Raw genomic sequence first — 57,671 nt, 5'->3', positions numbered from 1 at the left:
ACTAATTTCTTTGCTCACCAGCGTTTTGCCCCAGGTCTTTCCGCCATCCGAAGTGCGATAAATAGCCTTCCCTTCTCCCGTGGCGAACAAGACACCATGATTTGTGTCAAAAAACCGGAAGGCTGAAACGTCGGATATCCCCAGCTTGTTCAGCGATTCGCTGGAAACTTCATGCCAGGTGAGCCCGCCGTCCTGGGTTTTCAATAAAACATGCTGGGGGTCTTTATCCCGGAAAGCCATCATGAAGCCTTCTTTCTCACTGACAAAGCTGATTTTCTCAAGCCGGATATAAGAATCCAGGGAAGCGATGATCTTCCAGTTCGCCCCTCCGTCGATCGTTTTCAGGACCTTACCGCTGTCCAGCTGGGTCCCGATGCCAAATCCGAGTTGACGATTGATAAAAGCCATGTCCTCTGTCGGACTGCCATACGGCTCGGATAGCGGATAAGACTCCTGCCAGCTTATTCCCCCGTCAGTCGAGTGAATGAGAAAATCGGAGCCGTTCATCCCGTCGACGGCGGCCCATATTACCTTAGCGGACACCATCTGTACCTGATTTACTGCCACCGCTTTGCTCACACTGGTAAAGCTGCGGCCGCCGTCCTTCGTCAGCCAAATGCCTCCTTCGATCGGTCCCGCGCCCGGGTGCAGCGAAATTACGCCGGATTTCCCGTCGAGCAGCTGAATACCGTTTACATAAGGACGACCCGTCCGCTGTGTGCTCATTTTAGTCCAATGCTTACCACCGTCAACAGTACGGTAGACGTCCCCGCTCAGCATCCCCTTCTCATTTGTCAGCAGCCATCCGGTATTTTCACTCGCAAACTGGATTTGAAAGGCGGACAAGGGCGAATCCTTCGCAAAGAGATCCAGCTGCTTGGACCATGTCCGCCCACCATTATTAGTCTTTACAACAGCCAGCTTGGTATCATCCTTGCCGACCGTACCGACCACATAGCCGTTGCCGGCTTTTGGAAAGCTGGTGCTGATCGGTCTGAAGTCCTGAATTCCAAACACAGCCGTTTGAAAATGATTTCCCCCATCCTGTGTGAGCAGCAGGCGCCCGTTTACAAGCATCGCGCCGCTTTCCTCATTTACGAACGACAATTTCCGCAGAACGGGATTGCCTTGGCTATGGTCCTCTTGGGATTCGGACTTCCATTTTGTCATCCAGCTGCGGCCGCCGTCTCCGGTTCTCAACAGACGGATCTGTTTGCACTGCAGCTGTCCTGCGCTGCTGGAACAGTTGTCTTCGACCAAAGCATACCCGGTTTTGGCATTGATAAAATCCAGGCTGCGTATATACTTCCCAGGCAAATTCTGTTCCTGCCACTGTGTCCCGCCGTCCTGGGTGGACAGCAGCCTTAGTTGAGCGTCAGTACGCTCTTTGACCGCAAATCCGTTTTTGGAATCGACGAAATCGATGACCGGGAGATCATACGGGATATTCCCGTTCCAAATGAGCTCCTTTCCCTGCTGCGGCTGAATAGGGATATCAGCCGAAGACAGCGCGGCCGCTGCTGGTTCCGTCCCTTTAGCACACCCCGTAAGAACGGCTGCCACAATGGACACAAGGACTGCTGCTCTGAAATGCCTGCGTCTTATTCTCATGTTTAACGCCTCCTTCATCCGCGCAAAAAACATTCTGTAAAATAAATCACCTGTGCTTTACCGTCCAAGGCTTAAGATTGTTTATGACAAGTTTTATTATAGAGTTTGCTTTAGTGCGATGGGTTAAGGATTGTTCTCGTTTTGGAGTCAAGATTTTCATATTTTCACGGTTCGATGTATTGTGAGGGGTTGTTGATCCTTTTGTGACTTTTATAGAACGCCGTTTGTGATATTCGCTTGATATGATTCTACTGCGAATAAAAAACGCATGAGCTATATTGCCTGGGCTTGGTGCGAAGAGAAAGGAAGATTCAGAAATGAGAAAGATGTTTGCATTATTTTTGTCATTGGCATTGGTACTCAGTCTGGCTGTCCCCGCCGCAAGTGCGAATGCTGCACCAGACAATCAAAACAGGAAGGATAACCTTCATGTTCAAGTCGTGCTGTTCGATGGATTCGATTTGCTCGACGCCTTGGCGCCCTATGAAGTATTTGCCGCTTCGGGTATGTATTCCGGTGACAAAGTGACGGTCGAACTGGTATCCGCAGAAGGCAAGCGTTCTGTTCCGAGCGGGCTGGGCGGACCCTCTCTGGAAGCGAAATCCAAGCTGGACCCCCATCAACCGGGAATTATTGTGGTGCCTGGTGCTGCCGGCAAGCCGGCGGGAAATACTCCTGATTCCATTCCGAACCTTCTTTGGAAGGCGAAGCAAACGTCCTTAACCAGCATGATCAAACAGGCAATGAACGATAAAGAAGTGACGGTAGCAACGGTATGCGGAGGTTCCTTATTGCTTGCGATGGATGGACTGCTGAAAGACCGGCATGCCGTGACCAATCCGATTGGCATGGCTGCGTTAGGTGCCGCGGGCGCAATCCCGGTAGAGGCCAGAGTTGTTGAGGATGGACCACGCCTGGTCAGCGGCGGAGGCGTGACTTCAGGATTGGACGTAGCTCTATATTTGGTCGAACGCGAGTTGGGGCCGCAGATCGCTAACGCTGTAGAAAACTTATTCCAGTATGAGCAGCGCGGCACGGTATGGAAAGCCGAAGGCACGGCGCCCATCGACTTTTTCAAGAATACAGCTGTAAAATAAGCGAACGCTGTTCCTTTCATAAGATCAAAGATCGTCGTTTGAGCTGAAAATGTAGTTATGAACATAATAAGACACCTCTAAAATGCCATGGCATGTAAGAGGTGTCTTTTAGTTAACGTATCAGGATCATTTCGGTCGAGATGAACTTCATCAGCAGGATAGAGGTATGTTCGCACCGATGGTCGGTAGTTTTTGTTATTGCGGTTAGTCACTGCTAAGTTAGATCTGCTTCAACTCGAGCTCGCGAGCAATTTCGGCAATAAGGCGGTCGAACCACGGCTTCCCTTGAGGAACCCATTTCCTGGCCGCTTGGGCATACCATGCGAGATGCAGGAAATGATAGATTTGCATAATGCCGATCGGGACGTAACGAACAGGATCAATACCCAGCGAATGTAATAAAGCAGCAGCATCCAGTGATACCGGCCCCCGAATCGGGCGCTGCCAGTCGAGGACCCGGTACCCGTCGTTTGTCACCAGCACATTTTCCGCTTTGAGGTCTGCATGAACATATCCTGAAGGTGAACGGAGTTCGGTAAGCAATGCCGGGGCTTGACTCCACTCGCGCAGTTTGTTGACCTTGCCGATGTCCACTTCCTTGAAGCTTCCTTCATGAATACATTCGGAAATATCATGAAGAGCACCCTCGATATATGCGGCCCATCCTTCTTCCGTACTAATGTCGAACATCATGACAGGCAAATCTCCATGGATCTGTGAGATCATGTCTATCAGATCATTGGCGATGCCGGCTGCCTCCGCATCTTTTAAAGGAACGTCCTTCAGCCGCGGTGCCTGGATTTCTTCCATGAGCATAGCCGTCATATGGCCCTTAGCTTCGATCACGCGAACCGGCACCAGGAGCGGAGATTGGGCACGAGCATAAAATTGGGCTTCCAGCGTCGGCGGGGCTTGCACTTTATAAATGTAACGGCCTCCCTGCTCCGTAACCAGGCTCTGAACACACGATAATGGCCATTCATGGATGGTGATCCGTTGTGAGACCGGGCTGCCAAGATATTCTGCCAGTTCTTCGTCGTCGTGAAGCAGCAAATTAAACGATGGATGACGATGCATGCGATTCTCCGCTCCTTTTCGAAATACTCGGCATATTGCAACCAGGTTTAAATTGGCTAAAACAATTATGAATCTTTTTTACTTCGTGATAGCGATCGGTTATCCTCCTTGATCCTTTCGACCTTTGCAACCCATGATCGCTGATGAAACGGAGCGGCAGGGTAGGACATCGCGGCAAAAAGCCGCTTATTCAGCGGCTTCAATCTTATCACAATGTACTTACCGTAATCTGGTTTATCTAGAAATACCCCTTGGGTCTCTACGGTGTTTATAACGCGTTTAACGCTTCCAGGATTGGGGTTTCACCACTAATCAAATCAAAAGCTTTACCGATCGTATGAGGATTTTCCAATGATGCCAGAATAGCCTCAGCCACATCTTCACGAGGAATTTCCCCCCGATCCAGGTCAACCGCCGCACTGACCTTCCCCGTTCCGGGTTCATTGATCAGCCCTCCTGGGCGAACAATCGTATAATCCAGGCCGCTCTGCTCGAGCCAAATATCCGCATAATGCTTTGCGGCGCTGTAGTAAGGCGCACTCTCCATCCAAAGCTCGCGGTGATGGACCCCGATCGCGCTCACCATGATGAAGCGGTGCACCCCGGCTTGTTTGGCAGCCTCCACCGATTTGATTGCACCATCCAAATCAATCATCATCGTCTTATCGGCTCCGGTATGGCCGCCCGAGCCTGCAGTAAATACGACTGCATCCGCCCCCTCGGCAGCGCGGGCAATCTCATCGATACTTCCTTCCAGGTCAGCAAGCACCGCTTGCACGCCCTGCTCTTCAAATGCCGCTTTCTGCTCGTCGCTTCGTACCATTGCGATGGCATTGTGCTTGTTGGATTCCTGCAGCTTTCTTACAAGATGCCGGCCAATCTGGCCATTGGCTCCGATAATCAGTACGTTCATAATCAATCCTTCCTTTCTTCTATACTAATTATGGATAAATAAGATTGTTTTTAACGCCTTGCTTTCCATATTTGTTATGGATCAGGGCTATCTTTTGGTATAATCATCCTGAGGTGTTTAACGATGGATGGAAAAAGATTTGTACTGATTATGGTCATTGTTTTAGTGATAATTGGCGGCTTTTTTATCGCATTTATGCAGCTTTTGAGTTCAATAGGCAAAATCTGATTGGACCTGCAGGTTCATGTGTTTGAACCCGTTCCATCATTGCGGGCTACTGTACACAAGATCGGCCAGCACTCCCTCTGCAGCTGCCGCTAAGTCCTGTCCACTTAGAAAAATTTGCAGCCCCCGTCTTCCTCCGCTAATGCTGACGACTTCCATGGAGCTCACGGATGTATTCATATACAGCGGATACTTCTTTTTCATGCCCAGTGGAGACACGCCGCCCCGGATATACCCTGTTAAGGATTGAATGTCTTTCACGGGCACCATCTCCACTTTTTTATTGCCGCTTGCAGCGGCCAGACTTTTCAGATTCAGTTCCCGGTCGCCTGGAATACAAGCTGCGATGACCCCTGTCTTATCCCCTTTTAAAATGAGCGTCTTGAACAGCTGGCCGGGCTCCAACCCTACTTTCGCGGCAACCGTTGCCGCATCCAGCTGATTTTCGTCCCATTCATATTCGTGAAGCGAATACTGGATTTGAAGCGTGTCGAGTATTCGGCAGGCATTCGTCTTGGCTGACAATTTTCTTCACCTTTCCTTTGCAATGACGATTCGTTAAATAACTGGCCGTTGAATAGCTCAGTACTATTTTATCATGCTAATGGACGCCTGGAAAAATCTCATCATCGCTGCCAATAGAAAAACAACCTGAACCATGCTCAGGTTGTTTTCTGTCTTTTCATCGAACCAGATAACACGATCGCGATTAAAAAATGCTGTCTGGAACGTAATAAATTTTCTGGGTATTCTGCTTACTGTCGGGATTGGTTACGATATTAAAATAAACGTTCCCGTTTTTGTTTTGTACACCCTCGATTTCATGTTTTCCCACGTTGGTGATTTTCACCAGACTCTTATAAGCTCCTGTGTTAGATATCATAGCAATCTGCGGGGTGTTTCCTTCAGCGCCACCAGACGTATAAATTTCCGTTTTGCCAAGCAGGTCGGCGCCTTGGAAGGAACCGTTCGGTCTCACGATGGCACTGCCCGACTGGGTAAAGCTGGATACACACGCTGCCTTCGCCGCCGCACTATCCAGACGGACCTGCTCGTTGCTGTCCAGCAGCTTGTTCAGTTTAACCGTATCATAAACGGACCAGGTGACCTTTCCTTGTTTCGTTTGAACCCGGAAAAAGGTATATGTGCTGTTTCCGCCGCCGTCAACACGGTACGTGTCGCCTAGTCTTGTGCCCTTTTTGTTGGCGTAATTCATATACGTGAACCGGTGAAGGTCTGTATAATCCAAGGTCTTGCCGGCCGAATATTGAAGTCTCGCGACCTGGAGCGACCAATAATTGCTTGTTGAAGGATCGGCTTTTGAGCTGAAGTAAAAATAGTTGATCCCTTTGTAGGTATACATATCAAGCGTTTGCCCGTGACCGGCATTGGTGATCTTCATTTCATCCTTGTAAGTAGCGGTATTGCCGTTGATAACCAGTCTTGATAGATAGACCGTCCCTTTGGACCGCTGGGTAACATATACGTACTTCGAAGCAATATAAGCTTTCTGAACCGCCAGTTTATGATGAAGTCCTTTGAGGTTGTATGCCAGTTTCGCCGAAGCGTTGACGGTTTTTCCCGGCGATGCCGCAAAGGCGGTCAGACTCGACATCCCAAAGAGCAGGATGGAAAGAGCAACGAAGCAGAATAATTTAAAATGCTTGTTCCTTGAGATCAATGACTGAAATGAATACATCTTGTTGATACCTCCATTTAGAGTTGTTAGCATTATGCTAATAGAAATAACTGGCTATGAAAACCGTTTTTCAAAGAATTAGGGCTAAACACTCACATGATTTTCCCAGCAAAAATAAAAAAGCGCCATATAGGCGCTTCTCTCGCGTGATCCGGTCAATTCGGTATGCAAAAACACCTTAGTCGAGCTTCATTTGCCGGGCCAAGGTGGAAGGGATCTCCTCTTTGTCCACGATCACGTCAATCACAAAAGGCTTATTGAGCTGCAGTGCCTGTTTAAACACATCCGTAAATTCGCTGAGCGTCGTGCACCGTGCACTGTCCGCTCCCATTGAAGCCGCATACGCTGCGGCATCCAAAGGCTGCTTAAAGACCGTGCCGTCGGTTCTTCCGGTAAACTCGCGCATCCCTTTTAATGCCATATCCAGCTGTCCGTTATTGATGACGATAAAAATAACCGGAAGCTGCTCGGCGACGCAGGTTGAGATTTCGGAGCCCAGCATAAATAAACAGCCGTCTCCCGTCAAGCAGATGACGTTCTGGTCCCTGTCGGCAAATTTTGTACCAATCGCCATCCCGATCGCATTGGCCATCGAAGCAAAATAGGAATCGAAGAAAAAGGTGACGCCCGGCTTTACATCCAGCCAACGGACCGCATGGTACCCATGTGCGCCATCATCAGCAAAAACCGTGGTTTGCTCAGGAATGATATCCCCTACCGCCTGGCAGACTTCCGCAACCGAAAGGGATTGAAGCTCGGGCAGCGGATCATGATACCGCTCTCCAACCCGCATGTCATTACTTACAATTTCATTAGGATTCAGGCGCAGCAGCTCCTCCAGATTCGTTGCGATATCGCCGAACACATGCGTATGCTCAGCCTGGATAATCCCGCCCATAAATTCATAAGAGATATCGAACTGAACGATCCTTTGCGGGAAATAAGAACGGTCCAAGCCCGCCAGTGCGGTATCGCTCAATCGCGATCCCATCACCAGCATCAGGTCGACACCCGACTCCAGCAGGTGTTTGGCTTTTTGGTGTCCGCCAAGACCAAAAGGTCCGTAATATTGTGCATGCATCGAATGGATGCTCCCCTTGCCACCGGGAGTTGTGACGACGGGAATCTGAAACTGCTCGGCGAACCTGGCGAGGGGCTCCTGAGCTCCGGAGAGGACGACCCCCTTTCCTGCCAGAATGACCGGGTTTCGGGCGGCTCGCACCTGATTCACCACATCCGTCAGATTGGTTGCGGCATAGTTTAGACGGCTTGACGGAATATGGATATTCGTCTCGGCTACCGGCGAAATCATCACATCAAACGGGATGCACAGATGTACCGGACCTTTGCGCCCGGTCATGGCTTCGCGCAGTGCATGATTAAGGATCGCCGGGAAGGTATCGGCGCGGGAAACCATCGTGCTGAACAGCGTAACGGGCTTCATAATTTCCGCCAAATCGATGCCGAATAACGAGGAATCCTGGCATTGCGGGATCCCTGTTTCTGCCGCCGACTGATGTCCCGTGATGAAGAGAACGGGAAGGCAGTTCATTTTCGCATGCGCTGCGGCAGTGACCAGATTGGTCCCTCCCGGTCCTGAAGTTCCGACGACCACCCCCAGCTTTTTCCCCGCAAAAGCATAACCTCCGGCTGCAAAACCCGCCCCGCTTTCATGCCTTCCGAGAATAAATTCGATTCCCTGGTTGCCAAATTCCAGAATCACGGGGGCAACCGATTTGCCCGGAATTCCGAAAACATGCTGAATATCCAGGCTGACCAGCGTTTCAACTAAGAGCTCTACGACATTTTTCACACAGGACACTCCTTTAAAATGCCTGACAAAGGTAATCGGATATTGAATTCCGTTCCTGCACCCAATCTGGAATCGACGGTGATCTCTCCGTTATGATTGTTAATAATGCGGTAGGATACGGATAGACCCAGACCCGTTCCGTTCTCTTTGGTCGTAAAAAAAGGGTTCTGTATTTTTGTGAGGTTTTCAGGACTAATACCGCTGCCATTGTCAGAAATAGTGATGGTTAGATGTTTGTTTTGTATGGTAGATTTTAAGGTTACGGCTTCTTTAGGCTGAGACGCTTCAACGGCATTTTGTAAAATATTGATCAGTACCTGCTTAATTTGCGAAGCATCGGCATACAGGATGTCCTGGTCGCCGGTATGGTAATCCCGGATAAACCGGATATCGTGCAGCGCGGCCTGTCCTTCCATAAAATCAAGCACGCTGTCAAGGAACAGATTGATTTCGATCGGCTTGACGATTGGAAAAGAAGGCTTGGACATCGTGACAAAATCCGATACGAGATTTTTGACGCGCACCAGCTCCTCGTGTACGAAACCCAAATAACGGGCCGTGTCCGGGTCCAGCGGCCGCTCGCGGATAATTTGCACAAAGCCCATGATGGAGGTTAGCGGGTTGCGGATTTCATGGGCCAAACCGGCAGCCAGCTTGCCGATGGCCGACAGCTTTTCGCTGACGATGATCTGCTGCTCCAGCAAATAACGTTCGGTAATATCCCGCAGCTGCGCATAGGCGCCTTGGATGATCCCGTTTTCAAATATCGGAATGATGTCGGCAAGGCAAACCGTGTGTGTCCCGCCGGCGTGAAAATGAACCTCGATTCCCCGCTGCCGCTGGCCGTTAGCGATCGTTTGCAAAAAATGCGGTCCGAGCTCCGTAATTTGATAGGAGGACTGTCCGACGGAAATATAATCGGGGATGATGTTCAGGGCGACGTGGTTGAAATCGACTACGGTTCCGGAGCGGTCAGCCAAAAGAATTCCGGTATCCAAATTATCGACCATGAGATGGTGCAGATCCAGCTGCCGCTGGTTTGTTTTCCTGAGCTTCAGCTCCCTTCCCATAGATTCCACCATATTCACAAGCATGGCGAGCTGGTAATTGCTGAAATCGACGATGCTTGTCATCAAGGAGATCGTTCCTTCGCGCACCCCATGATTTCCTGGAAACGAAAAAGGGACGCTGTGGCAGGCCGATTCGTGCAGAACAAGATGATAATGATCCGTCCCTACCGTTTGAAACGGAATTTTGTTCTCCAGTGTGATCAGCGTCGCACATATCCCCACCTCTCTCTCAACCAGCAAGCTCCCTTCTTTAATATTCAGCTGTGAAAGATGTTCTCTAATAATCCGATCACCGAAAGAATCAATTACCAAACCTTTGTCATCCGTGACGAGGAATGAAACCATTTGCCCGTTTAGTAATTGAATCGTGTTCTCTCCAAATCCCTTGGTAACCTCTAGTATGTCGGCATATACTCTCTTCTGTCTCTGTAGATGCTCTTCGGACACGGTTGTTACGGGTGAGGGAACATCTGTTGGCTGCATTCCATAAGCGATGCAACGTCGTCGAACCTCGGCGAGGTAATTGTTTTCCATGTGGTCGAACCCCCAAATTACGACTGTACTTCCTATATCTTATAGTAAATTTGGCGTAAGGAATATAAATATTTTGGGGATAAGGCAATATTTTCAAAGTTAATGTCGAACAAACAAAGAGACCGTCCCCAGGTCTACGGACCCAGGGACAGCCTCTTCATGGTGCTAAAGATAATCACAGATCATCTAATCATCCATTGGTTTCAAATCACTAATTTCAAATGGCTTCTTCAACCGAAATCGCTCCGACCGAAGTGGAAAGCGTAATGACCGGACCCCCGCCGTTGAAGTCGGTGGAACCGCTCGATACACCGGAAATGGTTCCGAGTTCGCTCTGAACCTTCAAGGTGCAAGACAAGGAAGTTGCCAGTGCCGCTTGGACTCCGCCTACATCGGTGCCTACCTGAAGAGTGCTGTCCTTCTCCATTTCCTGGATGTCCACACGGACGCTTCCGGCATCCGACTGGATTCTGGAATTCCCTGCAACATGCGCTCCTTCAACGGTTATACGACCAACACTATTTTCAACCTGATACGATCCGTTCAGGTTTTTCATCGTAATGCCGCCGACATCGTTAACAATTTCATAACCGGTGATCCGATCCGGTACGTTGACGACATATTCGATTAACAGCTCGGATTTCCCGAAACGGGACTCTGCCCAATCCCATAAATCTCGTTTGGGATCCCCCTTTGCATGTGTCACGATTTCCATCGTGCCGTTGTTATCCACAATAGAGGTTTCCGCTTGCTCGGCAATATTGCGGTGAGTCTGATCATTTAAAAACCAGATGGTGGTCTCCACGGTGATCTTATTTCCTGTACCCCGTACGAGCGTGATATTCCCTGCTTTATGGTGAATTTGTAGCGATGAATCCGCCCCAACTTCCTGTGCGGCCGTAAGCTGAATGCTGTCACCCTTGCTTTTGATGCTTTCTTCGATACCGCTCACTGTATCCATGACCGTTGTTCCGGCAGTCATTGCCGTTTCGTGCGCCCCCTGCTTGAGCTTTTGTGCAGCATCCTCCACGGTTCCGCAGCCTGCGAGCAGCATGACGGCAAGTACGGCGGTCGTCCCTGTGATTATGTTTTTCATTTGTACCCCCAGTTTCTTCCTGTTTGGTTATGTATAATATTCATTATAAGGAAAATCGCATGGAGCACACCTATCAAAAGGCCAGAGTAATCACTAGACCTTAGTCGAGGATAACGGAATGGACGAGAAGCCCATCAGCCTGCTGGGTATAGATATGAAAGTCTTCACGACAAAAAAACAGCCCGGATCGTTCCAGGCTGTCGTTCGGTATGCTAATGACCCATTCAGCTTTTAGACGGAAGCTGTTTTTCGCTGTTTTTGCCAAAGCCGGACTCATACACGGTAAAAAAGGAAATGTTCGAAGTTTGCACCTGATGCTCATTCAATTCTACCCATTCCTCGCTCTTCAGCCTGGAAATTACACCGCTGACGTCATCGGATATAATATTAAGTGCTTCTCCGCCGACAAAATGAATCGTAATGCTGGTCTCGCTCATCGCTCCCACCTCCCATTCATTTCCTATTGGCATAGTATGGCCCAGGCTGTTACTTCTTATTTACACAAATCAGAAGGAAGGAAATCTGATGGAGGAGCGGCTGATTCTATAGGATATGAAACTATTTAAACAAGTCAGGGTACATTTCTTTCGCCAGCTTTTCCATCCCGTCGATCGTATTGTAGCCATAGCCAAACATATAGTTGTAGTCCACCGCATAGATTTGCTTGTTTTTGATCGCCTTCATGCTGGACAATTTGGGATTCGCATAAAGTGCCTCTTTGAGCTTATCCTGGGTCGTGCCGCCCGTCGTGCTCCAGTCCGGGATGATGAGTACATCCGGGTCTGCCTGAATCAGCATTTCGACGCTGACCTCGCCCGTTTCATTCTTAAAGACATTGTCCAGTTTGACCATTTTGAACGCATCATTAAAAAATGTTTCTTGTTGGGCTGCGTATACGCTCACTTCCTTCGGATCGCTCATATGGAGATAGGCGAATGTTTTCTCCGCTTGGATCCCTGCGAGTTTGGAAGCGATGCCTTCCTGCTTCCCTTTCAGCTCCTGGATGAACGACTCGGCCTTGTCTTGTACGTTAAAAATTTCACCTAGATGTTCAATATCTTTGTAAATCGAGTCATAGGTTCCCCCAGTCACGGACGATTCCAGAACATAGGTTTTGATTCCCATGCCGTTCAAGGTGTCCACCGTACCGACTCCCCAATCGGCGTTATCGAATAAGCCGCCCCGTCCGTAAACCAGGTCAGGATTGGTACCCAGCGTAACCTCTTTGCCGACGTACTCGTCGCTAAGGATATTCAGTTTGTTATATTCCGATTCGACCGCTGGATCCGGTGCCCCGAAATTCGCGCCGACCCCGGCGATTTTGTCGCCAAGTCCAAGGTGAAGCAGCAGTTCCGCTGCCGGGCGGGTATTGGCCATGATGCGTTCTGGCGCCTTATCGAATACCTGCTCTTTTTTCTCCCAGGTCGTTCCGCCTTCCGCCTTCGTGAAATTTTCGATCGTTACCGGATAGTGGCTGGCAGCCTGGGCCTCCGGTTCACTGGTTTTCGCCGCATTTCCGCAGGCGCTGAGCACCAGTATTGCCGCAATCCCGGCAGTCAGCAGCAGATGTTTTTTCACTTGTCTTCCTCCCCTTTTATAGACCATAAGCAAATCCCAACCCGTTCGTAACCGGATTGATATATGTCTTACACTTGATCTGATACAGCGCTTCAATGTTCTCCGGCGTCAGCACCTCTTCAGGCGTGCCATGCGCATATACCTCGCCATGCTTCATCGCATAGAGATAATCGCAGTAATGAGCGGCCATTTCCAAATCGTGAAGCGCGGCCAGCACCCCGATATCCAACCCTTTTACACAAGTCAAAATTTCGAGCTGGTACCGAATGTCGAGATGATTCGTCGGTTCATCCAAAATCATGAATTTAGGCTGCTGCGCGATCGTCCGCGCCAAAATGACCCTCTGCTTTTCCCCGCCGGACAGCGACAAATAGCTGCGCTCTTTATAATCCAGCAAATTCGTTCTCGCCAAAGCTTCTTCCACAATCGCCATATCTTCTGCTTTGTCGGATTCCAGCAGCTTCTTGTGCGGCGTCCTGCCCAGCATGACCATCTGCTGGACCGTTAAATCAAAATTCATCTCATTGAACTGGCCCACGACGCCAAGCCGCTGCGACACTTTCTTTTCGTTCGTTTTCAGCACATCCAGGTCGTCTAAATAAACAGTCCCTTTCTGCGGAACCAGGCTCTTGTATATGCTTTTCAACAGTGTGGATTTCCCGCATCCGTTGGGACCGATCAGGCCAACGAACTGCCGGTTTTTGACCTGGATCGAAACGTTCTTGACGATATCTTTTTTGCCGATCCGGACTTGCATTTCCTTTGCGGTCAACTCCATGTCTCACCCTCCGAAATTGTAGCCTTTTTTCACGATCATGTAGATAAACAGCGGCGAGCCGATCACTGACGTAATGATCCCGATGGGCAGTTCCACATTATGAATCAGCGTTCTGGATAAAATATCCGACCAGATCAGGAACAATCCGCCCAGCAGCAGCGTTCCTGCCGTCAGCCGCTTATGATCCGCGCCAAAGATCCCCCTGCCGATATGGGGAATGATTAAACCGACAAAACCGATCATGCCTGCATAAGCGACCATCGTACCGGTAATAAGCGCAGCGGCGATCATATAAAACTTGCGGTAGGCACTCAAGTTAATCCCGAGCGTAATGGCTGACTCGTCCCCGAGCAGCATCGTATTGAGCACACGGTGCTGCAATAGGAACAATGCGCAGCCGAGCAGTACAACCGCCGCCATGATTGGCGTTTTATCCCAGCTGGAGGAAGCCAGACTGCCCATGGACCAAAATGTGACGGTCTTGATGCCCTCCGCGTTGTTGGCAAAATAAATGACCAGGCTGGAAAAGGAACTGCACAAGGCACCGATGACGACGCCGGATAAGACGAGCTTTACCGATGTTGCTTTGCCTCCGATGCTGGATAACACCAGCACGGCAATCGACGTCACCATGGCCCCGGCAAAAGCCCCGAAAGCGACGCCGAACTGGGACAGCAGCGCACCGCTGCCGAATCCGACCAGGATTGCAAAGGTTGCTCCCAGGGATGCGCCAGACGAAATGCCGAGAATATACGGGTCAGCGAGCGGATTTTGCACGACCGCCTGCATGATCGTTCCGCATAAGGAGAGTCCCATGCCGATCAAAAGGGCAAATATGACGCGGGGCATCCGGACTTGCAAAATGATGTTGACGTAGGAGTCGCTCTCGACATGGCTCATCGATCCCCATTTGCCGTTGGTCAAGGCATGAACGATGATCTCCCACGCCTGCCTGAAAGGAATATGTACCTGTCCAATCGATACGGAAAAGACAGCGGATAACGCGATTAGAATCATCAAGATTAAAATCACTGCATAATAGCCTCTTCCCAACCTAGTCGTTGTTCCTTCCTTCGTATTCAAGAATTCACCTCCTATCGATGCGTACCGATGTCTGTGTATGTAATGACAATGATAATGATTATCATTATCGAATATATTAAGGCATATTCTTCCGCATGACAATCCCTAGTTAAAAAATAAGTTGGGTTTTATGTCCTCACAAAATCATAAAGGCCGGGCACTGTATGCCCGACCTTCGTTTAATTATCGAATTACAATCATGCATTTTTGATAACCTCAAGCGCCTTCTCCAGCGCTCTGTCCCTTCGTTGATACAGATCTTCTCTCCTCACCGGAACTTCGATATCAGGTACGATGCCGATATTCTCAAATGGGTCCCCGTTTGGAAAATAGGAGCGGATGGCTGCGACCAGCACAACGATATTGCCGTCATCGAAATGCTGGACGAGCGGCTGACCGGTTGAACCGTAAGTCCTCTCTCCGATGATGATTGCTCTTCCGTTGTCAATAAACGGCATGGTAAAGTCTTCGGCTGCAGAACCGGTGAATCGATCCACCAAGATAATGACATTCCCTTGGTAGGAGGTTTCGACCGAAGGCTGCGTATAGTCCGGATCAAATACGGAATACCGATAATCCGTTGTAAACGATATTTCGGCATTCGGATGCCGACGGTATAAAAACTCAGGATGGCGCGCCATCTCTTTCCACCACCGATACGGCCGATTCATAAGTTTGTGGGTTAACCTTCCCGGCGTGTTCCCGCCGCCGTTTCCTCTCACATCGATGATGATCGATGAGGCGTGTTGATATTCCCCGATCAGATCGAGAGCCTTCTCTTCAAACCTCGAATGGTTAAAGCTTGGAATATGTATATATGCAATTTTGTCTTGCTGCAGCCATTTTCCTGATGTTTCGCCATTGTTGTGACTGTTATAATCTATAGGCTGACGAGATAACGTAACCGTTCGAGTATGGCCCTGCTCATTCAATAATTCGATATCTGCCTGCTCCTTCATGTAAAAATGCGAAATATACATAGGTAGGCGGCCAGCCATCATACGCCAATCCGTAATCCTGAGCCACTGGTTCAGCTCATTCAGCCAATCATTTATCGATTTGCTAGCAATGGATACCACCATATCTCCGGGGTTGAAAAGCCCGGTGTCGTCTTCCTTTACAAGCCAAGAGCCATCCGACTCCAGCAGTGATAATGGAAACGCCCCGCCATGCGGGAACAGCGCCGCCCTGTCGATATAATTCGAATGTGCATTACAAAGCTGTCCAAAATACGCCCACATCACCTTTTGAAAATCAGCCCGGTTCTCGGCCGCTGCGGCTTTGTCGAAAAACTCTTTTGCGGCTTCCCCCAATTCATCAGGTGTGATGGTTGCACTCTCCCAATGCGCAAATGCCTTTTCGGTCATCCGGATCGTTTCCGATAAAATCAAAAGCCGCTCTTTTAAAGATAATTCCTGCATCCAGCCATTCACTCTCCCTTCGTTTCCATCCGGCTGCGCGTCAGCAAATAAAACTGCTTGGCGAGAAAGGCCGGTGTGTACGGCATGTCATTGCGCAGCCAGGCCACGATCGTACCAATAAGGGCTGCCGATCCATGCCAGATGGCGATGTCCTTGGGTATGCCTGCTTTGTAACAAAAAGACTCGGTCCCCATCTCTTCGATTCTTGCCGAAATTAACTCGGTCAGCATATTTAACAGCCTTTCACTGAATATGGGCGCCTTCCGCGATCCCAAGATCACCTTGTAAAATTTGTGATGCTCCGCAATATGCTCCAAAAGCCGCAGCATCATGAACCAATCCTCTTCCTCGGTTGCCGGTTTTTCCGGCTCGATGCCCACGGCCTGCTTGAAATCTTCGATCATATCATCAGCCATCTTTTCCAGCATGTCGGGAATATCGCGGTAATGCAAATAAAAGGTGACGCGGTTAATGGTGGCACGTTCGGCGATCCGGCTGATGGACATCTTCTCGATATCCATCTCCTGCAGCAGATCGATAAAAGCATCCTTGATGAGCTGCCTTGTACGAAGCACTCTGGGGTCGGTCGGCTGTTTGGAAACGTCGGGCATTTTTTTCCTTCCTTTCTCCTGGCCTGCGTAATAGACAATTTAATAGCAATGTGCAGTAATTCTCAACACTAATCAACATTTAAACAGTTAAACGATAACTAATTTACATTTTCTAGTGAAAACGTTGTTTGTAAGCTCCAACGGTTCTGTCTATAATCTCATTTATACAATGTTAATTATCCAACACATTGTAAATTAAGTCTAGAGAGAAAAGAAAGGAAGGAGTAGATTGAGTCATCCTATGGACACAACCAGTAGTTCGGTCAAGAAGGGCCCGATTCTAATCATTATGATTTTGGGCGCCTTCCTCGCAACACTGAATCAGACGGTCATGAGCGTGGCCACCCCGGAATTGATGATTGATTTCAACATTTCGGCCACCACGGCTCAATGGCTGACCACGGGCTACATGCTGGTCAATGGAATCCTGATTCCGATTACGGCTTATTTTATGCAGAGGTTCACCACCCGCCAGCTGTTCCAAGCTTCGATGATGATCTTCCTCGTCGGAACCATTGTGTCCGCCCTCGCGGTCAACTTCCCGGTTCTGCTCACGGGACGTATGATTCAGGCTGCAGGCGCCGGCATCATCATGCCGCTGTTAACCAACGTAATTTTGGTATTGTTCCCTCCGGAAAAGAGGGGCGCGGCTATGGGGATGATGGGACTCGCCATCATTTTCGCTCCGGCGATCGGCCCGACACTTGCCGGTTACATCCTGGAAAATTTCAAATGGCAAACGATGTTCTATGGCATGATCCCGCTTGCCGTTATCGTCATTATCTGCGGCTTTATTTATTTGAAAAACGTGTCGGAGACCGTCCGCTCCAAGATGGACATCATCAGCGTCGTTCTGTCCACAGTCGCATTCGGCACGCTGCTGTACGGTTTTAGCCAGGCAGGGAGCCAAGGATGGTCCAGCTCCGAAGTACTTGTGTCCATTGCCGTCGGTGTGATTGCCCTCGGGATGTTTGTATGGAGACAGCTGGTTTCCAAGAAACCCCTGCTGGATCTCAGGGCTTTCAAATACAACATGTTCTCCCTGACCACGGTGATCAACATCATGGTTACGATGGTCATGTATGCGGATATGATGCTGCTTCCGTTATACCTGCAAAATGCACGCGGCTATTCCGCCCTGGAATCCGGATTGCTGATGCTCCCGGGTGCGCTTGTGATGGGACTGCTGATGCCCGTCACCGGTCGACTGTTTGACCGCTTTGGCGCCAAATGGCTTGCCGTTGCCGGATTGATCATTACGATCGCAACCACAGCCGGATTCATCAACTTGACGGATCATACCACCTATGCGTATCTGCTGCTCATGTCGACAGGACGCCGGATCGGTATGGCGCTGCTGATGATGCCGATTCAGACCGCAGGTCTCAACCAACTGCCTGCCCGATTAAACGCGCATGGAACAGCCATATCCAACACCGTGCGTCAAGTGGCTGGTGCGGTCGGTACTTCCCTGTTGGTAACGGTCATGTCCGACCGGACGAAAACGCATCTGACGGACATGATGACGTCCGGCGGCGCAGCGGCGAATCAGAAGCAACTGGTGCTTGAAGCGACCATCCAAGGAATTAACGACGCCTACGTTGTCATTATCGGCATCGGTATTGTTGGCCTGCTGCTCTCGTTCTTTATCAAGCGTACGTCTCGGAGTATGGAGCATGCATCCGAAGCTGCGATCCAAAAAGGCGTCGTGAGAGAGGCATAAGGGTTCGCCCATAGTCTTGATCCAACCGTTACAACCGGTAAGCGGACCTTTAGGCATAGGTCATTCGGTCGTGGTTCCTCTGTAGATTATATGTTAAATTAACATATGTTAATTTAAATATATTCCAAATAATTCAAACCGGGAGGGAGTATTATGCAGAAGGAAATTATCTCCTTAGCTAAAATCACCCAATTTCGATCCGCCGTGGAAGAATTCAGTCCCTTTGAATGGTACAGGCACCACTTGGAACATGATCCGATCAGCTATAATGAGGAAACGAATTCCTGGAATGTCTTCCGGTATGAAGATGTAAAAAGAGTATTGAGCGATTACGAGTACTTCTCCAGCGTGAGAGCACGGACGACGATCAGCGTCGGCGCCGATAATGAGGAGGGTCAGCATAACTCCGGGCGGGTCGATCTCAGCTCGGATCCTCCGGAACACCGCAAAAGCCGCAGCCTGCTGTCGGCGGCGTTCACGCCCAGAAGCTTGAAGCTGTGGGAGCCGCGCATCCATGAGGTGGTCAGCCAGTTGATCAAGGACATGGGTGACGACCCGGTCATCGATATCGTCAAGAGCTTCTCAAGCGCGCTGCCCACCATCGTGATCGCCGACCTGCTTGGCGTTCCTTCCGAAGATCGCTTCTTGTTTAAGGAATGGGTCGATCATCTGTTCCTCCCTCTTCCGGCCGACAATGTCGAAGATGTTCAGGAGCTGAAGCGGCAGGCGGCAATAAATTACTACAACTATCTCTATCCTCATGTCATCGCCAAAAGAAGCCAGCTCACCGATGATATTATTTCCGACCTGATCCAGGCCGAGGTCGATGGCGAACGTTTGACCGATGACGAAATCGTCCGGATGACCATGTTCATTCTCGGGGCCGGCATTGAGACGACAAGCCATCTGCTGTCCAGCACGTTCTATTCCTTCCTGTATGATAACGACCAGATCTATGGCGAGGTCCAGGCTAACCGCGAGCTTCTTCCGAATACGGTGGAAGAAATGCTTCGCTACCGGTTCCACATGGCGAAAATGGACCGTACGGTGAAGCAGGATAATAACGTGCTCGGCGTGGAGCTTAAAAAAGGAGACGTCGTCGTCGCTTGGATGAGTGCTGCGAATATGGATAAAGAGGTTTTTGAGGACCCGTTTACGCTGAACATCCACCGTTCCAACAATAAACGGCATTTGACCTTCGGCAACGGCCCGCACTTCTGCCTGGGAGCACCGCTGGCCCGGCTGGAAGCCAACATCGGCCTGGGGCTGTTCATGGACCAATTTGAGCGGATTGAGCCCGTTCCAGGATTCAAGCTGGAAGATCACCTAACCCCATCCGCCGCCGGACAGACGCTGACCTCTTTACCGGTACGCGTGATACGCCGGTAGTAAGCATTTCATCGAAAGGGTGAGACCGAATGCCTTATGTGATTACTTCGGGATGTATTGATGAAAAAGCGGCAGAATGCGTGGACGTTTGTCCGGTAGACTGCATCGAGGAAGGCCCGGACCAATTTTTTATCGAGGCGGATATTTGTATTGAGTGCGGTGCCTGTGAGGTAGCTTGTCCGGTCGGAGCCGTTTTTTACGATACGGATGTGCCGGACGAAGAAAAACATATGATCCAAAAAGCGGAGGATTTTTATAAATCGTGATGATGCGATCATGAGAACAGCCTGCCGATCCAGAAATCGGCAGGCTGTTGCTGTTACGGAGAGTACGCAGAGATCGGGCTACCTTCCTGTTACGACTTACGGCGAAACTTTAAAGTTATCAAAATGCGTATGCTTATTGGCCGTTCTGACGCCTGCTTTGCCATGCGTGAACGGGTTCAAACTGTTGTCCGTATAATCGATTTTCGGTTGGTTCATATCATCCACATAAACTTTCATATTTGTCCCTTTCGCCACCACTTTCATATGGTACCAGGTGTTGGTCGCATAAGTCTGCGGAGCACTTTTGATGAACGTCCAGCTGTAACTCATCTTGCCGAGGTTAACCCCGCTTGTCGTCAAATAGGCGTAGTACCCCTGGAAGGCGTCATAGTTGTTTTGCCCCCGCTCCGTGCCATGGGAAGGATTGGACACCCTGAAGAGCAATCCACCGTCACCTCCAGCGTCGATCATTTTGACGTCGGCTTCGACCGTGTAATCCGCCCAGTTCGCGTCACCGATCGTGGACTTGGCAGGTCCAGAGCTCCCAGCGCTGTACTCGCCGTTCTCTACGGCCCATGTCCCTTCAAAGCGCGTCCATCCGTTGTCATTCCCATCGTTAAAGTCATCGCTAAGCGCTGGGACTTGTGCGTTCTTATGGAACGTCATCCGCGAGAAATCGGCCTCGCCTTTGACGAATTCGACTCGAAGCTCCCGCTGCCCGGCGTTCAGATAGACTCCCTTCTTCGTTACGGTCTGCCAGTTATCCCAGTCCCCTGTGTTTGGCACGTCGATGATTCCCGTTACGTCCGTCGATCCGTCCCACAGGCGGATTTGCACACCGTTCATCGTCGTGGCCATTCGGAAGTCGATATCGTAATAACCGCTTGATTCCACGTTGACTTTGTATTTATACCATTCTCCCGTTTGATTCCAGCCCAGATTAAACAGCCCTTCGCTATTGAGACGAATATCGCCCGCGTCCGTGCGGTACGCGCCGCCGATATTATTCGCGGTCGTGTCATGATAGGCGACACCCTCGCCTCCTTTCATGTAATGCACCGCTTCGATCGTGCCTGGAACCGGTTTGTAAGCATCCCATGCGCTGCTTCCGTTGACATCGTTACTGACAGCGATATAGCCGAAATCCGCATGCGTATCTTCCGTCAGGACACCGATTTTACCTCCGCCCAAATTGGCCGTCCGCGTCCCTTTCAGCATGCCGTCGACGTAATACTTAAACGTCGTGCCGGACTTCTCGATGCGAATGCTGTGCCATTTCGTGTAATCAAAACCTGCAGGCAAGTCGAACGTTTGCCACGCTTGATCCACACCGTTGATCCGGAAGGACGTCGCAAGGCGGTTGTTTTTCGAGCTTAGCAGCGCTACGCCATAATTGTTCTCATCCGTATACGAGAAGGTGGCCCCGTATCTTGGGCTGGCGGAAGTGCCCCGCTTCATTTCTTTCGTATTGAATTCAGCCGTATAATCGGAAGCGCTGGATGCCGACGAAATCTGTTTGTACCAGGTCGTATCCCCGATCGAGTCCTGCCACATCAGCTCCTGATTGTAGATGCCCCAATGGCCGCCGTTGACATTGGTCCACCCGCTGCCGATCGATGTCCGGTCGAAGTAATCGTAGAATGTGGGCATCGCCGGATCCTGCTGCGGCGTTGTTGTCGGTCCCTGAACGATCATCTTGTCGTTGTTCCAAACGATGCGGTCCATATTCAGATGACGGAGCGGACCGACTACGCCTGGCCCCTCCAAGTTGTGATACACGATGTAATGGGTATCGAGGTTAGGGCCGACCACCACCGTGTTGTGACCAAGTCCCACGGTCGGGCCTTCCGTGCTGATTAACGCCGGATTAAGGCTGTCGGCAACGTAACCGGACCGCGGACCTGTCGTACTCACCGCATAATCTACCCGGTATCCTTTGCTAAACACGTGATTGCCGGTATAAGTCATATAGTATTTGCCGTTCCGCTTGAAGACGGTCGCCCCTTCGGTCCAGCCTCCCATGCCGACACCTGTAGACGAGCTCGCCCCGATTGATGTCGGGCTGCTCATCGGTGCTGCATCGATGCGTCCCTGACCGGCATGATAGAAGCTGAACGATCCGTCGTCGTCGATAAAGACGTGTCCGTCGATCGTTTTGCCGAGATTGCCGGTAACGACGTTGAACGGACCGGTAGGACTCGTGCTGCTGAGAACGTAATGTCCTTGGCCTGCCGGCGATGTATACATGTAGAACATGCCGTTCCAATAGACGACCTCAGGTGCATAAGCGCCATGCGTAATCGGGTCCGTTGCGGCCAAACCCCGGTAGGACCAGTTCACCAAGTCCTTGGAACTCCACACCTTAACGCCGTCATCCGTATCTCTTGTACTCACATACAAATAGTAATATCCGTTAAATTTCAAAACGTAAGGGTCTCCGAGTCCATACTGCCCCCATTCGTCAGGAAGTGTTCTCGGGTTTTGATAAGCAGAGGTTTCGGTGGGCACCGTGGTGATCAGGGAAAATGTAACCGCTACCAATATTAGCCATCGCAAGGATTTCACTATGATATTACCTCCCTAATTTGTACGATAGATTACGTTTTTCGTAAATGGATCTGATAACGGGAAGAGCCAAAAGAATTATGATTCTTTTGGCTCTTGGAGTATCGGCGTTCGGTTATGCCATATTGATCTGTTTAATTTTCTCGAGCGGAAATTTTGGCGTACGGTCTTCGTTCAGAATCCCGTTAATCTCCTGCTGTACATCAGTCAGCTGCGTATAGCAGTAGCCAACGATGGAATCCACACTCTTGATCGCCATCGTCAATCCCTCGAACCGGCTCAGAAACTCCTCTTCAGTTGCGACTTGACGTCCGTAACCCCAGCCTTTGTCCGACCGGAACGCAATGCCGCCGTACTCGGTGATCATTATAGGCTGGCCCCGGTATTCATACCCTTCGGCAAAAGCGAATTTCCATTGGTTACAGGTCGTTTCGCAAGTTAAGACAGCCTCCAGGTTCGAGTACCGTTTCATGAACCCGTCTCCATTTTCGACATAATCATGCAGTGTCAAAATATCGGATACGGTGTGCTCCCAGCCATCGTTAGTAATAACCGGCCGGTACGGATCAATCGCTTTGGTTAAATGATAAATGCCCTCGGTGAACTTCTGCTGTCTTGTGTCGCGAAGGATCGATGCAATCCCCCAAGATTCATTGAAGGGTACCCACGTGATAATGCTCGGATGATTGTACTGCTGCCGGACGATCTCCAGCCATTCCTTCGTAAACGCCTCGACCGCCAGATCGTGGAATTCAAAGGTCGCAGCCATTTCAGACCATACCAGCAGACCTTTTACATCGCACCAATAGAGGAAGCGGGCGTCTTCGATTTTCATATGCTTGCGAACACCGTTATAGCCCATCGCTAACATGCTGTCGATATCTTCGATCAGGGCTTCCTCGCTCGGCGGTGTCAAATGGCTGTCCGTCCAGTACCCCTGATCCAGGATCAGCCTTTGGTAGATCGGCACGTTATTCAGCAGCACCCGGCCATTTTCGATCGAAATTTTTCTCATTCCAAAATAGGAAAAGACGCGGTCCACCACTTGGCCGTCCAAAGTCAGGACAAACTCAACATCGTACAGATTCGGGTGCTGCGGCGACCAAAGGCATTTTTTCCACGGCCCGTTCGCCTCATGAATCAGATCCACTTCCACCGTCAGGCAGGGGCGGTCAATCACTAAGCTCACCCGCTTCACAGGCTTGCCCTTCAATGTAACGATCGCCTCCAGCCTCAAATCGCCTGAAGTTTCCACCCCCTCCACTTGGTAATCGAAACGGACAATCGACCGGTCGACATCCGGTGTGATTTTGACGGTTTCCAGCCGCTGCTCTTCTACATATTCCAGCCATACCGTCTGCCAAATGCCCGTCGTCTGGACATAAAAGCATTCGAAGTTGTCCTTCGTCCAGCGCTGTTTGCCGCGCGGCTGGGTGCATCTGTCGCTGTCTTCTGCTTTCACCGTAATTTGGTTATCGGCGCCAAAGACCAAATATGGCGTGATATCAAAGGAAAAGGCGGCATACCCGCCCTGGTGGCTGCCGGCCATCTGGCCGTTGATCCACACTTTGGCAACGTGATCGACGGCTTGAAAATGCAGGATGACCCGTTTTCCCCCGGCTTCTTTCGGGATATGTACCTTTTTGTTGTACCAGACGTAAGGGTGGAACTCTTCGATCCCGATTCCGCTCAGCCGGGTTTCGTACGTAAAAGGAACGTTGATCTTATGCGTTTCAGCGAACGTCTCCTGCCAGCGTTCCTGTTCTCCCGCGTTATGGTCGTCGAATCGGAAATCCCACGCTCCGTTCAGGCTCATCCAGTCGCCTCTGACGAACTGCGGCCTGGGATAATCCTTGATATAGCCTCTGGTTGTCATTTTGCCACTCCTGACCTTTGTTCTTTCTTGATTTCTACCGCATACACCGATGTTTTCCGTAAAGGATAACCGTCCTGCCAGGCGGAAACCGGAACGACACGGGGCACGCATTTGATGCGCTCCGGTTCGAAAACGGAGTTAATGTCTTCGAAAAAGTCGCCTGTGATCTCATGTAAAATAGTGTCACCGAAAGGTTCGAATGAAAGCAGGTCAAGCTTCGCCTTTACTTCATGCAGGCTGCGGTTCACGATCAACAAAGTGATGACGCTGCCGTCCTCGTTAATACCTGCGGTCACGTCCAAGTCAGGCACCGCATCAAGCCCGATGCGCGTCTGCTTCGGCGACTGCACGGCAAAGGTGCCGCACTCCGCATCCACCGGCAGGATCCGCCGGATGTCCCGGTTGGCGTACAGCTTCAACACTTCATAGGTCGGCGTTCCGTACACTGTAAGCGGCAGGCCGCTCCAGCCGGGCTTCTTGCCGCGGTATTGATCGGCATAGTAATCGCCCACACGGATGCAGCCGCCAAGCCAACCGTTCACCAGATCGGAGAAGCTGCCGATGTGCACCATATCGCTCCTGCGGAGCATTTCGTTTAGGTTGGCGGCGTTGGCCACGGCGGCCCCCAGCGTGTGCTCATCCGGCAGCCCTTTTCGCACCGTGTTCGGAAAATACATGGTGTTGTACTCGGTGACGGCGAGCTTCACATGGCTGTGCTTCGGATTCGCGTGTATGAGTTCCTCCGCCTGCCGGATATCTTCTCGGGTCCATTCCGGGAAGGTTGCGATGGCTTTATATCGTTCCTCCGCCGGCGTATCGCGGTTCATCCCAAAGCGTCCGAAACCGTGGTATAAATGCATCGTCAAGTAGTCGATATGTTCGCCCGCAATATCGAGCACCGGCTTGTTCCATTCCGGGTCGGTATGCCCGCAGCCCAAGATGACGATGGACGAGTCGACCGCCTTCATCGCTAGCGCGAACGCCTTGCAGCGCTCGGCGAATTCATCGGCGGAGCAGGTTCCCACCTGCCAGTCGCCCCATACTTCGTTGCCGATTTCCCAATACCGTACGTTGTACGGCTCGGGATGACCGTTCGCCGCCCGCAGCGCTCCCATCGGCGTGTCGATGCTTCCGTTGCAGTATTCCACCCACCGTGCGGCTTCCTCGGCCGTACCAGACCCGTCGTTGACCGAGATCAGCGGTTCCACCTGCAGCTCTTGGCAAAACCGGATAAATTCGTCTGTCCCGAAATACTTGCTCGTCCATCCGCCCCAAGCTTCGTTGTACATCACTGGCCGCTCCAGTACCGGACCCACGCCATGTTCCCAGTGGTATGCGCTGATGTAATTCCCCGAGAGCCGCATCATGCCCGCATTCAGTGGCCGGGTCATATCGATCACCTCGCGTTTCACCAGGCCGATGTTGTCCTCAGGAAGCAGGGATACGTGATCGAGCCACAGCATGCCGGTGGAAACATGGTCGGTCCAGCGGGGATGGTCTGCCGGAACATAGACGCGAATCTCCGCGTCGGCGCAGTTTCTGGAGACGGGCAGGCTGGCTTCGTATTCCTGCCAATTGTGGCTTTTGAGCTCCATTTTCACACGCCCAAGAAGCTCCTCTGTCCGCCGGTCCACCGCGTCCAGTATGATATAACGGAGCTCAACGGATGCGCGGGCGACAATCCGGACCGTGTATGTCATCGGTCCCTTTAGCGCAGCGTTCTGTGCGATGCCAGCGTATGCCTCATCGTCGCTCACGATCCGAATGCGCTGAGCGCGGCCTGAATGTCTCAGTGCCGGCGCTTCCAGCGCATATTGCGTATTTCGTCCGTTCGTAAAGGGGAACCAGCTTCCCGACACGGCGCTCTCTCCGGTTTTCTCGCTTTCAAAATCCATATCTCTTAAGGGAAAGGCCAGCATCGCTTCCATATGGTCGCGAATATCTTCCACAAAATGCCCGAAGAGATAGGGGTTAACCGTATGTTCAGCAGGCCGGCTGCAGTCGATTGTTATCGTCGCATTCGTTTGCACAATGTACCTCCATAAGTAAGATGTTATTAAACGCCGCCAATAAAGGCGTCTGCCCTTGTCTATCCTTTAATGGAGCCAATCATGACGCCTTTGACAAAATGCCGCTGCACAAAAGGGTACATAATCAAAATCGGCAGGCTGGAAATAATGATGACCGCGTACTTGATACTTTCCGCAAGCAGCACCTTACTCTCCAGTCCGACGTTGCCGTCAACGGCGTCGGTCTGGCTGATCAACAGGATTTCCCTCAGGACAAGCTGCAGCGGATACCGTCCCTCGTCGCGGATATAGATCAGGGCATTAAAAAATGAGTTCCAATGGCCGACGGCATAAAACAGCACCATAACGGCCAGTATTGGCTTGGACAGGGGCAGGATGATGTTGATCAACAGCCGCCAGTTCGAGCATCCGTCGATGTGGGCGGCCTCCTGCAGTTCCCAAGGGATGCTGCTCTGAAAGTACGTTCTCATAACGATCAGGTTGTACGTGGAGATCGCTCCCGGAACGATCAAGGCCCACATCGTGTCCAGCATGCCCAGATTTTTGACAAGCAAATAAGTAGGGATCAGCCCGCCGCCAAAAAACATCGTAAGCGTAATGATGACCATCAGCATTTTCCGGCCGGGCAGATCGGGTCTTGACAGCGGATAAGCCGCCAATATGGTCAGGATCATATTGACGATCGTGCCGACTACCGTATAAATGATCGTATTCATGTATCCCGTCCATATTTTTCCGTTATGAAAAATATTCGAGTACGCGTCCAAAGACACGCTTTTCGGCAGCAGCCATACTTCCCCGTTCAGCACCTTCGCCGGGTCGCTGAACGAAGCGCTGACCACGAAAATGAGCGGATAAAGCACGATCAGAATGATGAGCGATGCGATCGTATACACGATCGCATCGAACACCCGCTCATCCCTGGGTCTGCTGATCATAGCAGCAGCTTGTTTAGACATGGCGCATGGTCCTCCTTTACCAAAGGCTCGTTTCCGACGTTTTGCGTGCAAACCGGTTCACCAATAGCAGCAGCACCAGGTTAATGACCGAGTTGAACAGCCCGATGGCCGCGGTGTAGCTGTACTCTCCTTTGAGAATACCGGTGGTGTACACAAACGTGGAAATGACATCGCTCGCCTCAAGGTTCAAATTGTTCTGCATTAGTAATATTTTCTCGAATCCGATGTCCATGAAATGGCCGATGTCCAGGATCAGCATGATCACGATGACGGGAACGATTCCCGGCAAGGAGATATGCCACACGCGCCGCAACCGGGAGGCACCGTCCATCTTCGCCGCTTCGTACAGCTGGGGATTGATCCCGCTGAGCGCCGCGATGTAAATGATGGATTGCCAGCCCATGTTCTGCCATATGTTCGAGCCGATGAAAATCGTTTTAAACCAGCCGGCCTCCTCCAGAAATCGGATCGGCGAACCGCCGAATGCCTCAATCAGCGAATTGATCGGCCCCGTCGTAGGCGAGAGGAATACGTTCAGGATGCCTACGATGACGACGACGGAAATAAAGTGCGGTATGAACGTAATATTTTGCAGCAGCTTACTGAACGACTTGCTGCGAATTTCATTGACGATCAGCGCCAGCACGATGGAAATCGGAAAAGCGATCAGCAGCGAGAACAGATTAATCGATAACGTGTTCCACAGCAGCCGCCCGAAATAATACGAATCGAAAAACCGTTCGAAATGATCGAAGCCGACCCAGCCGCTGCCTATAATTCCTTTGGCCGGATTAAAATTTTTAAAAGCAATTTGCAGACCGTACAGCGGCCCGTAATGAAAGATCAAATACCAGGCGATCGGCACCAGCAGCATGAGATACAGGTCGTACCGCTTGACCATCTGAATCCATATGCGTCTCCCCCGTCTTGCGGAAACCCGGGATGGAGCGGCCGTCGCCTGGACTTGCGCGCTCTTCATAACCATCTACTCCTTACCTCATGAGGAAATATCATCAAATTCGATTACTTTTCCATCTTGTCATAGGCTGCTTGATACATCTCCTGAAGCTTGTCGATCTGCATCTTTTTCAGCGTGGATTGGAATTCATCCCATTTATCGAAGCTGAGCGCACCGGCAATGAATTTCGTGCTTTGCTCTTCGTAATACTTGTCGATATCGTTCCGGAGGATGTTGACTTCCTGTGCCGTCTTCTCGTCGAACATCGGAGCCGCATAACGGACCTTCGGCATGTATGGATCCAGCTTCTTCTGAGCTTCCTGCACCTGAGGAGGATTGATATAAGAGGCTACCTTATCACTAATGAGGTGTGGCGCTCCTCCCCCTGCATAAGGTGTAATTTTTGGCTGGTTATCGGTCTTCAGGAAGTCTTCTTTATAATATGGAATTCCGTCCTTCAGCTCATAGTGCTCGCCTTCTCGCCCGAACCGCAGCAGGGTCGATCCTTCGTCGCTGTAGAAATAGTCGATCCAGCGCATGGTGATTTCCGGATATTTATTGACGGACGAAATGGCGAAGGCACCAAAGTCACGCGGCACCGGCGCTGTCTGGGCCTGCAGCCGATCGCCGTGCGGACCTGCCGGAGGCGCAATCCCTACATATTGGTCGGCAATTGGCAGAAAGTTGTTGTTCGTCTGATCAAAGAAAAATCCGGCATTGCCCGAGCCCTGTTTGGCCAAATACTGTGCTTCCTTCTGCGAGAACAACTCCGGATCCAGAAGCTTCTCTTTGTACAGCTTGTTCAGGTACATGAGCATCTCTTTGTTCTTCTCGCTGCCCATCCAGATGTTAACCTTGTCGTTCTCCAAATTGATGTTGTAGCCAAGCTGCTGATCGAGACCAAACGATCCGCTCATCAAGTTGACGACAGCCAGGCCCGCCCGGGCGGTCATCGGAATTTCATCCTTCTTGCCGTTGCCGTTTGGATCCTTATCGCGGAAGGCCACCAGCACATCGTACAATTCGTCCGTCGTTTCGGGCTCTTTCAGGCCCAGCTTCTTCAGCCACGCCTCATTGATCCACTTCTTATCCGTACGGGCGGCTGCAAGCGTCACGATTCCCGGGATCGCGTAAATGTGGCCTTCCGGTGTCGTGATCGCCGAGCGGATTTCCGGGTACTGTTCCATCAGTGATTTCAGGTTCGGCGCATATTTGTCGATCAGGTCTTCCAGCGGAATCAATTGGCCAACGGCACCATACTGCGTCGCTTCAAGCGGCGTAATGCCTGAGCGGTAAAAAGCGTCGGGCAGCTCATTGGACGCGAACAGCAGGTTTTTCTTCTCCTGGAAGCCGTCTGTCGGCGCTTCGGTGAAGTTTACATGCACATTGCTCATTTTTTCATAATCCTGAAACACCGGCATGTCCTTGAAAGGACCATTCAGCGGAGCAATCCGGGTGAACATGTTCAGTGTGACGGGCTCTTTAGTTAGCGGAAACCCGGTCTCATTCACCGTTGCTTCGGACGGCTCTGCCGTCTTGGCTTCGGATCCCGAACCGCTGTTGGAGCTGCAGCCTGAGAGCAGTAAAGCGGAAACGAGCGCTGTGCTCAGCGCGTATTTACCCCAAAGTTTGTACATGATTCTATGACCTCCGTTTTTGTATATTTGGGAACAGTTGAAAGCGTTTCCCCTGGTGCATGTGAGTATTATAGTTCACCCGGCATGACAGCAAATTCTACTTATTTGACTATTTACTCCACATATTTTACGGTTTCGACCGCTGTCGTTCCGGACGGAGGCTCTCCACATAAGCATGCGGTGTCATCCCGGTCAGCTCCTTAAACACTTTGAAAAAGTAGTTATATGTCGTAAAGCCCACTTGGCTGCTGATTTGTTTGACCGAATATTGATCGCTCTCCAGCAGCTTTTGGGCCGCTTCGATGCGTATGCGGTTTACGTATTCCGAGAAGTTGCACTGCGTCTCCTCTTTGAATAAACGGCTTAAATAAGAGGGATTGAGCCCGATGGAAGCAGCCACCATTTCCAGGTTGATATAACCTTGATACCGCTCCAATATAAAATGGATAGCCTGCGAGACATGCCGGGAATAGCTGCCTCCAGCACGCTGACGCTTCAGTAAATTCAGCAAGGCGGTGAAGTAGGATCTCAGCCATTCCTCAAGCTCATCCATGCTGCCGATCCGCCCCAGATCGCGTCGAGGTGGGAGTTCGGACATGGCGGCTTCTGCTGCAGGCGTGGAAATGGACTTTTTCAGAGCTTTGTCGCCGGTTTGAAGCAGTTCGCTGACAATCATCTGCACTGCAGGCGAATGAAGCGGCTGATGGCATACAGAACCGCAGACGGAGGCGATCAACTGCTGCATCCTTTCCTGGTCCAGACTTTCCAGGGCAAGAAGCAGCTGTTTCTGTTCCTCAATGGTCAAGGCAACGCGAAGATGCTGCACGTTTTTTGCAGCAGGCTCGTTATGGGTTACATGTTCGGATGGTATCTCATTCTCCACGGCAGGAGAGGTATCGAGCGCCTTTTCGGCCGATCTGTAGCTCGTCCCCAGCTGCATCAAGCTAGCACATGGATGCCCAAGAGCATAGACAGATTTCAAATTCAGCATCAGCTCCAGCGCATGCTGAACTTTGCCCATCCAGCGGTGCGCCTCGCTGCTGCCGGCATTTTCGCTGCGCTCCTTGAACGCAAACACAACCATCAGCCGCCCGTTCTCCACATAAGCGGCCGTCCGCTCATGGATATCTCCAAGGCTCTGCTGCATCACATCAACCGCCTGCTGCACCAGACGGTTTGTTTGGCTGTCGCTGAACGATTCCGTCAGCAGCAGGAACGGGATGATCTGCAGTGCCGCTGCCGCATAACGGACAGCACCTGGATACAAGCCTTCCAGCCCGCCCGCAACCTCAAGGCTACCTACCCCTTCCCCGTGCTCTCTCACCAGCTCGGCAATGCGGCTTCTGATCAATACGGGCTTCATCGTCTCCGCCATTTTTTTGCTCGCCAGCCTTCCTTCCTCCACCCGGTCTTCTTCCTGCAAATCCTTAACGGCTTTGCCCAAAACGTTCAGCAGCAGCGCCTCATCAAGCCGGTGCTTGAGCAAATAGTCGACCGCCCCATTCCGCAAGCATTCGCGGACATAATCGTAATCGTCATAACTGCTGAGCATGATCGTCTTAACCGACGGATACCGCTCACGGAGGATGCCTTGGAGCTCTACCCCGTTCATCTCCGGCATGTTCACATCGATAATGGCGATGTGGGGCTGCGACTCCTCCATCATCCCCAATGCTTCCGTCCCGCTGTATGCTTCGCCGACGAACTCGAACCCGTGCTTCTTCCAGTTGAATAACGTTCGAATGACATTGCCAATCAACGGCTCGTCGTCGATCAACAGTACTTTAAACATCATCAGACCACCTCTTCATCAGATTGATCGCTGTTACGAATTTGCGGAAAACGAATTTCTACCTTTGTATATAGTCCCGGCTCGCTGTATAAGCTCAAACCGTACGAATCGCCGAACATTCTTACGATCCGTTCGTTCGCATTGCGTACACCCATGCTGCTGAAGCGTGACGGCGTATCCTCACGTCCCGCTGCTTCAAGAAGAGCGTCGATCTGGTCCTGCGTCATGCCCCGGCCGTTGTCCGTGACTTCGATTCTCAGTTCTTGATGCTCCGCATAGACCCGAATCAGGACGAAGCCCCCTTCCCCGGATGGGCCGATGCCATGCATAATCGCATTCTCGACGAGAGGCTGGAGCATCAGCTTCAGCACACGGCAATCCAGCAAAGCGTCGTCTTCGATCTGCGTGTGCACCTCGATGGGTTCCAAATATTTGTATTTCACGATGGATATGTAGCTGTTCACATAGTCAAGCTCTTCGCGCAATGTTAAAAATTCGTTGGAGTTCCCAAGTAAACCCCGCATGAGCTCAATGAGGGAGCCGGATACTTCCTCGATATTGGGCACCCCGTTCAGCTTGGCCAAGTACTTGATCGTATTCAGCGAATTATACAAAAAATGCGGACGAATCTGCGCCTGAAGGGCGGTCAGCTCGGCCTCCCGCTTCTTCTTCTCGCTTAATCGGATGCCTTCCATCAACCGTTGCAATTCGTCTACCATGCTGATGAACACGCGGTACAGCTGTCCGATTTCGTCCTTTGAGTGAATCTCCGTTCGGGGAAACGACAGATTCCCGTCCTTCACCTGCATCATCATCGATCTGAGCCGACGAATATTTATTGTGGTCCGCGAAGAAACCTGATGGGAACCGATCAGGATGACGATAAAGACGATGATCGATACCTCGGTCATCAAATTACGGATTCGCGTCGATTCGCTAAGTAACGAATCAAGCGGAATCAGTGCCAGCGTGCTCCAGCCCGTATATTCGGAATGGCGGCTGACCACGATGTAGGACCTGCCGTTGATCTTCTGCTCCACGACGTCGTTATCTCCGGCAAGCTTCCCTTTGATCTGGACGATTCTGTCCAGCGGAGGCGCATAAGAAGACGGCCCAGACTCGGATTGATACACATAGCCGTTCTGCTCATCAAGAACATACAGCATGCTGTCCGCGGTCGGTTTGACTCCGTACGTTTTTTTAATAAAGTCATAGTCCAAGTCAACCATGACGATGCCGACCGTCTCGCGGTTATAGCGAATCTCGCGGCCGACGGTAATGGCATCCGCCGTTCCTTCCGGCTTAAAATACGCATGACGCGATCCATTGTGCAGCATGTAGTTGAGCATCGAAGTACCCAGAACGCTCCGGTCCATCCAGGGACCGCCGGTAAAAAATACTTTTCCGTTCAGCCCGACGACCGCCATGCGGGAAATATAAGGCTTATATTGAATCAATCCGGATAAATACTCCGTAATCCGTTTCTGTTCCAGGAACCATTCATAACTGGGCTCTTCGTTTGCGCTCATGATCGAATTGATCACCGTGTTTTTATTGGTTACGACAACCGTGTTCAGCCGGTCGATCTCCTCGAGCATCACATTAAGTGATTCATCCGCCTGCCGGATGCTGTCCGAGACGGAAGTGACCGCGTTATGCTTGATCGTCTCGCGCATATTCACATAGACGATGGCAGTGACGGAGACGATGGACAGAAATGTGATCAGGCCGAAGGCCATAAAGATTTTTCCCTGGAAACTCGTTTGCGGCCACAGCCATCTTCGCAGCGTTGATAAATTCATATTATACCACCCTTATTAGTCTGCTTTAAATTCGTTTTATATGGCGTTGGACAGGCAATTTATATGCAAGCGCTTCCCAATCCTCGGAAAAAAATATTCGCTTGTTTCTCTAAGGTTACTGCTGGAAGAGATGGTAACACTTTGTACTTACGCAACAAAATGACAACTTTCCAATTGGCACGGGGCTGCTTCTTAACGGGGAAATTTATACATATTATATAAAGGAAAATAAAAAATTGTCGAGTCAACCTGACATATTGCCAAATCAGGACCAACTGAACGAAATAGAAGCAGCTGCTTAAACGCAAAAAAAGCCGGCCGCCGAATGGCAGTGACCAGCCTATTTCAAAGTGTTATCCGCAGTAAGCTCCATCAAGAAAGATGTGAGTCTGCAGCTGGAATCCAGCCCGTCAGCCTTGCGCCTCCCTCTGGATCGTTGCTTGCCGTGAGTTCGCCTCCATGCTGCCGGATAATTCGCTGCGAGATGGTTAACCCCAGACCGCTGCCTCCGGTTGAACGGTTTCTGGAAGCTTCCCCGCGGTACAGCGGTTCGAACACGCGCTCCAGCTCTTCCGCCGTGAACCCCGGCCCGTTGTCTCGGATCATAAACGCGATTTTGCCTTCTTCCTTGTTACATCGGACATCGATCGTACCGCCTTGCGGGGTGTGCCTCACCGCATTATCCAGCAGGTTGCTCAGTGCGCGCTCCAGCAGATGCGCATCCCCGCTAACGATGCAATCGGCGGCCAGATGGCTGTTGATTACAATACTTTTATGCCCGGCACCGGGACTCAAGCTGTCGATGGATGGCTGGAACACGACCGGTAAATCGATTGGCGCCTTGTTCAATGGACGATCCCAATATTCCATTTTTGTAAAAGTAAACAGGTCTTCCACCAACCGATCCAACTGCGCCGATTTTTCCTTGCAAACTGCCACATACTTTGAAATTTTCTCCGGCGTTTGGGCAATCCCTTGCTCCAAGCCGTCCAAATATCCCCTCAGGGCGAACAGCGGAGTGCGCAAATCATGCGCGACTGCGGATATGACAAAGCGCCGTTCTTCCTCCAGCTTTACCTGCTTCTGGTATGACGTTCGCAGCCCTTTTACCATCACATCAAATCCGTCCCCTACTTCAGCGATTTCCGTAATTCTGGACTTCGGTAACCGCACCTCCCAATCGCCTGAAGCAATTTGCCTGGCGGCCCGGCTCATCTTCTCCAGGGGCTTCAGCAGGAACCTCCGCATCTCTACGCCAACGATGAAAAATGCGAGCAGCAATCCGACAAACGCCGATATCATCGGAAGCGTATTGGACTTGGGCAGGTAAAGAACCACCCTTCCAAGCAAATGACCATTCTCGATGACGGAGAACCGCTCGGTTGACCGCAAACCACCTTCACGCTCGGTAGACCAATAAATCTCCTCATCAGAACCTGATAATATGACCGCGTCCAGCTTCGTTTGACGCAGTTCGCTTTGCAGCTGGCCTTGCCAGTTCGGATCCTGCCATTGGCCCGAGCCCATCTCAATCATGTGAATAGCCTCGTTTATATCTTTCTGCAGACTTTCATCGTACGGCTGATTTGAGCCGATTTTTAGCGAATGGGTTTCCAGAAAGTTGGCTGCAACGAATAATACCCAAGGCACGAGCGTGATCATAAATAAGCAGAGTATCGTAAATGTGCGAATGCGAAGTGTTTTCATCTTATCCTCCCTCGAAGCGATACCCTACTCCCCACACGTTGACCAGGAATTGCGGATGATTTGCATCAACCTCTATTTTCTCCCGGAGCCGGCTGAGATGGACCCGAATCGTATGCCGGTCGCCGATCCCTTCCCAAAACTTGGCGAGCAGCTGCTCATAGGAAAATACATGCCTTGGATGTTCGGCGAACAATCGCAGCAAATCGTACTCCTTCGGGGTGAGCACGATGCCGACCCCATCCACAAAAACTTCCCTGGTGGACAAGTTTAATTGGATCCGGCCGTAGTCAAGGATCCTTTCCTTCGTATGCTCCCGCGAAGCGGTGCGCCGCAGGACGGCTTTTACCCTGGCGACAATTTCTCCCGGAGAAGCCGTCTTCACGATATAATCGTCGCCGCCGAGCGTCAGCCCCCGGATCTTGTCCACGTCATCGCTGCGAGCGCTCAGAAAAAGGATCGGAACGTCGCTATCCGCACGAATCCGACGGCATAAATCAAACCCGTTTTGTCCCGGCATCATAATATCCAGAATGATGGCGTGAACCGTATTCCGTTCGAACATGTCCCACGCCTCTGCCGTATCGCAGGCCGTGATCACACGAAAATTGTCATTCTCCAAAAAGTCTTTCAACAGTTCGACGATGCTGGGATCGTCGTCTACAACGAGAATCGTATGGCCTCCGCTCATGTACATCCCACCTTCGCATCTAGTTTATCATCTTTTTAGGGAAGAGCTAACTGCCCTACCCATTTTGTGATGCAATGTTTATCGTTTTGTGACACTTTTATTTCTTCATTCGAGATATTCATTTGATAGGATGTTGTTCGTGAAGGAGGTTGACCATGGATAACAGCAGTGTATACGTGTTTAGCGCTTTGTTTTGTATCACGCTTTTTTGTTTTTTGGCGGTTCGGATTTATTCCATTCGTCACAAGTCCGGTATCAGCCCCCGCCGGGAGGATGACATTGCCTGGATTCTCAAAAACCGGATGGCCAAAGGTGAAATGGACGAACAGGAATATAGCCGGCTTAAGGATTTGCTGACCAAATAACGATGATGACCCATAATGTACCGTTCGGCGATCGTGTCCCGCGTAAAAACACAAGAGGCTGATGTTGAACGTACGGGCTTTGTCTTCAATGAAGGAGGATGTATCGATGTTAACCGTTCAAATCGTTCTTTTTGATGGCTTCGACCTGCTGGATGCCTTGGCACCTTATGAAGTTTTCTGTGCCGCGGCGATGATGTCCAATGATGCGTTGGAGGTGAAGCTTGTCACCGCCGAAGGAGCAAGAGCTGTGGCCAGCGGCACCCAAGGCCTGCCTATTGAAGCAGCCGGCAAACTAGATCCAAATCGAGCGGGGATTATTCTCGTTCCCGGCGCAGCCGGGGATGTCGAAGGCGACGGTCCCGATTCCGTCCCAGCCATATTGGCACGAACCGCAAATACCGAATTGACCGGCATGATCAGGGAAGCGCTCGGAAGGAAAGACATCATTGTCTCCACCGTATGCGGCGGATCCTTGGTTTTGGCCATGGGAGGTTTGCTGGAAGGCAGACGGGCCGTTACGCATCATCTGGGCATGGACGTTCTTGGCGCAACCGGTGCCCTGCCCGTCAAGGCACGTGTCGTGGACGACGGCAATTTGGTTAGTGGCGGAGGCGTAACGTCCGGGCTCGATGTTGCCCTGCATCTGGTGGAACGCGAGCTTGGCCCTCGGATCGCCCATGCGATCGAGGAGCTGTTCGAATACGAGCGGAGAGGTATCGCGTGGCGGGCACAGGGGATGGTGCCGAACTCGGAAAAGACCAAAACAGACAAGGAATCGAACCTTGTGCTGAGTACTGAAGCGGTGAATCCACCGTCCCCTCCCCTTCAAAACACATTCGAACAAACAGAGTCCGTTTTCGACGGAGACTGGGATGTGACCATTGCAACGCCCGTGGGCAAAATGGATGTCAAGCTCTCGATCGCAACAAGCCATGGTGAAGTCCACGGAACGGCCACCCAAGGGGATGAAACGGTCAAATTTATGAGTCCCGTCATTCAAGGCAACAAGCTGACCTGGTCCCAGCAAGTGACCAAGCCAATGCGTTTAAACCTGAAATTTGATGTAACCGTCGATGGCGGCGAGCTGCACGGCACCGCCAAAGCCGGCGTGCTTCCGGCCTCCAGGGTCGTCGGTAAGCGCTTGAAATCAACTTTTTAACAATGAAATGAAGTGCTATCGGGGGTTGTGAATGAAGTGAACAAACGAAATATCTTATATGGTGTGTTGGTTTGTGTCAGTATTTTGTTTATCCTTTACGCTTTATTGGATAATTTTATAATTGATCCCGGGGCGGAAGGCTTTTTAAGCCATAAAACCGGTCTTAAACGTGAAATTCACCTCCCGGCGTGGTTAAGTGTCATGCGCATACATGTTGCTTTTGCGTGCATCGCCATGGCGGCTGGGCTTGTCAATTTTTCCAACCGCATTTTTCAAAAAAGCCGCAAATTCCACCGGATCAACGGATACCTATATTTGGTGTCGGTGCTTCTTGTCGTTATCACTTCCGGGTATATGGCCCCTTACGCCACCGGAGGAAAGGTGACGAGCATGGCGTTTAACGCGCTGAATTTAATCTGGCTGTTCATTACGGTGACGGCACTCGTTCAAATTAAGAAGAAACGGGTCATTCGGCACCGCAACTGGATGATTCGAAGTTATGCGTTTTGTTTTACGAACCTGCTCATTCATCTGATCACATCCGTCCTTCAACAGGGCTTTGGGTTGGAATATGCTTTGAGTTATACCGTCGGCGTCTACGGCGCGATCGTGCTGCTGCTGATTGTTCCAAATATTCTGATCAAAACGATGGGGATATCGCGAAAAATTACTGTAGAACTGTAATAAAAATTGTGCTGAGATGAGAAGTGCTAATGTTCCTCCTGTAGAACTGCGAAAGGCTGCCGTGCGTACGGCAGCCTTTTAGTAATCCGCTGAACAGACCAGCAGAATCTGCCGGCTATTGTTGCTCTATCACATGTTCTACGACGATTTCTCCTTCCCCCTGAGGCTCTTCAAACGAGTTAAGAAAATGGTTCAACGTCTCCTCGGTAATAGGAAAGGCGGCGTTCGCATCGAAACGTTGGCTCCGGACCTTGAGGCGCTTTCGCAATTCATCAGGGTGTACTTTTAAATAAATTAACTTCCACTTTCCTCCCGAATGTTCAATAAGCCGTTTATAGTCATCTCTCGCGGAACGGCTCCAAAAGCTGGAGTCGACCACAACCTGCTTTTTGTCTTGAACGAATGTTACTAGCTTTTTTCGCAAGCTTGCATGCGCTTCATCCAGGTATGCTCTGTATTTCTCAACCGGATAATCGATTCCGTAACGGCCATGCGTGTTCCACACCTCCTCGTCAATAGAAAGACGGATGAATCCTTGTTCCTCCAATCTCTGGGAAAATGTAGTTTTCCCAGAACCGGCGATCCCGCACATGAGCACGACTAGAGCAGTGTCACGATCCCGTTCCCGCTCCAACCATTCCTCGATATTCAACGTATCGGTCATTTATCTATCACACTCCATGTTTTTTATGTATTTACTTTACTCTCTAACGGTCGTGTTCAGCCAGCAAGTCATTTGAAATGACTTCCTTCGTTGACGCGATTTTGATATAGTGGATAGGAACAAACATTCGGATATTTGGAGGAAACCTAATTTGCCTACTACCTTGGATACAACGACCATCATGATCGCCGGGCTTGTTGCCCTGCTCCTCGTCCTATTCGTCATACGTTTGGTCAGAAACCGCAGAAAAAGGATCCGCCGGGAGGCGAATCCGCGCAAGATTACGATCAAGGATATCGATTTAATGGCAGACGGCTCTGAATTTGAGCTGTATCTCTTCCGGCTGTTTCACGAGCTCGGATATAGGGAAGTGTATCAAACGACAGCCAGCCGTGATTTTGGAGCCGACTTGGTATTTACGGATCAGAACGGACTAAGGAACGTCTTACAGGCCAAGCGCTATGGCAACAGCAACCCGGTCAGCATCGGAGCGGTTCAGGAGGTATATACCTCGATGCGTTACTATGAAGCTGAACGGGCCATCGTGCTGACCTCCGGCAGATACACCGATGCCTGCCGCATCCTGGCGGCCGTGAACGGGGTGAAGCTGTTGGACAGAGAAGATCTCGAGGAACTGATCATTCTATTCAAAAGCCGCCGTTACGATGAAGCCATGGCTATCATTGAGGAGCCTGCTGAGACGGAAGCGCCAACGTGGAAGCCAAAAGCCAAAAAAGCGACCTGATGGAGCGTACCGCGCTTTCTTGGTTTTCATTCGGGCTGCACCCCTGGGGCTCTATAAAGGAAGGCTCACGGCGTTTGACTATTTCACATCATTAACTTGCAGACCTTTTGCTTTGCGGCAGAGTTTCGATCTCCACCTTCTCTTTATCTTTCGTCATATACCAATAAGCCATGCCTACGAATACGCTGCCGCCAACCATATTACCGAGGGTAACCGGAATCAGGTTTGCGGCCAGCCCTCCCCAGGTTACCGTGTCTGGATGCGGGATGAAGAGCGAGACCGAGAGCAGCGTCATGTTCGCCACACTGTGCTCGAACCCGGAGGTAATAAAGGCGAACAGACACCAGAAAATCATGACCAGCTTGGCGGTCTCATCCTTCAGCTTCATGGAGCACCAGACGGCAAGACAGACGAGCGTGTTACATAAAATTCCCCGCATGAACAATTCCATAAACGGTGCACTCATTTTAACAGCAGCCGTGCTGTTGATGAATTCGGCCGTTCCCCCTTTCGCCAATCCCGTCCATACGAAGATCGCCGCGACCAGCAAGGATCCGGCAAAATTGCCGAGGTAGCTGTACAGCCATATTTTAAGCGTATCGAGCCAGGTCGTCTTCTTGTTCAGCGTGCTGACCACCATGACCATATTGTTGCCTGTAAACAAGTCCGATCCGGCCATCAGGACCAGACTCAAAGCGATACCAAAGCTGGCTCCCATGACGATCTTCATGGCGGGTGCGTGAACCGGCGCGAGCAGTCCGCCGATCGTAAAGATCAGTATGATGCCGAGACCAACGAACAAACCGGCAAGCATCGAGGATACAAAGTATTTGCCTATACTCCGGTTCATGAGGCTAACCTTGTTTACCCCGGCGGTTTCAACGATCTGAATGGTGTTTTTCATGCTCTTTCAGTCCTCCAATATAGACGTAACCGTCGATGACCGCGGTTTCGTAGGTCTGGATGCAGCCGTCGTCCGGCTTTTGCACTTCCCCTGTCGTCAGCGAAATTTTCCAGTCGTGCAGCGGACAAAAGACAAATTCACCCGACACAATCCCCTCAGCCAGCGGACCGTTCTTGTGGGGACACCGGTTGCTTACCGCCCGCACCTCGCCGTTTGACAGCCGGAACAACGCAACCGACTCATCGCCAACCCGTACCTCCTTGCCAATCTGCGGCTTCAGCTCCTCCAGCTTCATCACTTTCATCATTTCTCTCGTCACGCTCATGCCCTTCCCTCCCCTTATGGTCTCTCCACGGTATACATCCGGCGGCGTTCTTCGTCTTCCAGCGCGGCCGACCAAGCTTCGCGATACGTTGTTTTCGCATGCTCGAAGCGGCTGGCTAAACCGGCAATCTCCTGCTCATTGCCCAGCATTTGGCGTACCCAATCCGTGCCCATGCGCTTTACCCATGGGGCTGTGCGTTCGCCGTAAATGCCGGTTTCCCGGTATAGCTGTACGTAGGCTTTAGCCAACAGGATCACCTCATCCTCTGTCGCCACCGTCGTCAGGCTGTCGCATTCCCGGACTTCGGTACCGCCGTTCCCGCCAAAATACAGCTGGTATCCGTTCTCCACGCAGACGACGCCAAAATCCTTCGTCAATACTTCGGCACAGTTTCGCGGACAGCCGGTCACGCCCATTTTCATTTTGTGCGGCGTATCGACCATCTCGATCTCCTGTTCCAGTCGGATCCCAAGCCCTAACGAATCCTGGGTGCCGAAGCGGCAAAATCTCGAACCGACACACGATTTAACGTTACGCAGTGACTTGGAGTAGGCGTACCCCGAACGCATCTCCAGCTCCTCCCAAACGTTCGGGACGTCTTCCTTCTGTACGCCGTACAGCCCGATGCGGCTTGCACCCGTAATTTTCACCAGGGGCACGTTGTATTTCTTCGCGACTTCGCCGATGCGGATCAAATCCTCCGGTGTCGTCGTTCCGCCATACATCCGTGGAATGACGGAGAATGTGCCGTCCTTCTGCATGTTGCCTTCCATTCGTTCGTTGACATATCTGGATGCCTTATCGTCGGCATACGTCTCGGGATGCAGCATCCGCAAATAATAATTCAGTGCCGGACGGCACTTCGAGCAGCCTTCCTCGGATGCAAACCCGAGCACGATGCGTGTCTCCCGCGGCGACTGCAGACCTTTCTCGCGTATCGCGGCCACCACCTCATCGCGGGTAAGCGTCGTGCAGGCGCACATGCCAGCCGCCTTCTGCGCCGATGCGTCGAATTTGTCGCCCAGCGTATGCGCGAGGATCGCCTCAACCATGCCGCGGCATTTGCCGCATGAGCCTCCGGCTTTGGTCATAGCTTTCACTTCGTCGAACGTGGTCAGTCCGTTCTCGAGAATGGCGCCGACGATGCGTCCCTTGGTTACGCCGTTGCACCCGCAAATCGTTTCGTCCGCGCTGATCGACGCGACATCGAGTCCGCTGTCTCCCCCGGCTTTATGGAGCACGGAGGCACTCGTATATTCCTGAATGTCGCTGCCCTTCTTCAGCAGGCTGAACAGCCGGGTTCCGTCGGATACGTCCCCGTACAGCACGACACCGACGATGCGGTTCTCGCGAACCAGAATCTTTTTGTAGGATCCGGCGACCTCGTCCTGCACGACGATGGCTTTCGTGTCCGGATCCGCATGGATTTCTCCGCCGGAAAACAGATCGCATCCCGCTACCTTAAGCTGCGTGGACAACACGCTGCCCGCGTAACCTTCCGTTGGCCGGCCCGTAAGGTGGTCCGCAAGCACGATGCCCTGTTCATACAATGGCGCCACCAGACCATAGGCTATGCCGCGGTGTTCAGCGCACTCGCCTACGGCATAAATTGACGGGTCCGTCGTCTGCATCAGGTCGTTGACTTGAATCGCCCGGCCAACCGCCAGTCCCGCGTTCCGCGCCAGCGCTGCATTGGGACGAATGCCGACGGCCATGACGACAAGATCGCATTCGACGTTCGTTCCGTCTTCAAACCGAAGCCCTTGTACTCTCCCATCACCGTAAATTTCCGTTGTTTTCTTCTCCATCAGAAACTTCATGCCCTGGGCTTCCAAGTCCTGCTGAAGCAGCTTTGCCGCTGCCGCGTCGAGCTGCATTTCCATCAGATGCGGCAGCAAATGAACGACATGGACCTCCATCCCCTGGTTCATCAATCCGCGAGCTGCTTCCAAGCCGAGCAGTCCGCCGCCGATCACGACCGCCTTTTTGTATTGTTTAGCCGTTTCCAGCATCACTTTCGTGTCTTCAATGGTGCGGAAACCGACGATGCCTTCCAGGTCATGTCCTGGTACAGGTAAAATAAACGCGCTGGATCCGGTCGCGATAATGAGCTCGTCGTAGGGGACAACGGTTCCCCGGTCGGTTCGGACTTCCTTCGACGCCCGGTTAATCTCTACAGCCCGTTCCTTGGACAGCAATTGTATGTTATTGGACTGATACCAGTCCCAATCGTTAATCGTGATTTCTTCAAACGTTGTTTTCCCTTGCAGCACAGGGGACAGCATAATTCGGTTATAGTTGGGATACGGCTCATCCCCGATCATCGTTATCTCGTAGCGGTCGCGGTCCCGGCGGAGAATTTCCTCGATACACCGCGCCCCTGCCATCCCGTTGCCTATCATCACCAATCGTCTGCTCATAAACACGCCTCCCGTGCAACCTTGTGAAATTAATTACATTGATATCGTAACGGATATGGGAGGCTTTGCCTGTGAAGTAAATCACAGTGGCTTTGTTAAAACAAAAAATTTGTGAAGGCCAGGAATTTTACGGCGTTATTGAGATGACCTCCAACGGTGAGACGCAAAAGTGCAAAAGGCCACCCTGATGGATGGCCTTGATTTCGAACCTTTGTATTTTACTCGGGTAAGAACTCTAATTGTCGTAAGCTTGCTGCAGCGCCTTTATGTCGATTTTCTTTTTCGTCTGAAGTATGGCTTGCATGACTCGCCCTGCTCTTGCCGGGTCGGGGTCACAGATCATCTCCGTTAAATGGCTGGGGATGATTTGCCAGGATACGCCGAATGGATCTTTTAACCATCCGCAAACCTGCGCCTTTTCGTCTCCTCCTTCGGAGAGCTTATCCCAATAATAGTCCAGCTCCTCCTGATCATCGCAATGAACGATAAAAGATATGGCCTCATTGAACTTAAAATGCGGGCCCCCATTCAGCGCGACGAATGACTGCCCTTCCAATTGAAATTCCACGGTCATCACCGTTCCCTCTACACCCCGGCTTTCCGGACCGTAGCGGGCAATTCTGCCGATTTTGGAATCATGGAAAATGGACGTATAAAAATTTGCCGCCTCTTCAGCTTGAGAATCGAACCACAGGTTTGGGGTAATCTTGTGCAATTTCATTCGCGTCATACCTCCTGGCTATAATCATTCTATGATGATTGTAGCCTATCAAGGGAAACGGCGTTTCTCTTCGATTGCTTTGTTTCTAGTTTTCATGGCAGCTAATCATGATGTATACGCCATCCCCTTTGCACCCAGTTTCTGATCGATCGAACAACAGCAATGATGAATGAGATGAATAACAGTTTCTGATTCTTCAGTCCCAAGTTAACTCGCCTTTTCTCATTTTGGCAATATAAATGATCTGTCCCGTATGGTAGTGCACTTCTCTGAACATCGCCATCATCAGATTTAGGGCTGTCGTTTCGTTGTTCACTTGGCTGTATGTAAGCGGCGGCAGATAGAGGAAAGGCTGGGACATCAATCGCTCCGGTTCGGATTGAAGCTGTTCAAGATACTGAAGAATGATATCAAACGCTTCTTTTGTATGCTGATATGCCTCTTCTTTCGTCATCATCAGTCCACGTTCGAATTCCTTCTCCCTGTCCCGCTTGTCCGGAATGTTACACAGGATCGTCTCGACCCGAGAGTGGGCAGCGCCCCGAATATGCGCAACCAAATTAGCAATACTGTTGCTTTCCGGAGTCGGGTGCCAGGTAATATCTTCTTCCGACACTTGTTCAATGGCTTTAAGCGTCCCTCTTTGTTCGGATATCAGCTTGACCTTCATGCTTTGGATAAACTCGAGTGCTAGTTCCATGTTCACACCCCTTCTTTTATTAGCCCGAACATTATGGATCCCCTACTGATCCCTATTCGATCCATTGTCTTGGCCCCACCTTGTGAAACAGCTCATGGTTTGGGGTATTGCGAAGTGCATCTTCGATCCGTCTGCATGTGAAATCACTAATGGGTCTAGGCAGTTCGTCTCTTGAATAAAATCCGCATTCCATAATTTCAGGCGAGCTTGGCTGAGGCGCACGGGTATCTTTACTCGTCGCAAGGAACACAAAGTGATGAATGTCATAATCCGGATCGTAATATATGCCTGTTAGGTTCCCGATAAGCACTTCCATGCCGACTTCCTCAAATACTTCCCTTTTTGCAGTTTCCTGAGCCGACTCGTTCTCTTCCGACTTACCGCCGGGAAGGTCCCAATTGTGTTTGCCATAGCTGTGTTTTACCAGCAGCACTCTTCCCTCAGCATCCAAAATTATAGCCGCGGAGCCAATTAACTTTGGCATGGCTAGTCCTCCTTATGGGTATTGAAAGATATTTAATCGACTTCAATTCATGAAGGTCTTGTTGTTTTTCCAAAATTCTCCTGCTTATTATACCAGAACATATATTCTGAATCATCCCTGAAAATAACTTAACTTTCATCAGAATTCTGCTTTCTCAAATCCACATAAAAAAGAAGCCGCTCAGGCTCCCTTATCACTCTCATTTGTTAAATCATTCGATTTTCTGCAAACGAACAACCTCACCATCCCAAAGGTCATCGCTAACTTTCTGAAACCTCAAAGATTCGTATAAATGACCTGCGGTTATTCACCTGAATCACTTAATTCACATCACCGAGATACCGGACGTTCATTTCATTATTCACTAAATGATGTCCAAGCGCTTTCGGATACAGCCTGATGTGGTCGAGTTGACAAATATCCACCCATTCTACGCCGATCTGATCCTGGTCGGGCTGGGTTCCATTCATCCGTGCCGGTGCCTCCTGTGCAAGCGAGCAGACAAAATAAAACTCCACTTGATGAACGTCATGATCCCATGCTGCGAACTCATGATTTTTCCCGATGTACTCGCGCACGTAAACAAGGTCCTGCACCTCAACTTGTACTCCAAGTTCTTCGATGCATTCCCTCTTGAGGGTCTCTTTCAGTACTTCTCCGTGCTCCTGGCCGCCGCCGGGGAACAGGTAGAAAATACCGTCGTTATCCTTGTTTTTGGTCAATAACAATTTGCCTTGCTGAATGATGATCGCTTTCGCAGAGTTTCTAATTGGCTTCATGCTAACCTCACGATTTCTAGATTTTTATGTGATATGGATGTAGGCTTTAAAATCCGTTATGTTGGACAAGGTCCAGCCGATTTCCATAGAGATCCTCGAAGACCGCCTCAATGCCCCATGGGACCTCTTTCGGTTCACTGAGAAAATGAACTCCGTTAGACTTCATTTGTTCGTAATCGCGATAGAAGTTATCGGTTTGGACGACGAGGAATACGTGGTTCGCTGCCTGGGTTCCAACCCTGTCCTGCTTAGCCTCCGTGTCTGCCACCACAAATACGATGGCGGTTTGCGCATCCTTCGACGGAGCTACGGTGACCCATCTCATGCCGTTCCCGAAATGGTTGTCCGTTAACAGAACGAACCCTGCCTTTTCTGTGTAAAATTCAATCGCTTCGTCAAAATTGTTAACCAGCAGCGTAACATGTCCTATTTTTTGCTGCATAAATGCTCACTCCTCGTTGGTATATGAAAAAGCTCATTGGTCCTGAACCTTTTTTATATTTTTCCTTCGGCCATCTCCATGGTAACATTTCCGCATAACAGAAAAAAAGAAGAAATTGACGGAATGAATCGGCTTCTACATCCGTAAAAGGAGGTTCTTATGATGATTCAGGAAAATGATCTGAAGCATCTCAGACGCTGTGTAGCGTTGGCCAAGGCCGCTCTAGAGGAAGGCGATGAGCCCTTTGGCTCCATACTTGTCTCTGCCGATGGTGAGGTACTGGCGGAAGACCATAACCGCGTAGCCGGCGGCGATCATACCCGGCATCCGGAATTTGAGCTGGCACGTTGGGCGGCCCTGAACATGACGACGGAAGAACGAAGCAAGGCGACGGTCTATACTTCAGGCGAGCATTGCCCGATGTGCGCTGCGGCCCACGGCTGGGTTGGATTAGGCCGAATTGTTTATGCCAGTTCGTCCAAGCAGCTGATGCAATGGCTGGAGGAAATCGGAGCTTCCCCACCACGTGTACGAAGCCTCCCGATCCAGGATGTAATTCGTGACACGGTCATCGACGGCCCTGTTCCTGAACTTGCTGAGCAAGTTCGCGATCTTCATCGCCAATTTTATGCGCAGATTCGATAACCCCATAGCCCCGATATGATATACGGCTGTTCAGAACATCTATCCATTCTTGCCTGATGTCAGCTCCTTTGTTATTCTTACCGTATGTTTGAACAAGGAGGCGTTCTGAAAATGGATCGAGAAATGCAACCCAACGGACTCGAACCCTATTTGTCTGAATTATCCGGGCGGCTAAATCAGCTGTTGCAGACGGATGGATTACATATAACAGAGATCCCGTCGCTGCACATGATGCGGGCCACGGCGACGTCCGAACCTATTCATAGCATGTACGCGCCTTCTTTATGCTTCATTGTCCAGGGCGCCAAATCCGCAGCGCTTGGTCAAGAGATTTACCATTACAATCCGACCACGTACCTTGTAACATCCGTCCATCTCCCGATCAAAAGTGAGATCACCGAGGCATCACCTGAGGTTCCGTTCATTGGGCTTCACTTGGAGTTTACGCCGGATCAAATTCTGGATATACTGCAGCATACAGATCTGGCCTGGCCTGAAGAATCCGAGCCGGGAAGCGGCATATTTGTCGGCAAGACGAATTCGCAACTGCTTGATGCCCTGCTGAGGCTGGTAAAATTGTTCGACCAACCTGCCGAAATCCCTATCCTGGCTCCCTTGATTACACGGGAAATTCTCTTCCGCGTTCTGCAGGGCGAGCAAGGCCATTTGGTCAAGCAGTTTGCGGTGATCGGCAGCCAGGCACACGCCATTGCGAAGGCCATTCAGCTCATCCATCGTGATTATTCCAAGCCGCTTCGCGTGGAGGAACTGGCCAAGGAAGTAAATATGGCCGCGTCGTCTTTTCATAAACATTTCAAGCAGGTCACAGCTCTGAGCCCGCTGCAATATCAGAAGCGGATCCGACTCCAGGAAGCGAGACATCTCATGATCAGTGAAAAAATGGGGGCAGCCGATGCCGCTTTCCAGGTTGGTTATGAAAGTCCTTCCCAATTCAGCCGCGAGTATGCCCGATTGTATGGTCTGCCGCCTAAAAGTGATTTGAAGCAAGCCTCTATCCAGTAAGGGGGTTCCTTCATTTCCATAGGTGATACACAAGCTGCGCCACAAGAACAGCAGCCCCAATCTTGGTGAGATTGGGGCTTGTTCTCTTCATGATGACCAATTTAATTAATCATGTTAATGATTTGTTCGCTGGCACGTAAATTCTCGATTCGGTGAAAAATCGTACAGCACACATAATCATGTTCTTTCTTGGTGGATGGGGCATCGCATCTTCTGCAAACACTTATTGATATCCATGCTGATAGGCTTCACGGGCCGTCGTATCCACACCAATGGATGTCGAAATGCCGCACAGGACGATCATATCAATGCCGCGCCGACGAAACTTCAGGTCGTGAACAGCTTAAAGTACACCCAAGCGCTGTTCAGCAGAAGCAAAGGTCACCGTTTTTAATTAATGTTATTAATTATTCATGATATAAATCACAAGGACATTGGTACCGGATCACTGCAAAAAGCCGCTAATTTAGCGGCTTTTTGGTATATGAACCCTCCACTTTCCTAAAACGGATCATGTCAAAAACTCAAAATATCGGAAAAATCGAATACGATCGACGCAATTAATAACAAAGTCAGAAGTGATACGATCACAACAAATCGGATCATCCACAGCCGGAATCTTGGGAGCATCACCCCGGAAGCATGAGCATAGTGCGCGGCAGCCAGCCCGCTCATTATGCCCATGATCAGAAACCATGGTTCATAAAAAATTAGATCCCATATAGCTAGCCGTTCTTTGTCAATGACTGCCCACCCTTTCAGCTCCAGAGGAATAACCCCAACCAGGAACAGCGCCTTGGTAACGATCCCAGTTGTCCCATGAGCTATGAGGATAGAGGTGCTGAACAGAGTGGGGATCAAAATCAACTGGCGGGGAATTCTTTTGCGCCTGAAATGGGGGACCCATGCGGGAACCGTAAGCCCCCATGGCTTGACAAGACCAAGCAGAATAAAACCGCAGATTATGATTAGAACTCCCGCTCCATAACTAGCCATGCTGAACCCTTTCGGATTGGAAAGCTGTCCATAACCGCCAATGATGCCGGCAGCCGCTTCATAAAAGCGCACAAAAACGGCATAAAGCAGCGCCCAACAGAAACCTGCATATGCTGGCCAAACCGACCGCATAGTAAAACGTTCAAAGGCATTCATCACCTGCGTGGTTGAAGTAACGCTCGTGTGATCTTTGTTCATGGCCTCCCCCTATTAAGCCCGGTTACAAAAACCGCAACCGCCTCGCCGACGGTAATAGTAAGTAACGGCTGCAATGGCAAGCGCCACACCCCAAGGCACCCATGATATCATCGGGCCGATGCCCCCTTGAACAGCATTCAGCGGGAAACCATCGAGTGGGATGAAGTTAAAGCGGATACCCAAATAAGCAAAACTGAACACAACGCCAGCTGCAGTGACCGGGACGGCTACGAACAATGCAGGAATGACCGCCAGTGAAATGGGCACCCTTTTGCCCCCTACAAATGGAAACCAACGCGGAAACACTTCTCCCCATTTCTGGATCAACCCAAGAGTCAACAGACCACCTCCAATGCATAACGAGCCAAACACCCATTCCGTTACATAAGCCATCGGATTCATCCTAGGGAAGTCCCGTACGAAGCTTGGGTCGACCCCCATAGGAATATGAAGTGCCCAAGCAAACCGGGATATCGCATACGGAACGGGGGCTACAGCGGCAATGACCGCTGTGATGCGACCAACTCTATTCAGCAACCGGTGATTCCCACTTTCCTTTCGCCCGCAATGCATGCAGGCATGTAACGATTTACGCCGGTATCCTAATCCGGCAAAAGCCCACAGGCAAGCGCCTAATATACAGACCAATTGATAAAACATTTGCCCGGTAAAAGTGAACTTAAATAAAAAGGCGTAAGCCATACTCATGATCAAACTGATATCCGGAATAAACAAAATTAACGCGATTGCGAATCCCCAAGCATAGCTTTGTATAAGCCAACGAGGAAGAATGCCGATCCGGACGTTATGCATAGCAATGCCGACAAGTATGCTGACAAAACAGATCATCATGGAAATCAGACTGGCCGTTTGTTGGGGAATATAGGTAACTAAGGCCGAAAATATTCCCATGTTTCCCTGCTTATAAGGATATCCTTCTCCGCCTAGCAGCCAGTAAAGCTGAAGCCCCCCATAGATCAGCGACCAGATGATCGCTGCGCTGCCGATCCAAGCTGGCCATCGATTCAAAAATCCGCCGGTCCCCTTTTCCCGTTGTACAATCGCAGTCATCGCACTCACCCTTATCATGTATTATTTGCAGAAGCGAAGATCTGCAAGCTTCGGCTTCGTTAAAAACGATACATTAGGGTACATGGTTTGAAACGCTTCTTGAGGACCGTTTAGACACCCGACTGGAGATCCGTTTAGCGGCAGGACCTAAAGTTCGTTCAGTGGCCTAATTCGGCTCCATCAACCCTTTCTGCCAGGCAAATACGGCAGCTTTGGTCCGATCCAGCATATGGAGTTTGCTTAAAATATTGCTTACGTGGCCCTTCACCGTTTTTTCGCTGATGATGAGCTTCTCGGCAATTTCGGCATTCGACAGTCCTTCGGCGATCAGGCGAAGCACCTCAAGCTCACGATCGCTCAACTCGGCAAAAGGGTTGGCATCCTCATGCCGTGATTCGCGAATTTCCTGAACTACGCGAGCGGCCACCTGCGGATGCATCATCGATTCTCCGTGAACGGATCTTCGTACGGTCTCGACCAATTGGCCTGGTTCGATATCCTTCAGAACATAAGAGACCGCACCAGCCCGAAGGGCAGGAAAAATATGCTGATCATCGTGAAATGAGGTCAATACAATGATCTGCGATCTTGGACTGACCTGCTTTACCCTCTGGGTTGCTTCTACGCCCCCGATGCCGGGCATGACCAAATCCATCAGCACGATATCGGGCACCAGTTCCTCGGCTATCCGAACGGCTTGTTCTCCTGAATCCGCTTCCCCAATGACAAGGCAATCCGGCTGTATTTTGAATAATGCGTGCAATCCCTGCCTTACAATCGCGTGATCATCAACAATCAGAATGGTGATCTGTTCCAATTCTGTCACTACGGCTCACTCCCACATTAGAAATCTATCATTACCAGTAACCTCAGCTTATTTCCTTTTGGTTTTCACGGGTATAGCACTGTGCTGTTATCAAGGTACCTTTGCCAGGTTGACTCCAAATATCTAGCTTTCCGCCCAGGGCTGCCATACGCTCTCTCATGGATGAAAGCCCGACGCCGGGACGGATGTGCAGTTCATCAAAACCGCGGCCGTTATCCCGAATCATGAGCGTTATGGAATCGCTGCACTCCAAACGAACCATCACTTCTCTGGCCCCGCTGTGACGGGCCGCATTAGATAAGGCTTCCTGCGCAATCCTGTAGAATGCTTCCTCGATGGCCGGCAGCGCCATATCGTCGCCAAATGATTCAAATGCAGCCGCAATGCCTGTCTGCCCCTGCCAAGCCCGTACATACTCCGAGAGAGCCTTGGGCAGATCTTTACCTTCCAATGCAATCGGTCGCAGTGCCAATATAAGAGCATTCAGCTCCCTCTGCATATGGCCAATCAGCTTTTCCGCTTCCGCCAAATGCGATTTGGCAGTTTCTTTATCCTGTTCAATCAAGGATCTTCCGGTATTTACCCAAATAGAGACTGCAAACATTTGCTGCTTGATGCTGTCGTGCAGCTCCCGTGCCAAACGATTGCGCTCTTCGACCGCCGCCAAATCCTGCCGTGTCCGCAGCAGCTGTTGGAGCTGTCCGGCCATATGATTTAGCCTGTGACCCAGTTGTCCCAACTCGTCACCGGAATGGTCCTGTACAAACACGGAGAAATCACCTTCACTCCAGCGGTTCGCCGATGTGAGAAATTTCTGAATCCGGCGGACAAGACTCCGAGATGTTACAATGCCGAATGCAATACCGACAATTGTGGCACCAACCAGAAATCCCAACAGACTGATCCCGAAGAAACTAGCCGCATTCGGAATAAACTGGCTGAAGGTTTGGGATGCCAGATGGATATGGCTCGCCTTGACCACAAGAACCGCCCGAACTTCCACGTTATTAGCAATCGGCGCTACGATATATACCGTATCTTGGACCTTAGCTGTATAAGTCCTTAATGTCTTGGCCGCTGTGGGCACTAGTGCAAAGGTTGACTGGATGTTCAGCCGGACTTTATCAGGTATGTGAAGCATTCGGCTGTCAGGCATAGAATCACCTGAGAAGGCCAGAATCTCGCCGTCTGGGTCAACCACGGCCGAATAACCTTGGAATTCAGCACCGAATTCGGCCGGCCACTCCCGTAGAGCTTGATTGAGTTTGTTTTGGTTGATATAAGGCCCGCTGATGCTTGAAGCAGCATTTTGGGCAACGGTCCCAACCTGCATGGCAAGGACTTTGTTCGTATTGAGATTCACAAAAGCATAATAACCCAAAACGGCAATCATCTCGAGCAGAATCATGACGATAATCGTAGTGAGGATATAAAATAAGGTCAATTTCCACTGCAGCCGGTGAAATCGTCCGGATTTGTTCGCTAACACGGTGAATCCCCTCTTTTTCTGATCAAATCATACCGCCCCATCCGCTTGTAATAGGCGATTCGATTATAGCATGGAAACATTAACCAAAGACAAACGGAAATATGAGACTTCTTGACGAAAATGACTGCCTACTAAGCTCAAATGTCATTCCCATCGGCATATTGCGCTTTGAACAGAAAGTTCTAATCGTTACCGATAACGGAATAGCACTGAATGGCCTGATAAACAAGCTTTCAAGGATTGTCTTGATGTCATGCTCCGTGACTTTGAGGCGGCTAACCCATTGCTCAGATCCTGGAAAAGGAAACAAAAATGGACCGGAACAGTGCTCGAGAGCGAAGTAAACCGTGCTAATTCTGTCTAAATCAAACACTTTAACCCGCCTTCAATTGAAGGCGGGTTAAAAACATTACCCAATATATATAGGGCATCCTGCATTATAAAATGAGATGCTCTTCGATTAAGCGAATTGGAATTGGCTAATTGCCAGGTTCCCTTTCAAAATAAAATACACATTCTGGCTTCCGTGTATTCCGCTAAGCTTGCAGGAATAATCCTGCCATGTCTGTAAGTCGCCTGAAGTTAGAGTGATCCGGCCCACAGGCAGGCCTTCAGGATGATCCAGCCGCACTTCAACGACGGCATCCGCCGCTCCGGCCGCCCGGATCCGCAGCGTATCCGCACCGTCCTCGAATTTGGCATCACGGAAGGCGATCCATCCGGATTGATCCTTCACGATGACGGCGCTGCCGCCTTCCGTACACTCACCAATCAGAACGCCTTCGTAATCGTCGTAATTGATGGCTTTCGTTGATTGCGTCAGGTCACGCGGCGGAATGGTCTCCCCGTCTACAACCAGCTCGGCTGTCAGCGGCAGGTTCTCCGAAGAAGCGCCGGCCATCATCATATAGGTGCCGGTCTCGATGCAGTAGCGCTCGCGGGTGACATCCCAGATCGCCAGCTGATCGAGCGGAACTTCAAAGGACACATCGGCTGTCTCGCCCGGTTGAAGCATCACTCTGCGGAATCCAAGCAGCTGCTTGCGCGGACGCTTGACGCGGGACTGATTTGCCCGGCCGTACAGCTGCACCACTTCCTCCCCTGCCACTTCACCGATGTTGGTTACCCTGCATGTCAGACGAACCGTTTGATCCGTGCCTGCCGTAAGCTTTTCCTTCTCAAGCTGCAGCCCATCGTACCGGAAGCTGGCGTAGGACAAGCCGTGTCCAAACGGATACAGAGCCTCGCCCTCGAAGTATTGGTACGTTCTGCCGTGCTTAATGACATCATAGTCCATAAATTCCGGCAGCTGGTCGACGGATTTATACCACGTCATATTCAGTCGTCCCGCCGGGTTGGTGTCCCCGAACAGCACGTCTGCCAAAGCATGGCCCAGTTCCTGGCCGGCATGGGACGTGTACAGGACGGACGGTACATTCGCGTCCACCCAGTTTAGCGCGTACGGGTAACTGCCTACGATGACGACCACCGTGTTCGGATTGGCTGCATAAACCTCCTGAATCAGCTTCTCCTGCGATTCCGGAAGCGTAATGTCCGGACGGTCGATCGTCTCCTTGCCGTTAATCAGCGGATGATTGCCGACGAACACAACCGCCAGGTCCGCTTCCGCAGCTGCTTCTTTGGCAGTCTGAAGCTTGTCCGTGACGATTTCCAGCTCGAACAGATCGGCATGGACGATCGGGGCATCCTCACCGGATACCTCGGCAGCACCTGCAACGTTGATCTCATTCGCGGTCTCCGCGGCTTGGCCGTCGCCAACCAGCAGCTGACCTGATTCGGCATGCACTGTCACCGGTGTACCGTTCCATGTTGAGAAGGTTACGCACCCTTGCTCATGTTCGGCAGGATGGATGAGGAAGACTTCTTTGGTGAACCACTCCCAAATTTGTTCGGACGACGCTTTAACGATCTTATCGTCAGTTGTCAGGTAGCGGCCGTTGTCTTCAGAGATTAAGGTGTGGCTTCCCCAGCCCCAATCCGTCATTTCAAACACAGACGCATCCATAGCATTTTCGGTCGTTGCAGCCAGCGCGGCCTCTTCTCCGGCCTGAATTCGCACATACCGCCCCGTCTTTTTGGATTTAAGCCGAATCCGGTCCGTTCCCCCACTGTAACTTGTCTTGCCGTTCGTTCCTGCGCCGGAAAGCTTCTCTTGGATGCCCTGAAGCGGCGTGACGGCATAAGGGAGCGAACCGCTGTACCAATCTCGGTACACCATTCCGGCGAGCGGCCCGATCACGGCCACTTTGTTCAGCTTGTCTGCATTGAGCGGGAGAAGCCCACGGTCATTCTTCAGCAGCACCATTGCCTTACGGGCGGCCTCCCGGGACAGCTCCGCATGCTCTGGCCGCAGGATTACGGATTCATCGATCGCAGCATACGGGTTGCCCTCTTCAGGATCGAATTCGCCGAGCCGGAAGCGGACGCGGAAGGTATTCGTCAGAGCGGAGTCAAGATCGCTCTCGGCCAGCAGTCCCTCACTCAGCGCTTCACGCAGCGCCTCCTTGATCACAGACGAATCGTCCGTAATGCTGTCAATCCCGCCTTCTTTAACGGAGCGGGCGACGGCCTCCTTATACGTATCCAGGTATCCATGATCGCGGACGGTACCGGTCACGTCGAAGGCATCGCTTACGACAAAACCGTCCATGCCCCACTCGTCCTTGACGATGGCTTTGACGTCAGGACTCAGGTTCGCCGGCACGCCGTTGATGGCGTTGTAAGCCGTCATCATGGACTGGGCGCCGCCTTCCTTGAACGGAATCTCAAACGCTTTCAAATAATATTCCCTCATGTTGCGCGGATCAATGCTGACCGAAGCGTCACCTCGGCCAACTTCGTTATTATTCGCAATAAAGTGCTTCAAAGTGGCAACCGCTTTCAAGTATACAGGATGGTCGCCTTGAATGCCCTGAATTAGCGCGGAGGCCAGTTTCCCGGTCAGGATCGGGTCTTCTCCATAGGCTTCTTCTGTTCTACCCCAGCGCGGGTCGCGTTCCAAATCGACGGTCGGAGCCCAGAGGGTCAATCCGTTCACTTCGGGATTGCGGCGGTAGAACCCTCTGGCCTCGTCACCGATGACGCTGCCGATTCGTTTCATGAGTTCCGTGTCCCACGTACAGCCAAGGCCGATCGGCTGCGGAAATCCGGTCGCTTCTCCCAGCCACGCCATGCCGTGGGCTGCTTCCGTACCGTGTTTATACGCTTTCACACCGAGCCGCTCGACGGCAGCTTGATATTGAACCATCAGCTCCACTTTTTCTTCCAGTGTAAATCGGGAGACCAGGTCTCTCACTCGTTCTTCTAGAGGTAAGGATGTATTCTGAAATGGATAGTCGGTCTGTGCTGGCATCGTTATCATCTCCTTCAGGCGTATTTTAAGCTATATCGGTTTCAGGAGATACCCGGATAATTAGAGGCGTTTTCATATAGAATTCATAGAAAGCCTGTCCGTTAGATCACGCTGAGGAAAGATTCGTATGTTCCTAGTTCATCGGTACGTATTCGGCAAACCCCGTCGTCAAATTTCTTATGCGGATGTCGACGCGCTCCACCTTCCAAGCCCCTCCTAACCAGATGAGCGTAACGGTCCGATCCTCAATGTATTGATCCTCTCCCGTCAGCCCGTTCCCTAACGGAGCCGATTGTGTAAACGTGGCGGCAGTTTTGCCGGTATATTCGGGCAGGGTCACCGGATCTTTATAGCGGCCGACTGCCTGCAGCCCTTGATCATGAATCAGCGTACGGATGAAGCGATCGGTAAAATAGGGTTTGTAGTGAGCGCTCACGTATTTAGCGTCCAGCTTTTGGACTTCGTTTAATTTCTCCGACAACATCTTCATGCGGGCGGAGGTCAGTTTATGGGTACCCGGCATAGAAACAGGAGATGGTGACGGTTTAATTTGGATCCGGATTCCTTCCAACTTCGCCGTGGCAAGCTTGGACGGCCCATCCCACTCAACTGTAGCTCCCAAAGCTGCTGCGACAAATTTTAATGGAACATAGACACTCCCATTCAACACTTGGACGGGAGCTCCCATATCGGCATACTCGCGATGCGGCAGGTCCGGATATTCAGGAAATTCTCCTCTTGATGGGGTCTCCACGATGGCCCGCTTGAAATTTGCAGCCAGCCGAATGGTAAGGTCGTTTTTGCGGATAACCAATTCCTTTTCTTCAGGAAACCATTCTAAACGGGCTCCCAACGGTTCGATTAGAGGCCGGACCGGGACGAGGAGATGTCCTTGGTTCCATTCTGCATGTTGAACTGCTACCGACGGTGGTCCTGCCGCGGCTTGTGCAGATTCATTCATCGCAAATCCCGTCATTTCCAATCCCGTTGTGGCCATCGTGATCCATAATAATAATTTCAGCTTTTTCATATGAAACAGGTCACCTCTGCTGCTTTTTAAGATATAAACGCTGACCAACAGGAAATGTCACGGAAAATGCAGAACCCGGCGTCGGAACATGGCATTCCTACCTGGCCGCGTGGTATAGTGAAACGAAGAACAAGCGATGGAGTGTAGAACGAACATGAATGAACGAAAACATCCCAATAACAAACGACAGTCCCAAGCAGGGACTCATTTATATCGAAAGGATACAGCTGCTCGCAAAGGCTTCCGCAAAAATGAGCCGATGAAGCAGACGCCTGGCTCTGCCCGCGATCATGCCGATGAGCTTCGGACCGGCGACCGCATCGTCGTGACCATCAAACGTTTGGGCATTAACGGTGAAGGCGTAGGTTATTATCGGCGGAAGGCGGTTTTTATCGACGGAGCGCTGTCCGGTGAAGTCGTCAAGGCCGAGGTAACCGAAGTGCAGCCTAAGTTTATCAAAGCGCAGCTTACAGAGGTGGAGAGACGATCTCCCCACCGGATCGAACCTCCCTGCCCGGTTTTCGGCGTATGCGGCGGCTGCCAGATTCAGCATATCTCGTATGAAGGACAGCTGCAGGCCAAAACGGACATTGTCCGCGAAGCGTTCAACCGGTATGCAGGTATCGACCA

50 protein-coding genes and 1 pseudogene (2 of these 51 only partly in view) are annotated in these 57,671 nt (G+C 51.0%); 11 read left to right on the top strand and 40 right to left on the bottom strand.

The features are described 5' to 3' along the window. A protein-coding gene (locus tag BCV73_RS12145; protein WP_179231973.1) for a WD40/YVTN/BNR-like repeat-containing protein crosses the window boundary here: on the bottom strand, positions 1-1,611 show its 5' portion. 399 nt of this gene lie to the left of the window's left edge; only the first 1,611 of its 2,010 coding nucleotides appear in the window; the start codon lies at positions 1,609-1,611; its stop codon lies off the left edge, out of view. A 317-nt stretch (positions 1,612-1,928) separates the two neighbouring features. Between BCV73_RS12145 and BCV73_RS12140 the strand changes: the two genes are divergently transcribed. Further along, positions 1,929-2,708, top strand: a complete 780-nt coding sequence (locus BCV73_RS12140; RefSeq protein ID WP_089547286.1) for a DJ-1/PfpI family protein — start codon at positions 1,929-1,931, stop codon at positions 2,706-2,708. A 219-nt stretch (positions 2,709-2,927) separates the two neighbouring features. Here the strand turns inward: BCV73_RS12140 and BCV73_RS12135 are convergent, their stop codons facing one another. The 13 genes from BCV73_RS12135 to BCV73_RS12075 form a co-directional block, all read right to left on the bottom strand. Then, the gene (locus tag BCV73_RS12135; RefSeq protein WP_089547285.1) at positions 2,928-3,785 is read right to left on the bottom strand and encodes a phosphotransferase; all 858 of its coding nucleotides are present in this window, start codon (positions 3,783-3,785) and stop codon (positions 2,928-2,930) included. 268 nt (positions 3,786-4,053) lie between these two features. Next, positions 4,054-4,698, bottom strand: a complete 645-nt coding sequence (locus BCV73_RS12130; RefSeq protein WP_089547284.1) for an SDR family oxidoreductase — start codon at positions 4,696-4,698, stop codon at positions 4,054-4,056. Positions 4,699-4,962: 264 nt separating this feature from the next. Beyond that, entirely contained in the window at positions 4,963-5,448 is a 486-nt protein-coding gene (gene ybaK, locus BCV73_RS12125) for a Cys-tRNA(Pro) deacylase (protein ID WP_089547283.1), read from the bottom strand. A 184-nt stretch (positions 5,449-5,632) separates the two neighbouring features. After that, the gene (locus BCV73_RS12120) at positions 5,633-6,622 is read right to left on the bottom strand and encodes a phage baseplate protein (RefSeq protein ID WP_076165580.1); all 990 of its coding nucleotides are present in this window, start codon (positions 6,620-6,622) and stop codon (positions 5,633-5,635) included. 178 nt (positions 6,623-6,800) lie between these two features. Then, positions 6,801-8,435: a thiamine pyrophosphate-binding protein gene (locus tag BCV73_RS12115; RefSeq protein ID WP_143811850.1), complete on the bottom strand. Its 1,635-nt coding sequence runs from the start codon at positions 8,433-8,435 to the stop codon at positions 6,801-6,803. Beyond that, the gene (locus BCV73_RS12110) at positions 8,432-9,727 is read right to left on the bottom strand and encodes a two-component system sensor histidine kinase NtrB (protein WP_218828130.1); all 1,296 of its coding nucleotides are present in this window, start codon (positions 9,725-9,727) and stop codon (positions 8,432-8,434) included. Before BCV73_RS12110 ends, BCV73_RS12115 begins: the two co-directional genes overlap by 4 nt. 529 nt (positions 9,728-10,256) lie before the next feature. Continuing rightward, complete coding sequence (locus BCV73_RS12105) at positions 10,257-11,135, bottom strand: hypothetical protein (protein WP_089547280.1); 879 nt, start codon at positions 11,133-11,135, stop codon at positions 10,257-10,259. A 224-nt stretch (positions 11,136-11,359) separates the two neighbouring features. Next, positions 11,360-11,572 carry a hypothetical protein gene (locus tag BCV73_RS12100; protein ID WP_076165586.1) on the bottom strand — a complete coding sequence of 71 codons (213 nt, stop codon included), beginning with the start codon at positions 11,570-11,572 and terminating at the stop codon, positions 11,360-11,362. Between the two features lie 121 nt (positions 11,573-11,693). Continuing rightward, positions 11,694-12,713 (bottom strand): ABC transporter substrate-binding protein, encoded by a 1,020-nt coding sequence (locus tag BCV73_RS12095; RefSeq protein ID WP_076165588.1) that lies wholly within the window; start codon positions 12,711-12,713, stop codon positions 11,694-11,696. Positions 12,714-12,729: 16 nt separating this feature from the next. After that, positions 12,730-13,491, bottom strand: a complete 762-nt coding sequence (locus BCV73_RS12090; protein ID WP_076165590.1) for an ABC transporter ATP-binding protein — start codon at positions 13,489-13,491, stop codon at positions 12,730-12,732. Between the two features lie 3 nt (positions 13,492-13,494). Then, a complete protein-coding gene (locus BCV73_RS12085) occupies positions 13,495-14,574 on the bottom strand; it encodes a FecCD family ABC transporter permease (protein WP_244879274.1) in 1,080 nt (359 codons plus the stop codon). Between the two features lie 197 nt (positions 14,575-14,771). Continuing rightward, positions 14,772-15,995: a S41 family peptidase gene (locus BCV73_RS12080; protein ID WP_089547279.1), complete on the bottom strand. Its 1,224-nt coding sequence runs from the start codon at positions 15,993-15,995 to the stop codon at positions 14,772-14,774. Positions 15,996-16,003: 8 nt separating this feature from the next. Then, complete coding sequence (locus BCV73_RS12075) at positions 16,004-16,606, bottom strand: TetR/AcrR family transcriptional regulator (RefSeq protein ID WP_089547278.1); 603 nt, start codon at positions 16,604-16,606, stop codon at positions 16,004-16,006. 241 nt (positions 16,607-16,847) lie between these two features. Here BCV73_RS12075 and BCV73_RS12070 point away from each other — a divergent pair, with 241 nt between their 5' ends. The 3 genes from BCV73_RS12070 to BCV73_RS12060 all read left to right on the top strand — a co-directional run bounded on the left by BCV73_RS12070 (position 16,848) and on the right by BCV73_RS12060 (position 19,984). Beyond that, a complete protein-coding gene (locus tag BCV73_RS12070; protein WP_089547277.1) occupies positions 16,848-18,329 on the top strand; it encodes a DHA2 family efflux MFS transporter permease subunit in 1,482 nt (493 codons plus the stop codon). Positions 18,330-18,482: 153 nt separating this feature from the next. Continuing rightward, a complete protein-coding gene (locus tag BCV73_RS12065) occupies positions 18,483-19,718 on the top strand; it encodes a cytochrome P450 (RefSeq protein WP_076165600.1) in 1,236 nt (411 codons plus the stop codon). Positions 19,719-19,747: 29 nt separating this feature from the next. Beyond that, entirely contained in the window at positions 19,748-19,984 is a 237-nt protein-coding gene (locus tag BCV73_RS12060; protein ID WP_076165602.1) for a DUF362 domain-containing protein, read from the top strand. 96 nt (positions 19,985-20,080) lie between these two features. Here BCV73_RS12060 and BCV73_RS12055 read toward each other — a convergent pair whose 3' ends face one another. From BCV73_RS12055 to BCV73_RS12010, 10 genes are all read right to left on the bottom strand, one after another. Continuing rightward, entirely contained in the window at positions 20,081-22,549 is a 2,469-nt protein-coding gene (locus tag BCV73_RS12055) for a family 43 glycosylhydrolase (RefSeq protein WP_256992827.1), read from the bottom strand. Between the two features lie 115 nt (positions 22,550-22,664). Then, positions 22,665-24,425 carry a glycoside hydrolase family 2 protein gene (locus tag BCV73_RS12050; RefSeq protein WP_089547276.1) on the bottom strand — a complete coding sequence of 587 codons (1,761 nt, stop codon included), beginning with the start codon at positions 24,423-24,425 and terminating at the stop codon, positions 22,665-22,667. After that, positions 24,422-26,455, bottom strand: coding sequence for an alpha-L-arabinofuranosidase C-terminal domain-containing protein (locus tag BCV73_RS12045; RefSeq protein WP_089547275.1), 2,034 nt, complete (start codon positions 26,453-26,455; stop codon positions 24,422-24,424). The genes BCV73_RS12050 and BCV73_RS12045 overlap by 4 nt, the downstream gene beginning before the upstream one ends. Positions 26,456-26,514: 59 nt before the next feature. Then, positions 26,515-27,414 (bottom strand): carbohydrate ABC transporter permease, encoded by a 900-nt coding sequence (locus BCV73_RS12040; protein WP_076165610.1) that lies wholly within the window; start codon positions 27,412-27,414, stop codon positions 26,515-26,517. Positions 27,415-27,430: 16 nt separating this feature from the next. Further along, entirely contained in the window at positions 27,431-28,393 is a 963-nt protein-coding gene (locus tag BCV73_RS12035) for an ABC transporter permease (protein ID WP_089547274.1), read from the bottom strand. A 44-nt stretch (positions 28,394-28,437) separates the two neighbouring features. Next, positions 28,438-30,009, bottom strand: a complete 1,572-nt coding sequence (locus BCV73_RS12030) for an extracellular solute-binding protein (RefSeq protein ID WP_076165616.1) — start codon at positions 30,007-30,009, stop codon at positions 28,438-28,440. A gap of 127 nt (positions 30,010-30,136) precedes the next feature. Beyond that, positions 30,137-31,801, bottom strand: a complete 1,665-nt coding sequence (locus tag BCV73_RS12025) for a response regulator transcription factor (RefSeq protein ID WP_089550215.1) — start codon at positions 31,799-31,801, stop codon at positions 30,137-30,139. A 2-nt stretch (positions 31,802-31,803) separates the two neighbouring features. Continuing rightward, positions 31,804-33,603, bottom strand: coding sequence for a cache domain-containing sensor histidine kinase (locus BCV73_RS12020; protein WP_089547273.1), 1,800 nt, complete (start codon positions 33,601-33,603; stop codon positions 31,804-31,806). Between the two features lie 372 nt (positions 33,604-33,975). After that, the gene (locus BCV73_RS12015) at positions 33,976-35,310 is read right to left on the bottom strand and encodes a sensor histidine kinase (protein WP_089547272.1); all 1,335 of its coding nucleotides are present in this window, start codon (positions 35,308-35,310) and stop codon (positions 33,976-33,978) included. A 1-nt stretch (position 35,311) separates the two neighbouring features. Next, a complete protein-coding gene (locus BCV73_RS12010; protein WP_089547271.1) occupies positions 35,312-35,998 on the bottom strand; it encodes a response regulator transcription factor in 687 nt (228 codons plus the stop codon). Between the two features lie 155 nt (positions 35,999-36,153). Between BCV73_RS12010 and BCV73_RS12005 the strand changes: the two genes are divergently transcribed. The 3 genes from BCV73_RS12005 (at position 36,154) to BCV73_RS11995 (ending at position 38,206) form a co-directional block, all read left to right on the top strand. Continuing rightward, complete coding sequence (locus BCV73_RS12005; protein WP_089547270.1) at positions 36,154-36,363, top strand: SHOCT domain-containing protein; 210 nt, start codon at positions 36,154-36,156, stop codon at positions 36,361-36,363. Positions 36,364-36,469: 106 nt separating this feature from the next. Next, positions 36,470-37,522 carry a DJ-1/PfpI family protein gene (locus BCV73_RS12000; RefSeq protein ID WP_089547269.1) on the top strand — a complete coding sequence of 351 codons (1,053 nt, stop codon included), beginning with the start codon at positions 36,470-36,472 and terminating at the stop codon, positions 37,520-37,522. Positions 37,523-37,558: 36 nt separating this feature from the next. Beyond that, a complete protein-coding gene (locus tag BCV73_RS11995; RefSeq protein WP_089547268.1) occupies positions 37,559-38,206 on the top strand; it encodes a DUF2306 domain-containing protein in 648 nt (215 codons plus the stop codon). Positions 38,207-38,321: 115 nt separating this feature from the next. Here the strand turns inward: BCV73_RS11995 and BCV73_RS11990 are convergent, their stop codons facing one another. Further along, complete coding sequence (locus BCV73_RS11990; protein ID WP_089547267.1) at positions 38,322-38,870, bottom strand: P-loop nucleotide/nucleoside kinase family protein; 549 nt, start codon at positions 38,868-38,870, stop codon at positions 38,322-38,324. Between the two features lie 181 nt (positions 38,871-39,051). On the opposite strand from BCV73_RS11990, the gene BCV73_RS11985 reads away from it, so the two are divergent. Then, positions 39,052-39,615, top strand: a complete 564-nt coding sequence (locus BCV73_RS11985; protein ID WP_089550214.1) for a restriction endonuclease — start codon at positions 39,052-39,054, stop codon at positions 39,613-39,615. Between the two features lie 91 nt (positions 39,616-39,706). Here the strand turns inward: BCV73_RS11985 and BCV73_RS11980 are convergent, their stop codons facing one another. From BCV73_RS11980 to BCV73_RS11945, 8 genes are all read right to left on the bottom strand, one after another. After that, positions 39,707-40,519, bottom strand: coding sequence for a formate/nitrite transporter family protein (locus BCV73_RS11980; protein WP_089547266.1), 813 nt, complete (start codon positions 40,517-40,519; stop codon positions 39,707-39,709). Next, a complete protein-coding gene (gene nirD / locus BCV73_RS11975) occupies positions 40,494-40,844 on the bottom strand; it encodes a nitrite reductase small subunit NirD (RefSeq protein WP_076165646.1) in 351 nt (116 codons plus the stop codon). The genes BCV73_RS11980 and nirD overlap by 26 nt, the downstream gene beginning before the upstream one ends. Before the next feature lie 14 nt (positions 40,845-40,858). Further along, positions 40,859-43,264, bottom strand: coding sequence for a nitrite reductase large subunit NirB (gene nirB, locus BCV73_RS11970; protein WP_089547265.1), 2,406 nt, complete (start codon positions 43,262-43,264; stop codon positions 40,859-40,861). Between the two features lie 235 nt (positions 43,265-43,499). Continuing rightward, positions 43,500-43,985 carry a VOC family protein gene (locus BCV73_RS11965; RefSeq protein WP_481855790.1) on the bottom strand — a complete coding sequence of 162 codons (486 nt, stop codon included), beginning with the start codon at positions 43,983-43,985 and terminating at the stop codon, positions 43,500-43,502. Between the two features lie 196 nt (positions 43,986-44,181). After that, the gene (locus tag BCV73_RS11960; protein ID WP_089547263.1) at positions 44,182-44,685 is read right to left on the bottom strand and encodes a DUF1572 family protein; all 504 of its coding nucleotides are present in this window, start codon (positions 44,683-44,685) and stop codon (positions 44,182-44,184) included. Positions 44,686-44,737: 52 nt separating this feature from the next. After that, positions 44,738-45,169: an NUDIX hydrolase gene (locus tag BCV73_RS11955; protein ID WP_089547262.1), complete on the bottom strand. Its 432-nt coding sequence runs from the start codon at positions 45,167-45,169 to the stop codon at positions 44,738-44,740. A gap of 320 nt (positions 45,170-45,489) precedes the next feature. After that, entirely contained in the window at positions 45,490-45,948 is a 459-nt protein-coding gene (locus tag BCV73_RS11950; protein WP_089547261.1) for an NUDIX domain-containing protein, read from the bottom strand. A 46-nt stretch (positions 45,949-45,994) separates the two neighbouring features. Next, positions 45,995-46,390, bottom strand: a complete 396-nt coding sequence (locus BCV73_RS11945) for a VOC family protein (protein WP_089547260.1) — start codon at positions 46,388-46,390, stop codon at positions 45,995-45,997. Positions 46,391-46,552: 162 nt separating this feature from the next. Here BCV73_RS11945 and BCV73_RS11940 point away from each other — a divergent pair, with 162 nt between their 5' ends. Both BCV73_RS11940 and BCV73_RS11935 read left to right on the top strand, forming a co-directional pair. Next, positions 46,553-47,035 (top strand): nucleoside deaminase, encoded by a 483-nt coding sequence (locus BCV73_RS11940; protein ID WP_076165668.1) that lies wholly within the window; start codon positions 46,553-46,555, stop codon positions 47,033-47,035. Between the two features lie 111 nt (positions 47,036-47,146). Further along, positions 47,147-48,058: an AraC family transcriptional regulator gene (locus BCV73_RS11935; RefSeq protein ID WP_089547259.1), complete on the top strand. Its 912-nt coding sequence runs from the start codon at positions 47,147-47,149 to the stop codon at positions 48,056-48,058. Positions 48,059-48,159: 101 nt separating this feature from the next. Here BCV73_RS11935 and BCV73_RS36200 read toward each other — a convergent pair. From BCV73_RS36200 to BCV73_RS11900, 7 genes and pseudogenes are all read right to left on the bottom strand, one after another. Next, positions 48,160-48,392, bottom strand: a pseudogene (locus BCV73_RS36200) (isochorismatase family protein); the annotation flags it as partial. Positions 48,393-48,574: 182 nt separating this feature from the next. Beyond that, entirely contained in the window at positions 48,575-49,252 is a 678-nt protein-coding gene (locus BCV73_RS11925) for a DUF3995 domain-containing protein (protein WP_089547258.1), read from the bottom strand. Positions 49,253-49,264: 12 nt separating this feature from the next. Then, the gene (locus tag BCV73_RS11920) at positions 49,265-50,341 is read right to left on the bottom strand and encodes a hypothetical protein (protein WP_218828129.1); all 1,077 of its coding nucleotides are present in this window, start codon (positions 50,339-50,341) and stop codon (positions 49,265-49,267) included. Positions 50,342-50,489: 148 nt separating this feature from the next. Continuing rightward, a complete protein-coding gene (locus BCV73_RS11915; protein WP_089547256.1) occupies positions 50,490-51,149 on the bottom strand; it encodes a response regulator in 660 nt (219 codons plus the stop codon). 43 nt (positions 51,150-51,192) lie between these two features. Next, positions 51,193-52,638, bottom strand: a complete 1,446-nt coding sequence (locus BCV73_RS11910; protein WP_256992826.1) for a sensor histidine kinase — start codon at positions 52,636-52,638, stop codon at positions 51,193-51,195. Between the two features lie 460 nt (positions 52,639-53,098). Then, positions 53,099-56,011, bottom strand: a complete 2,913-nt coding sequence (locus BCV73_RS11905; protein ID WP_089547255.1) for a glycoside hydrolase family 3 protein — start codon at positions 56,009-56,011, stop codon at positions 53,099-53,101. A gap of 133 nt (positions 56,012-56,144) precedes the next feature. After that, entirely contained in the window at positions 56,145-57,041 is an 897-nt protein-coding gene (locus tag BCV73_RS11900; RefSeq protein WP_089547254.1) for a copper amine oxidase N-terminal domain-containing protein, read from the bottom strand. 259 nt (positions 57,042-57,300) lie between these two features. On the opposite strand from BCV73_RS11900, the gene rlmD reads away from it, so the two are divergent. After that, on the top strand, positions 57,301-57,671 hold the beginning of the coding sequence (gene rlmD / locus BCV73_RS11895) for a 23S rRNA (uracil(1939)-C(5))-methyltransferase RlmD (RefSeq protein WP_089550212.1). Its footprint extends 1,039 nt past the window's final position; the window shows 371 of its 1,410 coding nt (coding positions 1-371); the start codon lies at positions 57,301-57,303; its stop codon lies off the right edge, out of view.

Source organism: Paenibacillus sp. SSG-1, from assembly GCF_002224835.1.
Lineage (GTDB): Bacteria > Bacillota > Bacilli > Paenibacillales > Paenibacillaceae > Paenibacillus_AQ > Paenibacillus_AQ favisporus.
The sequence above is the reverse complement of the archived record's forward strand: the minus strand, read 5'-3'. Positions and strand labels throughout refer to the sequence as shown.

Excerpts from the sequence above, each read along its gene's own strand:
- BCV73_RS12030 (WP_076165616.1), bottom strand. The coding sequence starts at position 30,009 with ATGTACAAACTTTGGGGTAAATACGCGCTGAGCACAGCGCTCGTTTCC.
- BCV73_RS12140 (WP_089547286.1), top strand. The coding sequence starts at position 1,929 with ATGAGAAAGATGTTTGCATTATTTTTGTCATTGGCATTGGTACTCAGT.
- nirD (WP_076165646.1), bottom strand. The coding sequence starts at position 40,844 with ATGAGCGTGACGAGAGAAATGATGAAAGTGATGAAGCTGGAGGAGCTG.
- BCV73_RS12035 (WP_089547274.1), bottom strand. The coding sequence starts at position 28,393 with ATGAAGAGCGCGCAAGTCCAGGCGACGGCCGCTCCATCCCGGGTTTCC.
- BCV73_RS12075 (WP_089547278.1), bottom strand. The coding sequence starts at position 16,606 with ATGCCCGACGTTTCCAAACAGCCGACCGACCCCAGAGTGCTTCGTACA.
- BCV73_RS11960 (WP_089547263.1), bottom strand. The coding sequence starts at position 44,685 with ATGGAACTAGCACTCGAGTTTATCCAAAGCATGAAGGTCAAGCTGATA.
- BCV73_RS11950 (WP_089547261.1), bottom strand. The coding sequence starts at position 45,948 with ATGAAGCCAATTAGAAACTCTGCGAAAGCGATCATCATTCAGCAAGGC.
- BCV73_RS12005 (WP_089547270.1), top strand. The coding sequence starts at position 36,154 with ATGGATAACAGCAGTGTATACGTGTTTAGCGCTTTGTTTTGTATCACG.
- BCV73_RS12070 (WP_089547277.1), top strand. The coding sequence starts at position 16,848 with ATGGACACAACCAGTAGTTCGGTCAAGAAGGGCCCGATTCTAATCATT.
- BCV73_RS11990 (WP_089547267.1), bottom strand. The coding sequence starts at position 38,870 with ATGACCGATACGTTGAATATCGAGGAATGGTTGGAGCGGGAACGGGAT.
- BCV73_RS11980 (WP_089547266.1), bottom strand. The coding sequence starts at position 40,519 with ATGAAAAACACCATTCAGATCGTTGAAACCGCCGGGGTAAACAAGGTT.
- BCV73_RS11900 (WP_089547254.1), bottom strand. The coding sequence starts at position 57,041 with ATGAAAAAGCTGAAATTATTATTATGGATCACGATGGCCACAACGGGA.
- BCV73_RS11920 (WP_218828129.1), bottom strand. The coding sequence starts at position 50,341 with ATGATAAGGGTGAGTGCGATGACTGCGATTGTACAACGGGAAAAGGGG.
- BCV73_RS11925 (WP_089547258.1), bottom strand. The coding sequence starts at position 49,252 with ATGAACAAAGATCACACGAGCGTTACTTCAACCACGCAGGTGATGAAT.
- BCV73_RS11905 (WP_089547255.1), bottom strand. The coding sequence starts at position 56,011 with ATGCCAGCACAGACCGACTATCCATTTCAGAATACATCCTTACCTCTA.
- BCV73_RS12060 (WP_076165602.1), top strand. The coding sequence starts at position 19,748 with ATGCCTTATGTGATTACTTCGGGATGTATTGATGAAAAAGCGGCAGAA.
- BCV73_RS12090 (WP_076165590.1), bottom strand. The coding sequence starts at position 13,491 with ATGGAGTTGACCGCAAAGGAAATGCAAGTCCGGATCGGCAAAAAAGAT.
- BCV73_RS11985 (WP_089550214.1), top strand. The coding sequence starts at position 39,052 with ATGATCGCCGGGCTTGTTGCCCTGCTCCTCGTCCTATTCGTCATACGT.
- BCV73_RS12100 (WP_076165586.1), bottom strand. The coding sequence starts at position 11,572 with ATGAGCGAGACCAGCATTACGATTCATTTTGTCGGCGGAGAAGCACTT.
- BCV73_RS12135 (WP_089547285.1), bottom strand. The coding sequence starts at position 3,785 with ATGCATCGTCATCCATCGTTTAATTTGCTGCTTCACGACGACGAAGAA.
- BCV73_RS11940 (WP_076165668.1), top strand. The coding sequence starts at position 46,553 with ATGATTCAGGAAAATGATCTGAAGCATCTCAGACGCTGTGTAGCGTTG.
- BCV73_RS12000 (WP_089547269.1), top strand. The coding sequence starts at position 36,470 with ATGTTAACCGTTCAAATCGTTCTTTTTGATGGCTTCGACCTGCTGGAT.
- BCV73_RS11945 (WP_089547260.1), bottom strand. The coding sequence starts at position 46,390 with ATGCAGCAAAAAATAGGACATGTTACGCTGCTGGTTAACAATTTTGAC.
- BCV73_RS12015 (WP_089547272.1), bottom strand. The coding sequence starts at position 35,310 with ATGAAAACACTTCGCATTCGCACATTTACGATACTCTGCTTATTTATG.
- BCV73_RS12120 (WP_076165580.1), bottom strand. The coding sequence starts at position 6,622 with ATGTATTCATTTCAGTCATTGATCTCAAGGAACAAGCATTTTAAATTA.
- BCV73_RS12020 (WP_089547273.1), bottom strand. The coding sequence starts at position 33,603 with ATGAATTTATCAACGCTGCGAAGATGGCTGTGGCCGCAAACGAGTTTC.
- BCV73_RS12010 (WP_089547271.1), bottom strand. The coding sequence starts at position 35,998 with ATGAGCGGAGGCCATACGATTCTCGTTGTAGACGACGATCCCAGCATC.
- BCV73_RS12025 (WP_089550215.1), bottom strand. The coding sequence starts at position 31,801 with ATGTTTAAAGTACTGTTGATCGACGACGAGCCGTTGATTGGCAATGTC.
- BCV73_RS12080 (WP_089547279.1), bottom strand. The coding sequence starts at position 15,995 with ATGCAGGAATTATCTTTAAAAGAGCGGCTTTTGATTTTATCGGAAACG.
- BCV73_RS11955 (WP_089547262.1), bottom strand. The coding sequence starts at position 45,169 with ATGCCAAAGTTAATTGGCTCCGCGGCTATAATTTTGGATGCTGAGGGA.
- BCV73_RS12040 (WP_076165610.1), bottom strand. The coding sequence starts at position 27,414 with ATGTCTAAACAAGCTGCTGCTATGATCAGCAGACCCAGGGATGAGCGG.
- BCV73_RS11965 (WP_481855790.1), bottom strand. The coding sequence starts at position 43,985 with ATGAAATTGCACAAGATTACCCCAAACCTGTGGTTCGATTCTCAAGCT.
- nirB (WP_089547265.1), bottom strand. The coding sequence starts at position 43,264 with ATGAGCAGACGATTGGTGATGATAGGCAACGGGATGGCAGGGGCGCGG.
- BCV73_RS11935 (WP_089547259.1), top strand. The coding sequence starts at position 47,147 with ATGGATCGAGAAATGCAACCCAACGGACTCGAACCCTATTTGTCTGAA.
- BCV73_RS12130 (WP_089547284.1), bottom strand. The coding sequence starts at position 4,698 with ATGAACGTACTGATTATCGGAGCCAATGGCCAGATTGGCCGGCATCTT.
- BCV73_RS12050 (WP_089547276.1), bottom strand. The coding sequence starts at position 24,425 with ATGACAACCAGAGGCTATATCAAGGATTATCCCAGGCCGCAGTTCGTC.
- BCV73_RS12105 (WP_089547280.1), bottom strand. The coding sequence starts at position 11,135 with ATGAAAAACATAATCACAGGGACGACCGCCGTACTTGCCGTCATGCTG.
- BCV73_RS12065 (WP_076165600.1), top strand. The coding sequence starts at position 18,483 with ATGCAGAAGGAAATTATCTCCTTAGCTAAAATCACCCAATTTCGATCC.